Genomic DNA, 57,671 nt, shown 5'->3' with positions numbered 1-57,671 from the left:
ATAAAACCCGGTAATGATCAAAATGCACAAGGTAATAAATGATATTTTGGTCATCACAATTGTTGTACTTTCTTCAATGCCGAAGCCCTGTAAAAAGGTGATGATTTTTGAGAAAGTAATCAGCCAGTCAGGAGTGAAAACACTCATAATATCCTGTGGAATAATACTGCTGCTTGAAAATAATTTGTCAAAATCCGGGATCACTGCGAGAAACTGTAAGAGGATAACAGTTCCTATAGCAACACGGAAGAAGCTTAAGAATTCCGTTTGATTGTCCTGTTTGAAAAAGAAGCTTTCAAGTTGGGTATAAAGTACATTCAGCTTTTTCATCACTTTAATGTTTGAATTCATCAATAAGAATAAGATTTTCATTCGTTTTTCCCTGTTTAAAATCTGCAATAGTAGGGTAGTCGTACAGATAAAGTTTTGTAGTAACACTGGCAGCTTTTGGGTTTTCTTTCATCACATGTGCTGCAATCTGCCTGATAATAATATCCAGATACTGATAATATTTTTTGTCATAGGTGTTTTTATCGGAAATTTTATCCAGAAACATATTAAAGACAGTAGTATATCTCACTCTGCTCTCCTTACTTTTGAAATAAGGCATGGTCTTTTGTTCCAGGAGAGTTCCATTCTTGTCTTTCAGCTCAAAGCTCATTACAAAATCACTGGCAACATTCGGTGCATAAAAACCATATCCGGTATCAAAACCGGTATAAGCTGTAAACATATTGATAGGTTTTGATTGGGCAAAGTTCTCTGATATCACATAAACCAGAGGTTTATCATAGTTTTTGTTTTCATAATAAAAACCGTAGTAGCCATCAAACGTTCCCTTCATACCAATGGTAAATACCATCAATATGATAATGAATATTCCGGATAACTGAAGCTTTTTTTTCATGACAAAAAGATTTAAGAAAAGGCTGTCTTCAGAACAAAAACAGCCTTTAACTGTTATTTGTAGTTAGCCAACACACTATTAAGTTTTACATTGATTCTTGGATCAATAGCTGTATTGACTTTGTAAGATTTTATGATCACATTGGTAAGATTCTTTCTTCCCATAGTTGGCGGACAGATCGTATATTCTTCAGCACCTCTTATGGTAAGTTTACCTAAAGAAGCAATATCTTTCTGGCTCAGCAGGGCAGCATTAGTAGCAACCTGATTGTTTTGAATTGCATAATAATCCGTTCCAAGTTCTTTGGCTCCGTATTTTTTCAGGATGCCATCTACTTTAGCTCTTAGGTCACCGTATTTTTTCCAGTCGATATTAGCTTTCATTAAACATCCGCGGATGATATACTGTCTGTTGATTTTGTATATAATAAAATTGGTACCCAAACTATTCTGATGGAGTTTTTGTAGTTTTAATAAACTCTTCATGTCTTCATCAGAAATTTTTTTAACATCTTTAAGGATGTAATTGTTGTCTACAATGTAATTGCCTTTTTCTTTATAAAAAGACATTTCCTGAGGCTTTAGCTGGGAAAATATCATAACAAGTCCCACTATTGCTCCAATTAAAAATAAAGTCTTTGTTTTCATGTGGTTGTTTTAAAATATCCCTACTCTGTTTTAGGATTTTCGGGGGCCTCCTCGTGTGAGTGTTTCATGGTTGAGAAACTTAGATCAAATGTAGAATTATGTAAGTGCTTAAGAATAAGTGTTTATCCTGTTTTTTATAAGGACTTTAACCTGTAATATTGAAATGTGAAGATTGGAAATATGAGGACCCCGGAATAACAGGCTGCTTAATGATAATCCAGACTGTTTTTATTGATGTTTATAACAATGGTTTGTCAGATGAACTCAGAAAAGTTCTTTTGAATTGAAGTTGGGAAATGTTGGTCCCGGAATGGGATTAGATTGTTGATCCAATGATCAGGAAGAATAGCTGATGGAGTTTGAAAAGAGATACTACTGCTTAAAAAAAAATAAATCCCGAAGGTGGCCGGGATCTATTTTTAATCAAATTAATTCTTCCTTTTTCAGGAGTGAAATAATTCGTAGCAAAAATGAAGTGGATATTTCTTTCTTAGTTTTTGCTGCAGAAGAATCAGTTTTGCCTTTCAGCATAACTTTTTTGTGATTCCCATGGTTAGTTTGTGTCTCTCCTGCAATCATCTTGTTTCTCTTAGTGTTTTTACCCCTTATTCTCATTGCAAACTTACAACGGATACCACAAAAATACCATCCGTATTTTCACGGTATTTTATATGGGGGTTTTCCCGGTATGATGTGTTTTTTTAATTTATAACCAATTATTAGCGTATAATTGGTTGGTTAACAAAAGAATGTGTATATTTAAATCCCTTTAAAAGGAAATAAAAAAGAGGTGTCCGAAAATCTTAAAGAGTAGGAAATTAATACTAAACAAAATAATTATGAAAAATTCAAAAAAACTTTCAAGAGTAGAAATGAAAACTGTACAAGGTGCTATTAGAGGATGTAATCCACAGATATTTTGTACTAGCCCACAAACAGAGTGTTGCCCAGGATGGGTTTGTGCTGGTATAAGACAATATTGTATAGCAGTATAATGATTTTTACATAAAATTTAGATATGGCTAAGAAAAAGAGAGGGATTAATTTCTCTCTTTTTTGTATCTTCTTGTTGAATTTAAAAACTAGCTTTAAAATCCTTAAATTTGTTTTAAATTAAAATTGTATGAGTTTTTTTGAAGAAAAGAATCCTGAAATGGACAGATATTTGGAAGCACACGCTTCTTCGGAATCCGAAATTCTGAAAAAACTGAGAAGAGAGACTTATCAAAAGACGACACAGCCTCATATGATTTCCGGATACCAGCAGGGAAGGTTATTGACTATTATTTCCCAGATGCTGCAGCCAAAAAGTATTTTGGAGATAGGAACATTCACAGGATATGCTACTCTATGCCTTGCATCAGGATTGGCAAAAGAGGGGAAAATTACAACGCTGGATGTGAACGAAGATCTTGCTTATTTGCCGAAAAAGTATTTTGAGACCAGTGAATATGCCAATCAGATTGATTTTAAACTTCAGGATGCCAAAGAATTCTTGCAAGAAACAGATGAGTTTTTTGATCTGATTTTTGTGGATGCTGACAAGGAAAATTATGCAGAATATTTTAGATTGATAAAACCTCACACCAAATCCGGAACGGTAATTTTGTTTGATAATGTTTTGTGGTACGGGAAAGTGCTTGAAGAAAATCCGAAATTGAAATCTACACAGTCTATCCAGGAATTGAACGATTTGGCGGCAAAAGACGAAGATTTTGAAAATCTTATTTTACCTTTGCGTGATGGAGTCAACTTTCTTCGCAGAAAGTAATTAAAATATTCAAAGAGTAAAATAGTTAAAGATTGTACAGATCGTATTTTAATCTTAAATTATTCAATCTTTAAATTGAGAGTTAATGAATAAAGGAATTTGTATTGTTACAGTAGCGCCGGTTCGTGCAGAGAATTCTGACAGAGCTGAAATTGTTACGGAAATATTGTTTGGAGAAAGTGCAGATATTTTGGAAGTAGATAAAAACTGGACCAAAATAAAAATGCATTACGACGGCTATGAAGGATGGATGGATACCAAACAGCTGAAACCGGTAACGGATGAAGAGCTGGCAGGCAGAAAAGTGACTGTCGTTACTGAAGATTTTTCTTCCGTTTTAATGAATGATGGGAAGACACTATTGTCTATGGGATCAGAAGTGGAGTTCCCGGTGGTTGCTTCAAGGAGAAGTCATGATGTACGTGAAAGTATTGCCCTTACGGCAAAAGAATTCCTTAATGTACCTTATCTGTGGGGAGGCAAAAGCTTTTTTGCTGTAGACTGCTCAGGATTTACTCAACTGGTATATAAAATTCACAATATTAAAATTCCAAGAGATGCTTCACAACAGGCTGAGGTAGGAGAGCCGCTTACTTTTATAGAGGAAACACAGCCCGGAGACCTTGCATTCTTTGAAAATGCAGAAGGAAAAATTATCCACGTAGGAATTATGCTGGGTAATCAAAAGATCATTCATGCTTCCGGGAAAGTAAGAATTGATACATTGGACTCCACGGGGATTTTCAATAAAGAAATGAACAAGCATACTCACAAGCTGAGAGTATTGAAAAGTGTAATTTAATCCTAATTCAATCTCATCTGAAATGGAAAATACTCTTTTTATAATTTTTGATATTTTTAATTTTGGATGGGTCGCTTTTTTGTGGGGATTTACCCTGAAAAACTATAGCGCATTGCCAGAGAGAATTCCTGTACACTTTGATATGGAAGGAAAGGCTGATGGATTTGGTGGGAAAATATATGCATTTCTGATGCCTGTATTAGCTCTTGGACTATATGCCCTGTTCGTCTATGGATTAAGACATCCTGAAGATACTAATTTCCCTGTAGAAATTACAGATCAGAATATGAATGCTCAGTTTTTAATTATGAAAATTGGATTGAGAATACTTTTTGTTGTACTGGCAATCATTTTTACAAATATTCAGGACTATATGTTCAGATATGCTGCAGATGATCAGGCAAAACCCAAAATTTCATTTGCCACCATATTTTTATCCGTTGTGTTATTTACTCCTGCACTACTTTTTATTGCCCATATATTCAAATGATACATTCTAAAGATAATTCTGAGCACTATATCTGGGGAAACCATTGTGACAGCTGGATTCTGAAAAACACAAAAGGCTTATCTGTGAAGCAGGAAAAAATGCCTGCGGGAACATCAGAAAAACTGCACTTTCACAGAGTAGCAGAGCAGTTTTTTTATATTCTGAAAGGAGAAGCTGTATTTTATATTAATGAAGAGAAATTCCAGGTTAAACAGGGTGAGTCTATTTCTATTGCACAGGAATCAAAACATTATATCTCCAATGAATCCACCAAAGAAATCGAATTTTTAGTCATATCCAATCCACCTGCGGATCACGATAGAATTGAAATAAAAGAATAATTAAAATGGCTTTTCTATACACTATATTTATCAGTCTCCTTACTTTCGGAATGAAGGTTTTTGCATTGATTAATGATAAAACTAAAAAAGGCGTTGAAGGAAGAAAGCAGTCTTTGGATAAAGTAAAATCAGCATTTACAAAAACAGATAAAGTAATCTGGATGCATGCTGCCAGTTTGGGAGAATACGAGCAGGGATTACCTGTCCTGGAGAAGCTTAAAGAGAATTTCCCTCAGCATAAAATTCTGGTGACTTTTTTCTCTCCCTCAGGATATGAGAATGTCATTAAAAAGAAACACATCGCAGACGTTATTTGTTACTTGCCATTCGATAAAAAACATATTGTGAGGGAATTTATATCGCAGTTTAATACTGAACTATTTTTTACGGTTAAATATGATTACTGGTATAATCTGCTTGCTGAACTGAAAAGTAAAGGGGCAAAGATCTACGTTATCTCCGCTCTGTTCTATGAAAGGCAATCCTTCTTTACTTCCTATGGCAAATGGTTTGTAAAGCAGCTTCAGAAAGATGTAGATTGGTTTTTTCATCAGACTCAGTTTTCCTTAGCCTTGGCTAAAAGTGTGGGATTGATAAAATCTTCCGTAACGGGAGATACAAGATTTGACAGAGTAAAACAACTTCGTGAACGGAACAACCATGTAGACTTTATAGCAGACTTTAAAGGAGATCATAAAGCTGTAGTTTTTGGGAGCTCATGGCATGCTGAAGAAAAGATAGCAGAAGTGATTTCCCGTAAAAACAATACGGTGAAACTCATCATAGCACCACATGATCTGAAAAGAGTAGAACATTTGCAAAATATATTTCCCGATGCTTTATTATACAGCCAAATTCAAAACATTCATATTTCCAGCACTCAGGTTCTGATTATAGACAGCATTGGTTTACTGTCAAAATTATATTCTTACGCAGATGCAGCTGTTGTAGGAGGGGGGTTTCATGATGCCGGACTTCATAATATTCTGGAAGCGGCAACTTTTGGCGTTCCTGTGATTTTTGGAAATCAGTACAAAAAGAATCCGGAAGCCGATGATCTCATCGCTGCGAACGGTGGGAAATCATTTTCAGACGAATATACAGCTGCAGAATTTGTTTTATTTCTTATGAATGAAGACAATCAGGAAGAGCTTACAGAAATGTCTCAAAATGCGGAAAAATTTGTAGATGGAAAACCAGATTCTACCAAAATGATTCTGGAGAAAATTTTATCGTAAATATCCCTGGCTTTTCATTTCCTTCATGATCTGATCTATGTTTTCAGGAATCCTGTCACATTCCAGCCAGCTGGTATCAAGGCCATTGTTGACGCAAAGTTTTTGTAGATAATGATTTTCTGAGATCTTCTCTTGGGTGTCACGCAGATATTCATCAATTTCCATCCAGTAATCCTCATCCAGTTTTTTAATAAGAGTCAAAGATTTGAATAATTTGTTGATGACATAAATATAAAGCTTGTAAACATTATCAAACCTTTGTCTGCTGAGGTCACTGTTGTTTTCCAGGATTTTATTGATAAGAAGAAGATTCAGTGAAACTTCCCCGAATTTATCTGTGGTAATTTTGATGTGTTCAGTAATCTCTGCACTTATCTTTCGGATGATCGTCAGGAAATAGGGAGCGTTTCCGGTGTATTTTGAGGCTAAAAGAACCTTTTCCGTTACAATTTCCTCCATTGCATCTCTCTTATCATCTGTAGTTTCCGGATCAATAAGTTCGAAATACAGCTTTTTCGACAGTAATTTATCCTTTCTCAGAAGTCTGAAAATAAGTTTGTCTTTCTCGGCAGCGGAAAAAGCGCTCAGAGCGGCTTTAAACTCTTTTGAATATTCCATTAATTGAAAAATTTCGAATATTTCATGAATCCGTTCAGTGCCCAGTTAGCTGTATAATACAATGATTTTACTGTTGAAAATCCCATGAAATCTTTATAGACAAGATATTGATCTTTGATGATGTTTTTTTTCTTTCTGGAAACACTGTTTTCGCGCATTCTGTATTTTGCCAGGGTCTTTTGTACAGGAATCCCTTCAGGAATTACTTTTAAAAGATTAAGCCACATGACATGATCTTCACGCTTACTTTTTACAGGGAACAAAAACTTACCTGCTCTTTTGGTATCGTACATCGTAGAAACCGGTGCCAGACGGCATGTCTTCAACAGATTGGAGAACGTAACGACTTTATCAGCCAAAAAATCTTTTAGAATAGGCTGAAGCTGTTCATCACATCTGGAATAATTGCAGTAGACCAGTTCTGCATTATGCTCCTGCATGTAATCCGTCATTGTTTCCAGATATTCCGGATACCAGTAATCGTCAGAATCCAGAAAAGCAATATATCTTCCCTGAGCTCTTTCCAGGCTATTGTTTCTGGCATTTCCTGCTCCACCATTTTTTTCCAGTACCTGTAGTTTTATTCTTGGATCATTATATTTTCTGATGATCTCAACAGTATTATCTGTGGAAAGGTCATCAGTAATCAGCCATTCCCAGTTTTCATAGGTTTGGTTAAGAACAGACTGTATGGTTTCCTCGATAAATTCTGACGAATTATAACAGGGAGTGATAATGGAGACAAGATCTTTCATTTATGTTTTTTGAGACTGTAAAATTATAAAAATCTTTTTTCATAAAAATGCCATGAGCTTACCCCTACAGCAATGACCACGAACATGCATACCAGAGCCATTACAAACGGATTGTAATCTTCAAATAACCCTAAAGTCTGGAAAGTTCTGATAATTGGGAAGTGAAAAATGTAAATTCCGTATGTGAAATCACCATATTTTCCAAAATTATTTAAGAATTTGAATGAATAGGCAATATACATTACGATAACACCGATCATCATTGGGGAAAAAAGCTGAATTTTTAAGTATAAATCAATCCAAGCGGTAGCGAGAGCGATGATGAAAATTATATTTTTATGTTTGATAAATTTATCAAAATTAAAGTAAATCAACATTCCAGGGATAAAATAGGATAATGTTCCGGGAAGCTGTTTAGCAAGTGAAATTTTATGTAATGATTCAAAATAATTTAGATAAATAAGTGACAAAAAGTATAAAATAATCAAACTTATATTTCTGTATTTATTATTCTTTCCAAAAAGCAAAAACAACAACGGTACTGCGAAATAGTAGCACATTTCTATTTTCAGTGTCCAAAGAGCACCATTTACTGCTTGATTTCCAAAAACTCCGGGAAGCCAGGGTGCTTTGAAATTTAAAAATAATGAATTCCAGAATAGGTATTTGTAAACTTGTGTATTACTGAAATATTCGGTGAAAGAATAGGTACTTACCAAACTTAATAAAATTGCACATAAAAAAATAACCAATAAGTAAGCGGGAACAATTCTTTTGATTCTCTTTTTTAAATAACTTTTCAGGCTTGAAGACCTGTCATAACTCCTTGCTATAAGAAATCCGCTGACTGCAAAGAAACCGAAAACGGCAATTTCTATAGGGCTGTGCTCAAAAATTTTAAGATCAGGAGAATTACTGAGGGTGCCCAGATGTCCGAGAAAGACAATAAAGGCAAGGAGAACGCGTATAAAATCAAAATTGTTTTTCGTAATATCCTGCATTTGTATTTTCTTTCTTGCAAAAATAACTTTTTTAATAAAATGAATGGGTTCATGTATTCATTATTTGTTAAATAAAGGGAAAATGAGGTCTGAGGGTTTTAAAATATATATAAATAAAGGTCGATGAAATAATTTTTCATAAAAAATAGTAATATAAATCAAAAAAATTATAATTTTAGCGCTTGAAAAAATTGATCTATGAAGAAATTAGCATTACTATTTGCAGGTTTGTCTTTGTTTGCAGCTACAGGATGTAGTGATGACAATGATCCTGTTCTGGAAGCTCCTCTAGTTGGGACATGGCAACCGTTAAAAGAAGTAGTTACCACTGTAGAGGTTGGTGAAGACCCGGTTTCTAACACGATTACTTATACTGACTGTCAGAAGCAGACCAGATGGTTTTTCAGCGTTGACTCCAAAGGAGGAAAAACGAACTGGGGAGATACCGCTACACCTGGCCAGTGTGCTATTCTTTCTGATATAAAATTCAATTATACCTATAATAAGGAAGGAAAAGACGTTCAAATGAAAATCCAGGGAATCGTAGAGCCGCAAAATGCAAAGGTTATTACTTTGGATGCTACAACGCTCAATCTTGCTGTAAGAGAGGAAACTCAGGATCCTACTATATTCCAGACAAGAACATATACCTTCAAAAGAATTACTCAATAATAGGATGTACTTCAGGATATAAAACAGATCTCATCTCCGGATGGGATTTTTTTGTTGGGGATAGAATTGCAATTCATCATAAATTAAATTTCCATTTACTTTAAAATCATTATTTTTGTGAATCTTGTTAAAAAGAAAAATAATTCAATATTTTAAAGTCTAACATATAACATATATATAAAGTGTTTTACGATCATCAGCAGATAGAAAAAAAGTGGCAGAAATACTGGGAGGAAAATCAAACCTATAAAACCTCTAATAACACAGATAAACCCAAATTTTACGTACTCGATATGTTTCCGTATCCATCCGGAGCAGGTCTTCACGTAGGTCACCCGCTGGGATATATAGCATCTGATATCTATGCAAGATATAAGAGACATCAGGGGTTTAATGTTCTTCACCCCGTAGGATATGACAGTTTTGGACTTCCTGCTGAGCAGTATGCTATCCAGACAGGGCAGCATCCGGCTGTTACTACAGAACAAAATATTAACAGATACGAAGAGCAGTTAAGAAAAATCGGATTTTCATTTGACTGGAGCAGAGAAGTGAGAACTTCAGACGCCTCTTACTATAAATGGACACAGTGGATCTTTATCCAGCTGTATCACTCATGGTATAATAAAAATACCGACAAGGCAGAATCTATTGATTTCTTGATTCAACACTTTGAAGAAAAAGGAACGGAAGGATTAAATGCCAATCAGAACGACGAATTAAATTTCACAGCAGAAGAATGGAAAATGGCTTCTGATCTTGATAAAGAAGATATCCTGTTAAACTATCGTCTTGCTTACAGGGCAGAAACCACTGTAAACTGGTGTCCTGCGCTAGGAACTGTATTGGCAAACGATGAAGTAAAAGACGGAAAATCTGAAAGAGGAGGGTTTCCTGTTTTCCAAAAGAAAATGATGCAGTGGAGTATGAGAATTTCTGCTTACTCTGAAAGATTATTACAAGGATTGAATACTTTAGACTGGCCTCAGCCTTTGAAAGATTCTCAGGAATACTGGATAGGAAAATCTCAGGGAGCGCAGGTTCAGTTTCAGGTAGAAGGCCACGATGAAATCGTTGAGGTATTCACGACAAGACCTGATACTATATTTGGAGCAACTTTTATGGTATTGGCTCCAGAAAATCCTTTAGTAGAAACTATTACTACTGATGCTCAAAAAGTAGAAGTAGATACTTATATTGAAGAAACTTCCAAAAAAACGGAAAGAGACAGAATGTCTGACGTGAAAAACGTGAGTGGAGCTTTCACAGGAAGTTATGCAATCAATCCGTTCAGCAACGAAAAAATGCCAATCTATATTTCAGACTATGTATTGATGGGATATGGAACAGGAGCAGTGATGGCTGTTCCGGCACATGATGAACGTGACCACAGATTTGCAAAGAAATTCAACCTTGAAATTAAAAAAGTTGTAGAGACAGAAGAAGACATTCAGGAAAAATCTTTTGATTCCAAAGATTCCGTTTGTGTAAATTCTGATTTCTTAAACGGATTGAATTATAACGACGCAAAGTCAAAAATAATTTCCGAGATCGAAACTAAAGGAATCGGTCATGGAACAACGAACTACAGACAGCGTGATGCTATTTTCTCAAGACAGCGTTATTGGGGAGAACCTGTTCCTATATATTATAAGGATGGGATGCCTTACACATTGCCTGCTTCTGCTTTACCATTACAACTTCCTGAAGTTGAAAAATATTTACCAACAGAAGACGGAGATCCGCCATTAGGAAATGCAAAAGAATTTGCCTGGGATGAAGCTAACCAAAAAGTAGTTGCTACAAATCTTGTTAATGATAAAACTATTTTCCCGTTAGAATTATCTACAATGCCGGGCTGGGCTGGAAGCTCATGGTATTTCCTTAGATATATGGATCCTCAGAATGACGGAGAATTCTGTGCCAAAGATCTTTCAGACTATTGGGGACAAGTAGATTTATATATAGGAGGAAGCGAACATGCAACAGGCCACCTATTATATTCCCGTTTCTGGAACATGTTCTTAAAAGACAGAGGATATATCAATCATGATGAGCCATTCCAGAAATTGATCAACCAGGGGATGATCTTGGGAATGAGTGCATTTGTGTACAGAATTGACGGAACCAACCAATATGTATCTAAAAACTTAGCAAAAGATTACCAGACTCAACAGATCCACGTTGACGTATCCTTATTAAAAGGGACTTCAGACGAATTGGATACTGAAGCTTTCAAAGCCTGGAGACCTGATTATGCTAATGCAGAATTTATCCTGGAAGATGGAAAATACATCACAGATCGTGAAGTAGAAAAAATGTCCAAGTCAAAATACAATGTTGTTAACCCTGATGATATCTGTGAAGAGTATGGCGCTGATGGTTTAAGACTATATGAAATGTTCCTGGGTCCATTAGAACAATCCAAGCCTTGGAATACGCAGGGATTAAGTGGAGTATATGGTTTCCTTAAAAAATTCTGGAATCTGTATTTCAACGAAGATACATTTGAAGTTTCGGAAGAAGAACCTACAAAAGCAGAATATAAAGTTTTGCATACTTTAATAAAGAAGGTGGTATATGATATTGAAAACTTCTCTTTCAATACTTCTGTATCATCATTTATGATTGCTGTCAATGAGCTTCAGAAAATAAAATGCAATAAGCGCAATATTTTAGAGCCGCTGGCCGTTATCATCTCTCCATATGCTCCTCATATCTGTGAAGAACTATGGAATTTGTTAGGACATGATACGTCTATTGAATTTGAACAGTTCCCGGTATTAAATGAAGATTATCTGGTTGAGGACGAAATTCAGTATCCGGTAAGTGTAAATGGTAAAATGAAGTTCAAAATTTCACTTTCAGCTCAATTATCTGCCAAGGAAGTGGAAGATTTGGTGATTTCGAATGAGAAAATGCAACAAATTTTGGAAGGCAAAACCCCTAAAAAAATCATTGTAGTCCCTCACCGTATTGTGAATATCGTAATTTAAATAAAATTTAACATTGGGAAATTAAAAAAAATGGGTGTCTTATTTTTTTGATTTTTTAACTCAAATGTTAAATTTGGGAAAAATAAATAAAATATTTAAAAATAATTATTATATCGAAATCGTATTAAAATTTCTTTATCAAAAAAAAGCAAAATGTTTAATTAAGACTCTTGCATTTTAATTAATTTTGCCTTTAATTTACACCCTGTAAAATTTTAAAACAATATAATTTAGTTAAATATGGAAATGAATGTTTCAAAAAATGATGAGCAAGTAGTTGCTAGAAAGGCAGGAGGTTTAAATCCAGCTGTTATTATTCCTATTCTATTTATTATAGGAGTATGTATTTATTTATTCGTTCTTGGGAGCCCAGGAAACTTTAAAGATGCAGATAAACTAGGAAGTGGTTCTGTAGCCTTTTCAAGTGTTGAAGGAAAAGACATTCACCCAGAATCGTTCTTAGGTATTATCTACAAAGGAGGGGTTATCGTACCAATCTTGATTACTTTCATGATTACTGTAATCGTTTTCTCTTTTGAAAGATATTTCGTTCTTGGTAAAGCTGCTGGAAAAGGAAACTTAGACAACTTCGTTGTACAAGTAAGAAGCTTACTAAACCAAAACAAAATTGACGAAGCTATCGAAGAGTGTGACAGACAACAAGGTTCTGTAGGTAACGTAGTAAAAGAAGGTCTTACTACTTACAAAGCACTTTCTCACGATACTACATTAAATAAGGAGCAGAAAATGGTAGCTCTTAACAAAGCTATCGAAGAAGCTACTACTCTTGAGATGCCAATGCTTGAGAAAAACATGATGATCCTTTCTACTCTAGGTACAGTTGCAACGTTAATCGCACTACTTGGAACCGTAATCGGGATGATCAAGGCATTCTTCGCATTAGGTTCAGGAGGTGGTACTCCGGATGCTGCTGCTCTATCTACAGGTATCTCTGAAGCCTTGATCAACACGGCATTAGGTATTGGTACTTCAGCAATCGCTATTATCCTTTATAACTTCTTTACATCTAAAATTGATGGATTAACTTACAAGATCGACGAGATCTCTATGAGTATCCAACAATCTTTCGCTGAATTCAACTAAGAATTAGCAAGATATTTGCATTAGCAATTAAAAGAAGTTTAATTAAAAATATTTTATAATAATGGCGAGAGTCAAACCAAAAAGACATGGAGTAGTTACGGACATGACCGCAATGTGTGACGTTGCGTTCCTACTTCTTACGTTCTTTATCTTGACCACTCAGTTTAAAAAACCTGACGTGGAGCAGATCAAACCGCCATCTTCAATTTCGGAAAAATTGCTTCCTGATGCTAGTTTAATGACTATCAACGCTACTCCGGATGGAAAATTCTATTTCCAGCCAGTGGACAATGCATCAGAAAGACTTGCTCTTTTGGATAAAATGGGACAAAAGTATGGTATTACTTTTGACAACAACCAAAAAGTGGCTTTCCAGAAAGTTCAGGCAATTGGAGTTCCAATGAACCAACTTAAAGGTTACTTGGATATGCCTGCAGATGAGCAGAAAAATTATAAGAGTCCTTCAGGAATTCCTATGGACAGTACAAATAAGCAGTTAATTGACTGGGTAAAAGAAAGTTTAAGTGTTAACCCTGACTACAAGTTAGCCATTAAAGGTGACGTTACAACGCAGTACCCTAAAGTTAAAAGTCTATTTGAGGGTTTAAGAGATATTGATTTTCTTAAATTTTGGTTGATTACATCACAAGAAGGTAAACCTAACGAATAATATCGATAGAAATGGCAGAAGTACAAGTACAAGAAAAAGGCGGCAAGGGCGGCAAGGTCCGTTCCAAGAAGCAAAACACCAGAGTTGATATGACTCCGATGGTGGACTTGGGTTTTCTATTGATTACCTTCTTTATGTTCACAACTACATTCAGTAAACCGAATGTTATGGATTTGGGTCTTCCGGCTAAACCGAAAGATGAAAAACAAAAACCACCTCCAACAGAAATTAAACTTTCTAACTCAATTTCTATCTTATTAGGAAAAAATAATAGAGTATTTTGGCACCAGCAGGATGCAACTTCCTTGAATGACCAGACTCTTATGGAAACTACTCTTGATAGAGAAGGAATTAGAAAAGTAATTCAGCAGGCAAAATCTAGAGCTGCAGATCAAACGAAATTTACCGTGATCATTAAGCCAACTGACGATGCTATATATAAGAACTTTGTTGATATTCTTGACGAAATGGCAATTACCAAAAGTGAGCAGTACGGTGTTACTGATATCAAACCTTGGGAAAAAGCTATTTACGAGAAAAAAGTAGGAGGTGCTGCTGCACCAGCTGCTGCTACAAAGTAATTTAACCATAAAATTGTTATATCTAATCTATGGCAGATGAAAATGTATACGGTCAGAATCTTACTCTAGACGAAATCGTATTTGAAAATAGAAACAAGGAATATGGTGCCTACGATATTAGACATCAGTATCCGAGACTTTTAACAAAGTCTTTTATCATCGGAACAGCATTATTCCTTTTGGCAGCTTTGTCTCCGTTCATCTATCTTACGATTAAAAATCTTACAGCTCCGCCTAAGCAAGAAGTAAAGGCAGATCTAGTAGATATTATCGAAGAAGAACCGATTATCGAGCAGCCTAAGGAAGAAGAACCACCGCCACCACCTCCTCCAAAAGAAGAAGAGAAAATTGAGGTGATTCAGAACGTAGTTCCTGAGCCTGTAAAAGCTCCGAAAATTGAAACTCCACCACCACCGATTTCTAAGCAGTTGGAAACTACAACTGGTTTGAATAATCAGGAGGGGGTAAAGGCTCCGGCTTATACGCCGCCACCGCCACCACCATCTACAGGTACTAAAGCTAGTACAGCAGAGGTGAAAACAAATAATCCTAACGAGATCTACAAAGATGTTGACCAGTCTGCAGAATATCCTGGAGGTATGGGAGCATTAAGAAAGTTCTTGGGAGATAATTTTGATACTTCTTTAATGGAAGGAGGCGAAGGAACGCTTAAAGCTAAGCTGAAGTTCGTTGTAGAAAAAGACGGAACTGTTTCTGCAGTTACTATTGAAGAGAAATCTCCAAATGGCGACTTTAACAGTGAAGCTGTACGTGTAGTTAAGAAACTTAAAAAATGGACTCCTGCGAAGAGAAACGGGGAGAGCGTTAGATCTTACTATAGTGTACCATTTACTATGAACTTTGAATAAGACTTATTTGTTCAAAATATAAATAAAAAGAGAAGCATATGCTTCTCTTTTTATTTTTTTTGGTATTTTTGTTACATGATGTTCAATTGGTTATCCCTGATTACGGGATTGTTTTATATCGTTTTAGGAATTGTAGTGATTGTCTATAAATTCTTCTTTACTATTTTGGAACCTGCTGTTGCCTATGCACTAGGTGTAGTACTGGTTATTTATGGTATTTTCAGAATTTACAGGGCGATCTCAAGAATTAAAAAATCGAGAAATGAAGAATAGTTTTAAGCTTGCAGTAATTTTTGTTTTGAGCATAATGCTTGCAAGCTGCAAAAAGGAGAAAAATGCTCCTTCCTATCACAAGGGTGATCTTACAATTTTTACTGACGAGTCCTTTCAAAGCGTCACAGAAGCATTAGCTGACGGCTATATGATCAACTACCCTGACACCCACATCAAAGTAGAAATAAAGAAAGAAGACTTAGGACTTCTTGATCTTCTGAAAGGAAGTGCGAAAGCCGTGGTAATGTCCAGAAATCTTACTCCTGAAGAAATAAAAACATATGAAGAAAGAACTGATCTGAAGTTTCTTCCCTCTAAATTTGCTGCAGATGCAGTAGTTTTTGTAGTTCCTAAAGACTCTCCGAAAGAAAGTATTTCCATGGAGGAAATCAATGCTGGACTGATGTCTGATAAAAAAGAATTTATCTTTGATGGAACCAACTCAAGTAATCTGAATTTTGTCGCTGAAAAATTAAAAAAACAGCCAAAAGACCTCCAGTTTTCAATTATCCCGGGAAATCAGAAGATCATAGAGGAATTAGGAAAGTATCCCAATAAAATAGGGGTTGTAGGGCTTAATACTTTTAGCCGTCCTTATGATAAAACTTCTGAAAAACTGAGAGAAATGGTTAAAATCCTCCCTGTTGTAGAAAAGGGAAAACTCTATAATGCAGATTTTAAAGGGCTAAGTACAATGGAATATCCCTTTACAAGAGTTCTTTATTTCTTGATTAATGAAGGTAATTTTAATATTGCCAATGGATTTATAAGATTTTCATGTACTCATTTAGGTCAAAAAATTGTTCAGAAAGAAGGTCTGCAGCCTTATAATATTTATAAGAGAGAAGTTCAGATGCGTTAAAAAATATTAAATTCACAATTTAGCCTTGTTAAAAATATTGATTTGGTCTGAAAATTGTGTAGAATATAACTCAATTATTAGAAAATATAAAATGAAAGATATAATGAATATGAATGTAAAGAAGATTGCTTTTGGAGCAGCCGTGGTATTTTTTACCGGTTTTGCCTCTGCACAAACATTGCAGGATGGTATCAACAGTATAGACAGTGATAAATTTGCTCAGGCAAAAACGAATTTCACTGAAATGATCGCTAAAGAGCCTACAGCTGAAAACTACTTCTATTTGGGAAATACTTTCTTAAGACAGGGAGAACCAGATTATGCTAAAGCAACTGAAAGCTTCAACAAAGGATTAGCTGCTGATGCAAAAAGCTATCTTAACAAAATCGGTTTAGCTGCTGTTAAATTAGGTAAAGGCGATAAAAACGCTGTTGCTGAAATTCAGAAAGTAGTGACTGATTCTAGAGAAAAGGATGCTGAAGTTCTGTTCAGAGCTGCAGAAGCTTTAACTTTATTTGAAAAGAACAGTTCACCTGATCTTGCTATCCAGTTCTTGACTAAAGCGATTGAAAAAGCTGAGAAAAAAGGTGTTCCTGCACATTATTATTATACATTAGGAGATGCTTACAGATTAAAAAGAATGCCAGGAGAGGCTATGTCTGCTTATGATAAAGCATTACCTACTGCTAAAAATAAAGCTTCCGTTTATACAAGAATGGCAACTTTATGGATGGCTGCACAAGTTTGGAAAAATGCAAAAGAAAGTATTGATAAAGCAATTGCTGTAGATCCTACTTACGCTCCTGCATACAAAGCATTGGCTGGTTATGACATCAGATATCAGCAGAATGCAAAGGCTACACAAGACCTTATCAACTATACAAAATACGCTGACGAAGATCCGTATACTCAGTTAGAAATTGCAAAATTATATTTCACAAACGAAGACTATGCAAATTCTAAAACAGTTTTGGATAAAATTTTTGACAAAATCGAAGATCCTATTAAGTTTAAATTAAGAGCTTATCAGGCATACGCAGATAAAAACTATGCAGATGCTAAGCAGAACATGGATACTTTCGCTTCTCAAGCTGAGAAAACTAGAATACAGCCTGCTGACCAAGGTTTACAAGGGCTTATTGCTGCAGGTTTAGCAAAAGATGAAAAAGATGCTGCTAAAAAATCAGCTTTAATGACGGAATCTCAGCAGAAAGTTGCTATCGCAAAAGCTGCTAAAGATGAAACAATGAAGTGGGATCTTGAACTAGCTAACATCGCTGGAGGTGGAGGTGCTTCTCAGGCAGATGTTGATAAAGGGCCTACTAACCCTGCCATTGAAGCATTGAAAAAGCAGGTTGCAGCTAATGCTCAGGATTCTGATGCATTATTCAAGTTGGCAACAGCCTATCAAGATGTTAAAAACTGGAATGGGGCTATCCTTACATGGCAAAAAATGTCAGCTCTTCTTCCTGATTGGGCTCCTGCTTATTACAGCCAGGGATATTCTTACCAACAGGCTGGAAACAATGATGCAGCAAAAATAGCTTACGAAAAATTCATCAGTACAGTAAAACCTGCTGATCAGGAAGCAAACAAGCAGACTCTTGCTTATGCTTACTTTGCAGTAGCTTATATGAGCAAAGATTCTGATGCTGCAAAAGCAAAAGATTATGTAGCTAAATCTTTACAGTTAGATCCTACTTACCAGGATGCTGTAAAATTAAATGCAGAGATCAATAAGTAATTTAAAATTTAAATTATAGATATAAAAACTTCCCATTCGTAATGTTTGGGAAGTTTTTATTTTAAACTTATCTTTGATTATATGAAAACTGATATACTTGCTTTTGGAGCACATCCTGACGATGTAGAGCTAGGATGTGGCGGAACTATTGCTAAAATGGTTTCAGAGGGTAAAAAATGTGTAGTTGTAGATCTTACCAGAGGAGAACTCGGAACAAGAGGTACAGATGAAACAAGAAAGGCCGAGGCGGCAGATGCTGCTAAAATTTTGGGACTTTCAGCAAGAGAAAATCTTGGAATGAAAGATGGCTTTCTGGTAAACTCTGAAGAATACCAAATGAGGATCGTAAAAATGATTCGCAAATACCGCCCGGAAATCGTATTAGCCAATGCTATTGATGATAGACATCCGGATCATGCAAAAGGAGCGAAATTAGTGTCGGATGCGTGCTTTTTGTCCGGACTGAGAAAAATAGAAACTGTAGAAGAAGGAGAAAATCAGGAGGTGTGGAGACCTAAGCACGTTTTTCATTATATTCAATGGAAAGATATCAAACCGGAGTTCGTTATTGACATTTCAGAATTTCTGGATACAAAAATTGCATCTTGTATGGCTTATAAAACTCAATTTTATGACCCTGCTTCTAAAGAACCAGAAACTCCGATTACAACAAAAGACTTTTATGAGAGCTTAACTTACCGTGCACAGGATTTAGGGCGATTATCGGGAGTTACTTATGCTGAGGGATTTACATCTGAGAAGTTAATTTCTTTGAAAAATTTTGATGGAATTGTTTGGTAGTTGAGGAAAATGTCCTATATTTGCACTCACAAAACGGTGATTGTAGCTCAGTTGGTTAGAGCGTCGGATTGTGGTTCCGAAGGTCGGGGGTTCGAGACCCCTCATTCACCCAAAGAAAGTACACTTTTTAAAAGTGTACTTTTTTATTTTATATCTGTTTCAATAATAACAGAGACTTCTTTTTTTACATTCTTTCTAAAAGATTTTTCCATCATACGCTTATAATTTGTAAGTCGGTGGACAAAAATGGTTCTCTTTAAGTTCTCAAAAATAAATTCAAGGACAGGCTGAAAAAATATTTTATATTTGTTAATCAGCAACTATTGAATCTGACATCTTGAAATTATAAACATTTGTATGAAAAATCTTTTTATAATTTTCACTGTTTTATTCTCATTACAGTATTATCCACAATCCTACTATAAAGATTTATTTGATAGCCAAGGATATGATACCTCAATAGGTTATTCTACTAGTGCAAATCAACTTGAATTTTCATGGGGTATCTGCTCATATGGAAGCATTGGTACTGATGTATGAGAAAACGAAAGAAAAAAAGTATGCTGAAACTTTAATAAAGTTTATAGGTAATGCGATAGATAGAAGAGACGATCTTAGAAGCCAGGAAAAAGGATTAAGTAAAATTTCTGATTATCGGAAAGTTTCTGGTGCGGCTTGGTCAACCAACCATTATAATACTATTACAGATGAAGGGGCTCCTTATTCACATTTGGTGCATAGTGCTAATTATATCCAATGGCTAAATTTGCTGCGATAATTAAACTTAACAGTTCTGCTCAGCGTTTAATTTCAAATCCGGGCGGTCGCTTGGTAATCAAATTTATAGCCGTATTGCAGATGATATTATTTAAAAAGTAAAAGAAACCCTTAACTATCATGAAGAACAATGGCATACTGAATCTAAAAATATAGGTTATTATAAAGAATGGGGCAGTGGTAATTCTCCGATAGCTCATCCAGATGTAATTTTACCTTTTAATATGCAAAGTGCTATAGGAAGAGTATTAATTCAAATGTATAGGGCAACGTCTCAGCAATCTTATCTTACACAAGTGTATCAAATAGCAAATTTTATAAAATCAAATACGTTCTATAACAGCGATCTACAATCTAATATCTGGAAATATTGGAATAAAAATGACTTACCTGAAGATGTTTCTCATGTAGGTCTGACTGTAAGTTTTCCATATGAATGCTATAAGATATTATATAATAAAAAATCTATTTATTCATATCAAGAAATACAAAGATATATTAATACTTTCATGAAAGACACTGTAAAATCTTCCTTATTTATGAATGGAGGTGTAAATGATAATGTGCAATATTGGGATCTAAAGTCTAATATGAAAGTAGGCAGTCTGACATTTGATAGCTATATCTGTAACAGATGGCTATGCTTATCAGGTTATGATAAAAAATTATTTTTATTGATTGTTGATATACAAAATAATAAGAACTACTATACAAAATTATCTACAAATGATCCTTTGACAATTGCACTTTTGGCATCTAGTGAAATCTAACTTTTTTCCTCTACTGACTATGTAAGGTATAACTTTCCTTAAAAAAGATTAGATTATTTTTCTTTGATAAGCTATTTCAGAACATAAAAAAAGCATCTTTTTCAGATGCTTGTGTTTTTTAATATTCTTTTTTAAACTTCGTCGTCAGAATCAATTGTGAATGATTTGCTTTTGAAGTCTTTATCATGTTTTTCTGAAATTACATCCTCACCCTTTTCATTAATGATGAAATCTGTGGACTCATTAAACATCTCCTGAAAACTCTTAAAATCTTCCTTGTAAAGGTAAATTTTATGCTTCTCGAATGTAGCTTCCCCATTCTCTCCGAAATTTTTCTTACTCTCAGTGATTGTAAGATAATAATCTCCTGCTTTCGTCTCACGCACATCAAAGAAATAAGTTCTTCTCCCTGCTTTTAACACCTTAGTGAAAATCTCATTTTCATGGCGTTCCTTGTATTCACTCATTGTTAGATATTTTTTAATCTTGTTAAGAACAAATATAAAAGAATTCTTTTAATCACAAAATTTTTTTTATGATTTATTTAACAATTGAGAACGAAACGGCTAAGCGGTTACAGAATTGGTAATTTCCGTCAGGTTGATAATTTGATCTGCTTTTTGAGCGCTAGACTCTCTGTGTGTGATGATTATGGAAGTAGCGTTACTTATCTTTTCATCGATATTTTCCAGAATATTCTGCTCAGTTTCGGTGTCTAAAGCAGACAAGGAATCATCAAAAATGATGATATTCGGGTCTTTAATTAAGGCTCTTGCAATACAAATTCTTTGCTTTTGTCCCCCCGAAAGCATTACTCCGCGTTCACCAACAAGTGTTTTATATTGCTCTTTAAACTCTACAATATTTTTGTGAACATCTGCAATATTTGAATATTCTACCACTTTCTCATGAGAAGGGTGATCAATGGCAAAACCTATATTATTTTCTATAGAATCAGAGAATAAATAGCTCTCCTGAGGAATATATCCAATGAAGTTCCTGTAGTTAATCAGATTATGATCTTTCAGGTTTTTACCATCTATCAAAATCTCTCCTTCGCTGGGATCTATCAATCGGCATAAGAGCAGGGCTATTGTTGATTTTCCGCTTCCTGTTTTACCCATAATGGCTAAAGATTCTCCGGCTTTAACTTTAAAGTTCAGATTATCCAGTGCCTTAATTCCTGTATTAGGATATACATAAGAAACATTCCTGAATTCTATATCTCCTTTGATAGGATAGTTTTCAAAATTAGTATTAATGATTTCCGATCTCTTATCCATGAATTCATTGATTCTTTGCATAGACGCTTCAGCTCTCTGGTTCACAGAAGTTACCCATCCAACCATAGAGAATGGGAAAATCAGCGTGTTGATATACATAAAGAAATCTGCAATTTTTCCGATGCTTAATTCTCCGGCAATATATTTAGCACCGCCAATCCAGATGATCGCTACGTTTAATAATCCGATTACAAAAAGAATAATGGTGAAGAAATACGCTTCTGTTTTGGCAAGATCCAAAGCTTTATTCTGATAATCGGTCACTTTGATTCCGTAGTTTTTTTCAATGTATTTCTCTCGGGCGAAGAATTTTACTACACGGATTCCTGAGAAACTGTCCTGAACAAAAGTTGAAATTGCAGACTGGCTCTTCTGCATGATCTTCGACTTTTTGTTAATGATAGAACTTACCTTATAAATAGCAAAAGATAAAATCGGAAGCGGAAGTAAAGTCCACATGGTCATGGAAGCATCCGTTTTTACCATATAAATAGCTGTGATCAGTACAAGGACGATCAGGTTGGCTACATACATCACTCCGGGACCAAGATACATTCTTACAGCAACCACATCTTCACTCAATCTGTTCATTAAGTCTCCGATGGTAGTCTGTTTATAATCCGTTAAGGATAAATCCTGATAATGTCTGTAAATTTTATTTTTAAGCTCATATTCTATCCTCCTGGAAGCCACAATGATGGTCTGTCTCATCATGAAGGTGAAAAATCCGGTCAAAAGGGAACACCCAACAATAATTCCTACATAGATCAAAACCTGATGGTTGAAGCCAAGGTTTCCATTTTTTGTAAGCTCATCCACAGACTTTCCTACAAACTGAACCTTATATATATTAAAAAAATTACTGGCAATGATAAATAGTACCCCCCAAAACAGCAGTATTTTGTGTTTCCAAAAATAGGGGTTTAAGGTTTTTAGCGCTTTCATATAGTTTGACAAAATTACAAAAATGTCATCACACTACGAATTTCATCAATTTTAAATTTTGTATCTTTGCACCCATAAAAAAGCTCTTTGAATGTTAGGAAGACGACAAATCCGTGAAAAAGTAGTACAGACAGTGTATTCATACTACCAAAATCCTGTAAAATTTGATGTTTTAGAGAAAAACATGTTTGCCGGGATAGAGAAAATCTATTATCTATACATCTATCAGCTCAATTTTTTGGTGGGTCTGAAAGATTTGGCAGAAAATCAGATCGAAATTGGTAAGAATAAATATCTTAAAACTGATGCTGATATTAATCCTAACCAAAAATTCATCAACAACCAAGTATTGCTTAAACTGGAAGAAAATCCTGAAAGATTATTCTTTACAGGCCAGCATAAGCAGTTGAAATGGGATATGCATGATGACCTATTGGTAAAAACTTTCCAAAGAATTACTGCAGGAAAGCGTTACCAGGATTTCATGAAAGAAGATGGATACTCTTTTGAAGAAGATCAGAAGTTTATCGGAAAATTATTTTTAAGATATATTGCTGAAAATGAAGATTTTCATGATTATCTGGGAGATAAAGAACTTTCATGGTATGATGATATTCACATTGCCAACTCCATGGTACAAAAAACAATCGGTTTCCTGAGAGAAGATGAAGAAAGCAGAACTTTAATTAAAATGATTAAAGATGAAGAAGATAAGACTTTCGCTGCAAAATTGTTGAGAGATACTCTGAACAACTGGGAAAACAATGAAAAGAAACTGGGAGAAAGACTTGAAAACTGGGATCTGGAAAGAGTTTCTTTAATGGATAAAGTAATTTTGTCTACAGCGATTGCAGAACTTGATAATTTTGCTTTCACACCTTCAAGAGTTATCATTAATGAATATATTGAAATTGCAAAAGTATTTGCTACTGACCGTTCCAATATCTTCATCAATGGTATTTTAGATAAATATTGTAAAGATCAAAATAGAATATAAAATGAAAAAGACGTTATCAATTATCGCCTTGTCTATTATAGGCTTTGGGTTAGTTTCATGTAAAAAAGAAAACAAAGAAACTCAAAGTACTGAAACTGCAACTACTGATTCTACGGCTGTTGCGGCTCCGGTAACCACTGATTCTGCAGCAGCACCTGTAACTGGTGAAGCAGCGGCTCCGGTTTCTAACGAACCATCTACTTCTGTTGCTTTATCTGAAAACAACTTCGATTTTGGGAAAATCAAAAAAGGAGATAAAGTGGAACACGTATATGAAGTTACCAATACCGGAAAAAATCCTTTAATCATTTCTGAAGTTAAGCCAGGTTGTGGATGTACTGCTCCTGATTTTACAAAAGAGCCGATTATGCCAGGTAAAAAAGGAAAGGTTACATTACACTTTGATTCTTCAAGCTTTGACGGAAACGTTCAGAAATATGCAGATGTTTTTGCAAACGTAGAGAAAGCTCCAATCAGATTAACATTCACAGCAAACATTCAACCATAATATTTAAAATATGTTGACACTATTTTTACAGGCAGCAGGTGGATCTTCACCTATGATGCTGATCATGATGGGAGTGATGTTTGTAGGATTTTATTTCCTGATGATCAGACCTCAGATGAGAAAGCAGAAGCAAGAGAAAAACTTTCAGGAAAACCTTAAAGTAGGAACAAGAGTAGTTCTTACCTCTGGTCTTCACGGAAGAATTGCTCAGGTTCAGGATGATGGTTTTGTTATTGAAACATTATCCGGAAAACTGAAATTTGAAAAAGCGGCAGTTTCCAGAGAAATGACAGAATCTCGTTTTGGAGATAAAGCAAAATCTGCAGATAAAGCGGATGACAAAAAAGAAACAGCAACTGAAGAGAAAAAATAATTCAGTCTGAAAATATTTTAGCTGCGGCGGGTGAACGAAGTTCACCCGCCGCAATTTTTTTATACAACTTACTGAACAGAACAAAATATAATAAAGATGATTAAGCAGTTTTTGTGTTCATTTGGGATTAGTGTTTAATAAAATTATCTTTGTCCTATGAATCAAAGCACAAACAAAACGGTTCTTATTCTGGGAGCTAATTCAGATGTAGCAAAACAATGTATAAAGCAATATGTTGAAAAAGGATTTACAGTGATTGCTGCTTCCAGAAATACAACATCTTTGGATGATTTTATTTATTCAAATAATCTGGACTCTTCAAAAGTTTCTGTTTTGTTTTTTGATGCCGCAGATTTTGATTCACATCAGGAATTTTATTCTAAACTTCCCATAAAACCTCATATTGTAGTATATGCTGCAGGTTTTTTAGTTGACAATCAAAAGGCATTGGCTGATTTCAAAGGTGCCAGGCAAATGATGGAAGTCAATTATATGGGTGGAGTCTCTATCCTGAGTATTATTGCAATGGATAAAGACAACAAAAACCTTGAAAGGATCATTGGCCTTTCTTCATTGTCTGGAGTAAGGGGAAGAAAAAGTAATTTTGTCTACGGAAGTACCAAGGCTGCGTTTACTCAGTTTCTGGCCGGATTGAGGCAGGAATTGGCTTCCCGAAAAATCATTGTAAATGCTTTGGTCATTGGCTATATCAGAACAAAGATCAATGAAGGATTAGCATTGAATGAATCCTTGATCATGGAACCGGATTATGTGGCAAAATATATTGTCAATGCAGGAAATTCTTTTACCATTGTTCCGAATTTTAAATGGAAAATTATTTATTATATTCTGAAATTGCTTCCGGAAGGGCTTGCTGCGAAACTGCCTTAATCCTTTAGATGAGAATGTTTTTGAACAAAATCCTTGAAAGTATTATAGCCAGACCCTTCAAAACCAGATGCTGTAAAGATGAGATTGATTTTGTTGAAGAAGATTCAAAATAAGATATTGATCAACGATGGTATAACTTGTCTTATTCCAGTTGGAACCATATTGATTGGTTTTTAATCAAAATAAAATAATTAATCAATAAGAAGGTTATAAAAGATTAATTTCCCTTAATAATTGGACTTCGGTATCGTTTTTGTAATTCTATGACCGAAAAATTATTTCTTCCTGCAAGATTCAATTTCTGAATGATTATTGAGTAAGCTGAAACAATCTGTTCTGCTGTCAATCTATTTTAATCTATAATACCATTTACTTTCACTTTTGAAGTGTAAGGTAAATTTCTTTTTTAGACAGATGTATTCAATTTCATTTTTAAATCCTGCAGAACTTAATATCTCATTGATAATAATAAACATATAGTATAAAATGGACGATTTAGAATTGAACAAGATTCAACAGCACTGGGACACGTTAATTTCTTCAGCAATTTCATGGGCACCAAGAGTTTTTACTGCAGTTATTTCTGCATTATTAATTTATCTGATTGGATCATGGATGATCAGAATGATTAAAAAGCTGGTTGAAAAAGCTTTTATAAAACGTAATATGGAAGCTTCTCTGCGACATTTTCTGTTGAATATTATCAATTGGGGGCTTAATATTCTGTTGTTTATTGTTGTTGTAACTCAATTGGGAGTGCAGACCTCTGCATTTGTGGCTATGATTGGTGCAGCAGGTTTAGCGGTAGGTTTGGCTTTACAGGGATCCCTGACGAATTTTGCGGGAGGAATCTTAATTTTATTATTAAAACCTTTTAAAATTGGCGACTTTATTTCTACCAATTCAGGAGTTTCAGGGACGGTACAGGCAATAGATATTTTCCATACAAAACTGGTTACACCACAAAACCAGTTGATCGTTATTCCTAATGGTGTGGTTTCAAATAACAGTATTACCAATTTTACCCAGCTGGGAACAAGAAGAACATCATTGGATATCGGAGTTGCATATGATGCAGATCTTAAGCAGACCAAAGAGCTTTTAATGAATGTCATTAGAAATAATCAATATGCTCTTGCAACACCTGTTCCACAGGTAGTGGTTACCGAGCTTGGAGAAAGCGCTGTCAATTTATCGGTTAGAGTAAGTGCTTCTATAGAAAATTACTGGGCTATGAACGAAGAACTCATCATCGGTTGTAAAGAAGCTCTCGATAAAGCGGGAATCGGAATTCCTTTTCCACAACGGGATATTCATGTTTATAATCAATAATTAGATTTAATTTTTTTAAGAAACTCCTCCATTTACAATAATGTAGGAGTTTTTTTAATCAATATTTTGTAGCAACTCCAGAGCCTTCATCATATCAATTCCCTTACCCAGAACCGGTTTGAACAAATCTCCTTTTTCTTTGATTCTGTCCAGAGCATTATTAATATTAAAATCTATAGGTTTCAACCCGGGTTTCAATTCTTCCCAATTCAACGGCATTGAAACTGAAGCTCCCTGTTTAGGTCTTAAGCTGTAAGCACTTGCAAGGGTTTGTCCTGTTCTGTTTTGAAGATAATCGAGATAGATTTTTTTATGATCTCTTTTTTGAAGGCTTCGTTCTAAAGTAGTGATCTCAGGAAGTCTGTCATTGACCTGTTTCATAAGAATATGGGCAAAATCTTTTACCTGGTCAAAATCATAATGAGCTCCCATGGGAATATAAATATGAATTCCTGTACTTCCGGAAGTTTTGCAGTATCCTTTTACTTTAATCGTTTTTAAAACCTCATTCACCTGAAGTGCTGTTTCAATTACCTCATCAAATGTATTTTTGGAAGATGGATCAAGATCTAAAACCAGATAATCAGGATGCTCCAGATCGGGTAAAGAACTATTCCATGGGTTGAGGTCTATACAGCCTAAATTATTCAGGTAGGCTAGAGTTGCTTTGTCATTGCAATACATATAGTCGATGTATTTATCATTGGATTCAGAATAAACCTGTGTAGTTTTTATCCAGTCCGGGATATGATCTCCGGCATCTTTCTGATAAAACCCCTGCTCTTCAATTCCATTCGGAAAGCGGTTGAGAGAAAGCGGACGGTTTTTTAAATGAGGCAGAATATAAGTAGCTACAGATTGATAATACTCAATGACATCTCCTTTAGTAATGCCATCTTTTGGGAAATAGGTTTTATCCTGATTGGTCAGTTTTATGATATGTTTGTCCAAAGTGATCTCTTTTTCTTTCTCAGAAACTTCAGTTTTTTTTGATGATGCTTTCGTTTTCATTTCTTTAGATTTTTTGGTGAAGGGTGAATCTTTGATATCTTTAAAATCTTTGTCTTCTCTTATCCCTATAAAAACAGGATGTCTGAAGATTCCGTCCCTTGTAATTTCAGAATATTTTATTTCACAGATCAGCTCAGGCTTTGTCCATGTTACCGGCATATTGGTCTTTGGAATAATTTCGAATGGAGATGATTTTACAACCAGCTTCTGAAGTTTCTGGTAAAGCTCTTTTAAAGAAGTATTATTGAAACCTGTTCCCGTATGTCCACAGTAAGTAAGCTTTCCATTCAAATATTTTCCTAAAATTAAGGCACCGAAACTTTTTCGTGAACCTCTGGGTTCTGTGAAACCACAAATAATAACCTCTTCTGTATTGGAAAATTTGATTTTCAGCCAGTCACTGGTTCTGTGATTTTCAATGTATGGGCTTTCTGCCCGTTTTGCAATCATACCTTCCAATTGCATTTTTTTCATCTGTGCAAAAAACTCAATACCCTTTTCCTGAATATGATCACAATATTTAATACGATCAGTTTCTGTCAGAGCCTCTTTTAAAAGTTCCTTTCGCTGAATAAGGGGAAGGTCTTCGGTAGAATGACCATTTAGCCATAGAAGGTCAAAAACATGGTACACAAGCGCAGCATCCGGATGATCTCCAATCTGCTGTAAAAACTGGAAATTAGGTTCCCCTTGTTCATCATACGCTACAACTTCACCATCCAGAATCATATGATGTTTCTGTTTTTCGAATTCCAGTGCAATTTTTTCGAATTTTGATAAAAAGGAAATTCCATTCCGGGAATAGAAGAGAGGAGTGTCATGGCTTAAGTCGGCAATGGCTCTATAGCCGTCCCATTTTATTTCAAAAATCCAGCCTTTATCATTGAAGGCTTCTTCGGAAAGCTTAGCCAACATGGGCTTTATGAAGGACTTTAATTTTTTTTCGTTCGTTAAAGAATTAAAATTTCTGAACGGTTTTTCAAAGGTTACGACTTCTTTTTTTCTTTTATTTTTAAGCTTTTTTTTTCCTCTAAAAATTGGGTAACCAAAGATTTTGGTGAGGTGTTTTCTTCAGCGTCATAAGGGCTTTCTGCAAATTCATCCTTATGTTTGATGAGCAGCCATGCATTGTCGTCTGTGTTTTTCATTTTAACCAAAGCAAATTCACCTTTCAGTTTCTTACCGTGTAAAATGAATTTTAAAGAACCGGCATGCAATTCTTTCAGCAGCTCTTTTTCATCAGAAAGTTTGGTATTTTCTTCCAAAGGTTCATAAGTTCCACTGTCCCATACTTCCACTTGCCCGGCACCATAATTTCCTTCAGGGATATTTCCTTCAAAATCCTTATAATCGTAGGGATGATCTTCCACCATCATGGCCAGACGTTTATCTTTTGGATCTAAAGAAGGACCTTTCGGAACGGCCCAGCTTTTCAGTACACCTTCCATTTCAAGCCGGAAATCATAATGAAGCCTGGATGCGGCGTGTCTCTGAATCACAAAAATCAATTTATCTTTGCTTTTTTTTGTTTTTCCTTTAGGTTCGCTGGTTTCATCGAACTTTCGTTTTTCATTATAATCTTTGAGAGCCATTACGATGCAGATTTGGATTTAGAGGTATTCAGACTGGCTTTTAACTGTGCCATAAGGTCAATCACTTTACCTTCTTTTGCAGGCTGTGCTTTTTTAGCTTTTGTATTTTTGCCTTTTGCTTTCTGCTTGATGATTTTCATCAATTCATCAGAATAGGTGTCTTTGTACATCGCAGGATCAAATTCCTGGGAAAGCTGCTCAATAAGGTTAACCGCCATTTTAAGTTCTGCCGGTTTCGGAGCTTTTTGCGCGGGAATTTTTAAATCTTTATAATCCCTTATTTCCTGATCAAACCTTAAACGATTGAGAACGAGGATGTCATCTTTGTACGAACGGATCATTCCAATGGCTTCAGCTTCACGGAGCACAAATGTTCCGATTCCTACCATAGCTGTTTTTTCAAGAGCTTTCAGTAAAAGTCTGTAGGCATTTTCTCCATTTTTCTGAGGCTCCAGATAATAAGGGTTTTCAAAATATACACTGTCTACTTCCACTTCCTTTACAAACTGGTCAATAGAGAGTATTTTTGACTTTTCGGGGCTTGCCGCTTCGTAATCTTCCTCATCGAGAACGATATATTTGTCGTCCATGAGATAACCTTTGACGATATTTTCCCATTTAACTTCTTTTCCTGTATTTTCATTTACTCTTTTGAAACGGATATTAGAAAAATCAGATTTGTCGAGCATATCGAGATCCAATTTTGTGGTTTCCGTTGCCGAATAAATTTTAACAGGAATATTGACTAAACCGAAGCCAATGGCACCATTCCAAATTGCTTTCATTGTCTTACGTTTTTAAAAATCAAGCAATTAACATGCCGTTGGAGGCCTGTGTGGTACCTTTAACCGGCTTTTTGTCAAATGACAATTGTTTTTAGCCCCGACTTTTATACCTTTATATTTCCGTAATCTGTGGTTACAAAAAATATGGAAGAACTTTTTAATTATATCAAAAAATTCGGGACACTGAATCCTCAGGATGAACTTTTGATTGCTGAAGGAATTCAGGAAATCACTGTAAAGAAAGGGCATCCTTTCATAGAAGCAGGAAAGGCGAGTCAAAGAATTGCTTTTGTAAAAGAAGGGGTCTTCCGGTCTTTGTATTATAATAAACAGGGGGATGATTTTACGCGCTATTTTATTTACGAAGGAAGGTTTATCGGAGATTTTCAGGGCTTTACCGATCAGCTTCCCGCTCACGAAGATATTGAAGCTATTACTGATGCTGTATTGCTGGTGATAGATCTTAAGCATTTTAAAATACTGGAAGAGAAAATAATAGTCTGGCCAGTTTTATTTGCCAGAATCCATGCTTTTGTTGTGGAGAATAAACTGAAGGTAGCGAGTATCATGCTGAATCAGGATGCGAAATCACGCTATATTCACTTTTTAAATCATTATCCGGGCCTTGCCAACAGGGTTCCGCAATCTATGCTGGCATCTTATCTTGGGGTGACTCCCTCTTCATTAAGCCGGATCAGAAGGAATATAGTTTAGAATATCATTGATGATAGTTTGGGTCATTAATACTTTTTACATTTTACAACTGAATTCCCTTTTTGTCAAATGACAATGGTCTTTCTTGTTGACTGTCATAGCTTTGCCTCATAAAATTAAAGTACGAATATGGATATTGTATTAGGATTGCAATGGGGAGATGAAGGTAAAGGAAAGTTTATTGATCTTATCAGTGAAAATTATGACATTACAGCGCGTTTTAATGGCGGATCTAATGCTGGACACAGCATTGAAAGAAACGGGCGTAGAATAACTCTTAAAATGATTCCTTCAGGGATTTTCATGAAAGGAGTACAGAATGTAATTGGTACAGGAACTGTTCTGGATCCTGTAAGTTTTAAAAAAGAAATTGCAAATCTTCAGATATTTGATCCCACAGTTCAGCCTGAAGGCAATGTGATTATTTCTCTTAAAGCTCACTTTGTACTGCCTACTCACAAGCTTCTCGATGTTTTTATGGAAGAAAGTCCGGATTATACAACGATAGGAACAACCAAAAACGGGATTGCACAGGCGTATTCAAATAAAATTTTAAGACAGAATGTAAGAGTTGGAGATATGTTTGCTCCTGACTTTAGAAGCAGGGTGCTGCATATTTTAGAAAGAGATTATAAAATGCTGACAGAAGGAGGTATGGTACTGCCTTCTTTGAAGGAAATAAGCAATGAGTTTTTTGAAGCCGTAGAATTTCTGAAGAGATTCAAATGTACTGAGACAGAAATATATTTAAACAATGCTCTGACAGAAGGAAAAACAATATTAGCTGAAGGATCTCAGGCTGCCATGCTGGATATTGACCATGGAACGTATCCTCATGTCACTTCTTCTTCCACAACAGCTTCAGGAGCAAGCAGTGGACTGGGGGTTTCACCGAAAAAAATAGGTGATATATTTGGGATTGCAAAAGCATATTGCACAAGAGTAGGGAACGGAGTATTTCCAACAGAGTTATTTGATGAATTAGGTGAAGAGATCCGAATAAAAGGAAATGAATTTGGTTCCAATACAGGACGCCCGAGAAGAACAGGCTGGCTGGATTTACCTGCTTTAAAATATGCGGTAATGATCAACGGCGTAACCCAGCTGGTTCTGACGAAAGCAGATGTGTTAAGCGGATTACCATCAGTAGCAGTGTGCACTCATTATGAACTGGAAGATGGAAAAACAGTAGATGTAACAGGTTTACTTCCTGAAAATGGAAAACCCGTACTGAAATGGATGAAGGGATGGAATGCTGATTTCTCCACGATGAAAAGTCCTTCAGAATTGCCACAAGAATTAATTGAGTTTTTATCATTTTTGGAGGCTGAATTGGGAATTCCGGTGGCTTATCTTTCAACAGGTCCGGGAAGACATGAAATGTTAAGATTAACAAGTAAATAATTATTGAGCAGAAATTATATACTGATCCGATAAACAAAAGAGGTTAGGAAATACATTTCCTAACCTCTTTAGATTTGTATGAAAAAAGTTTAGTTAACTTTTGTAAGTATAAAACGCTGCTTTGTAGAAGGCTGAACCGTTTGATCTGTAGTGCCAATTACAATAGGGGTAAGATTAGTTGTTAGGCCATCCTTTACTTCTAATCTCAGTGCTGGTGCATTCTTAGGAGCGAATCCAAAGCCATTATTTCCCAGATTGAATAATAACCATTTCTGAGAATCTGTATTAGCATTGGTTCTTAATTCAACAGCCGTTCCATTCACTGTTCCGTTACCTTTTACGGTTAACACCTTTGCAGGATCCAATATAGATTTGATGATGTAATAACCATGATCTGACTTGCTGAAAGTAAATCTCTGGTTATTCTCGGTAGAGGCTGAATACAGAATTATGCTGGTGCCGTCTGCAGTAGAGCTCCCGGAAATATCCAAATTTTTATCGCTAGCTAAAGCTGTTCTCATTGTATAAGTTCCGTTGATGGCAGAAGTAGTATTAACAGGTCCATACAAGTGATTTATTCCAGCATAATCACCGGCAGACAATCCTGTTCTTTGCTTTGTAAAAGTGGATCCGTCCAGCTTAGTCATTACAGGCTGGCTTGGGTCTATAGCAAAGTCTGTAGACTGGTACATCATGACTGAACCGAAATCAAATGCACCATGTCCTGCATAATCATTGTAAAGGTTGAAGTTATGGCGGCTTCCTTCTACTGCTTTGTTAACATCTACAATAATATACTGATCTCTGTCTGGACGGCACTGTTCATGCATGATTCCCATAGAATGCATTATTTCATGTGCGATAATTGCGGGATAAGTAATATTATAAATTTTAATACCGTTAACTCTGTTTTTTTGCCATCCAAGTGGTGAACTGTTGCTTGTTGTATAAGTAAAGGTGATGTATTCTGTTTGATTCGTGCGTTCAACAAACTGCACACTGGTTTGAGAAGAAATCATATCAAACGCTTTGTTGATATTGGTAAGTAATGTATTGTAATTCTGAGTGCTCAGACTTCCCTGACTGGGTAATGTATAATAGACCGTTGCATTCGGCCATGTCTTAATAAAGGAGCTTACAATGGTGCTTTTCTCAACGGTTGAAATTTCAGAATTGGCCTGCATTTTTAATTTGTCAAACTGCTCAGAGCTGATAGTAATATCATCTGCATAAAAATATTCACCATTTACTTCATTGACATACGTGTAATTTCCGTTAATCAGTAATTTGTGAATCTTTGTATTGTCCAGCTTCGTTGTTGTAAGATCTATTGAGTCTGCTTGTGCATTTTCAATATCAGACCTACATGAATTCAGTGCCAGAACAAGGCATGCTGATAAGAGTAATAGTTTGTTTTTCATATTATTTAATATTGGTTGGTTGATCAGGTTTGTAAAATATGAACAGCTATATTATTACCGCACGCAAAAGATTGTAACAATAAATCAAATCCCAGGTTTGATTAAGTCTTCATTATAATTCAGCCGTGTATTGTAAATATATTCATAAAAGTTATTATTTGTATATAACATAATATAATGATTGTTTTGTTATTGTTTTGTTTAAAATATGCAATTGTTTCATGTAATAAAATATTTTGATTTAATTTTTACTATTAAATTTTAAATTAAGTTATTTCACAGATATTTGATATAGTAGCTAAAACTGTATATTATACTAACATAAAGTTCATTCTATTGACAAATTAATATAGTATGATAGAATTTGAATTGCTATGACTGCAAAAATGTGACCTCATGAATATTATCAATATAAGGCGTTGTACATTGAAGATTCCTGTAATTTAGAGTATAAAAAAGGAGTATTGGCTCCGCTTTACATTATTGATCCTTTCTAACTAGCTTTTATTTAAACATTTTTTCACAAATTCCATAATAATTGGATTCGGTTCTTTTTCTGTAGAAGTTAAAGCAGGCTGAAATAATGTTCCTACAAAAAAGGGATGGGATTTTATTTCAAATGAACGGTAATTTCCGTCTTCAGATATTGAAGTAAGAGACAGTCCGTTCTTTGTCAAAATATCAACATACTTTTCATTAATGCCATAGCTGCAATAATATTTTCCTATGATATTATCCTGATGGATGGTTTGATAGAGAAAACTATTTTTATCAATGAGTTTCAGGTTTTCCTGTTCTCCTTTTAAAGAGCAGGGAAGTTTTTTAATCAATGGATCTGCCCCATCCGGGTTTGTTTCTTCATGATCAGCATTCTGAATACCGCAAACATTTCTTGCAAATTCTATAATCATGTGCTGAAATCCGCCACAATTTCCAAAAGTAGGAATATTATTCTCCCGTGTAAATTGTATGGCTTTAAGGACATTTTCCATATCACGATATGGACTTCCGGGAGCAATCCAAAGTCCTGAATACTTTTGGGTCTCAAAAACAATTTTATTATTAAAAATGTCTGTGGGAATCCAGTCAAACTGAATATCCAGATTTAATTTTTTTTGAATGTTTCTTGTGCTTTCATTTAATGCATGAAGCGTAGAATGGACGGGGTTGAAATCTCCCAGAATGGCAATTTTTTGTATCATAATATTTGTGTATAAAAAAAGCGGGGCAAATACCCCGCTTTACATTTATGCTTTTAAATTCAATTGTAATTCTAATTCGTCGAGCTGTGTATCAGCAATAGAAGCCGGAGCATCAATCATTACATCTCGTCCTGAGTTATTTTTAGGGAATGCAATATAATCTCTGATCACTTCGTTTCCATCAAGAATCGCTACCAAACGGTCAAATCCAAATGCTAAACCTCCATGTGGCGGTGCTCCGTATTTGAAGGCATTCATCAGGAATCCAAACTGTGCTTCAGCTTCTTCTCTGGTGAATCCTAACAAATCAAACATTTTAGACTGAAGGTCTTTATCAAAAATTCTGATAGATCCACCTCCGATTTCGTTTCCGTTAAGAACCATATCATATGCGTTAGCTCTTGCTTTTTCAGGATCTGTTTCCAATAAATGAATATCTTCAGGTTTTGGAGATGTAAACGGATGGTGCATTGCGTGGTAACGGCCGGTTTCCTCATCAAATTCCAATAGAGGGAAGTCAACTACCCAAAGTGGTGCAAATACGTTTCCTTTTCTTAGTCCCAAACGGTTTCCAAGCTCCATTCTTAAAGCAGAAAGCTGAGCTCTTACTTTATTTTCGTTTCCGGAAAGAATCAACATTAAGTCTCCTTCTTTAGCTCCGAATTTTTCGATGATTTTTGCTAAATCTTCTTCGTTGTAGAATTTGTTTACTGATGAGGTTTTCACTCCATCATTCTGGAATTTAGCCCAAACCATTCCTGAAGCTCCAACCTGAGGGCGTTTTACCCAATCAACAAGCTCGTCAATCTGTTTTCTTGTATATTCTGCACATCCTTCTACATTGATTCCAACAACCAATTCTGAATCATCAAATATTTTAAAGTCTTTTCCTTTTACCAGTTCATTCAGTTCTACGAACTCCATTCCGAAACGGATATCCGGTTTGTCATTTCCGTACTTTCTCATCGCATCTGCGAAAGTCATTCTTGGGAAATCTCCGAATTCCTGGCCTGTGATATCTTTAATAAGAGTTTTAGTCATTCCTTCGAATACATTCATTACATCTTCCTGATCTACGAATGCCATCTCACAGTCGATCTGTGTAAACTCCGGCTGTCTGTCGGCTCTTAAATCCTCATCACGGAAACATTTCACAATCTGGAAGTATTTATCCATTCCGCCTACCATCAATAGCTGTTTGAAAGTTTGTGGAGACTGTGGCAATGCATAAAACTGTCCCGGGTTCATTCTGCTTGGTACAACAAAGTCTCTTGCTCCTTCCGGAGTAGACTTGATCAGAACAGGTGTTTCCACTTCAATGAAACCTTCATCAGATAAGTAATTTCTTACTTTCTGTGCCATTTTGTGACGGAAGATCAGTTTATCTTTTACCGGATTTCTTCTGATATCCAGATATCTGTATTTCATTCTTAATTCCTCGCCACCATCTGTTTCATCTTCAATAGTGAAAGGAGGCAGCTGAGATTCATTCAGAATAGTCAGTTTTTCTACAAGGATTTCAATTTCCCCTGTTGGAATATTAGGATTTTTGCTTACTCTTTCAATAACTCTTCCGGTAGCCTGAATCACAAATTCACGGCCCAGTTTTTTAGCTTCTTCCATCAGTTGTGCAGAAGAACGCTCCTGGTCAAAAACCAGCTGGGTAATTCCGTAACGATCTCGAAGATCTACCCAAATCATAAATCCTTTATCACGGATAGTCTGTACCCATCCTGATAGTGTAACTTCTTCATTCAGATTTTTCAGAGATAGCTCTCCGTTGGTGTGTGATCGAAACATAATTATTTGTTTAAAGTTCAATGTTTAAGGTTCAATTCCGAACCTTGAATTTTTCGTTGGCAAAGATAAGATTTTTGCAGGTTTTATAAATAAAAAAAACTTCCTTTCGGAAGTTTCGTATATTGTTTTCAGGTTTTTTAATTTCTATTACCGCCCTTTTCTGTCAGAATTTTCTTTATTTCTTCAGTACCCTTTGTATCATCAGCTACTTCAAGAGGTGTTTTGTTCTGACATTTTTTATTAACATTGGCCTTGTTGTCCAAAAGGAAATGTATAATATTCTTTCTATCAGACATTACACTGAATCCAAGGGGTGAATAAGCTATATTTCCAACGAGGAAGCATTTGTTGTAATCTCCCGGGGCAAACTGTTTTTTAAATGTTGCCACATCATCAGAATAGATCGCTTTCATCTTTTCCTGAGTCATCTTCTGAGCAGAAAGCATACTTCCAGATAGTAACATTCCAAATAGAAAGGTAGTAGAGATTATTTTTTTCATAAGGATACTTTTTTAAGAATATACAAATCTAAATTAAATTTTATTACCAATTGCTAAGTTTTGATAATAATTATCGTTCTATTAATCAGATTATTCTCGTATTAATTATAGAATTGAAAACTATGATTTTGAATATTATGAATTAAAAATTACTCCAAAAGCTTAATGATTTCTGGTTTCTCATATTTTCGGGCATAATCCAGAGCTGTGTAGCCTGCTGATGTTTTAATCTCTTTTTTTGCTCCATTGGCCAGGAGTTTCTTTGTAAATTCTGTATTTCCATATTTTGCGGCAAACATCAAGGGGGTCTTTCCGTCACATACTTTGTCCAAATCTGCTTTTTCATCAATCAGTTTTTGGAATATCTCTTTACTATTCATTTTAATGGCTAAGCCTAATAAAGTATAGGTGTTGTTTTCAATTTGATAACAGGTATTGATGTTATTTTTATTGATCAGAGTATTAAAATAAGCGGTATTGTCATACTTCAACATTTGTTTGTGTTCATTAGTCAGTTCTTGAGCACTTGTAAATGTTGAAAATACAACCAATGTCAAAATGATTGTTCTTAAGGTTAAACTGAGTTTCATATTATTGATTTTAAGGTTTAAATTCTAATATATCACCAGGCTGGCAATCCAGTGCTGTACAGATGGCTTCTAACGTTGAAATTTTTAAAGCTTTGGCTTTTCCGTTTTTTAAAATGGATAGATTGGCCTGTGTAATCCCTATTTTTTCAGCCAATTCCTGGGATTGCATTTTTCTTTTTGCAAGCATTACATCAATATTGATAATGATCGGCATAATTATATTGTTAAGTCATTTTCAGTTTGTAATTCATACCCCTTTTTAAAAAACTCCATAATGAAAAGGATCATTATTCCTAAGGTGAGGTGAAGTAATATAAACATCGGATCTATACTGTATACAGATTTATCCATGAAATATAAAACGGCACAATAAACCGGGACGAAAATTATATTGAGGATAGAAAATAGTCTGAGGTCTCGGATTACTTTTATATTAAAAATAATCTCTTTGCTCATTCCTTTGAAAATTCTGAACAGATAAAAAGTAAACAGACTGTAAAACCCAATGAAAAATATAATTGAAATAAAGGTATACAGGGTATAGTTTCCTCTGATTACAGAACCGGTTAATGGTATGTTGAATTCAAAGGTTAATGAGTCAGCAGCTGTTTTTGGGACTTCATTGTTGAAATCCCCGGTTTTAAAAGTATCTGAGAAATACTGTGTGTCTTGATGTATATTGAGATATACCATAATGAATCCAAAAATTAAGTAACCTAAATACAGCAGCTGAGCTATTGAGACAGCCAGCAGAATTTTATTTAAAACTGTGGAGACAGATTTTTCACCAATTAATTTCATGCAGTTATTATTTTTAATTGTTGTAAATGTATAAATATTTATCGCAATACGATAAATATTTGTTGTTAATTTTATTTTAAAGTCTTTGATTTGACTTTTTTTTCAGGAGTAATCGGCGGTCAATAGTTATTAAAAACTTTTCATATGCCAACTTTTAATTGCTTTTGAATGAATACTTTTGCTAAGTAAACTAAAAGAAATCATGACAAAATATGTTGAATTTTTGAAAAAAGCATTCAGTGGCGAAGAAACCGACTTTACGAAGGTGAATATCAGAAGTGCTGTATTGCTTTTAGCGATCCCAATGATGCTGGAAATGGCTATGGAATCTGTATTCGCGCTGGTTGACCTATATTTTGTCGGACACCTGAAAGAAAGTGGTTTTGCTATTCAAACTGTAGGACTTACCGAATCTGTACTTTCTGTGATGTATTCTATTGCGATCGGTATGAGTATGGCGGCAACAGCTTTAGTGGCAAGACGAATCGGGGAGAAAAATCCGGAGCAGGCTTCCAGAAGTGCTGCACAGGTATTACTGGTGTCATTTGCTATTACTTTCGTTTTAAGTTTACTGGGAGTGATTTATGCTGAGGAAATCCTGATTTTAATGGGCTCAAAGCCGGAAGCGGCAGCCTATGGAAAGGATTTTACCAGAATTATGATGAGCAGCAGTACAATCATTATGCTGTTATTTTTAATTAATGGTATTTTCAGAGGTGCAGGAAATGCGATGATTGCTATGAAAAGCTTGTGGATCGCGAATATTGCCAATATTATTCTGTGCCCTATACTGATAAAAGGTTTAGGACCCGTTCCCGCTTTGGGATTGACAGGGGCAGCTTTGGCAACTACAATAGGACGAAGTATCGGAGTAATTTACCAGTTGTATCATCTTTTAGTAGCGGATACCCAAATCCGCATAAAGATTCCTTATTTTAAACCGAATTATGAATTAATCAAATCCATTGTAAAGATCGCAACTCCTGGAATCTTTCAGTTTGTTATCGCTTCATGCAGCTGGATTTTCCTCGCAGAATTGGTAGCGACTACAGGGGGCGAAAATGCATCGGCAGGCTATCAGACGGCTTTAAGACTGATGATGTTCTTTATGCTTCCGGCCTGGGGACTGAGCAATGCGGCGTCTACGCTGGTAGGGCAGAATATGGGAGCAAACGAAATGCTGAGAGCAGAACAATCAGTAATGAAAACTGTAAAATATAATGTCATCTTTATGTTGATTGTAAGTCTGATATTTATTTTTATGGGCAATTTTTTAGTTGGTTTTTTCACTCAGGAAACGGCTATTAAAGATTTTGCTAAAAATGCTCTTCAGATTATGAGTACAGGATTTATTTTCTACGGAATCGGGATGGTAATGATCAATGCATTCAATGGAGCCGGCGATACCTGGACACCTACCTGGGTTAATCTTTTTGGATTCTGGCTGTTTCAGATTCCTCTGGCGTATTTTCTGTCAAAATATCTTGAAATGGGTCCAAAAGGAGTCTTTATTTCAATTCCTGCCGCAGAAACCCTGATTACAATAGTTGCGTTTATCTTATTCAAAAAAGGAAAATGGAAAACGATTAAGGTTTAATTTAAAAGGCTGGGTGCTGGAAGCTGGATGTAGGAAATGCTCAAAAGTCTAAAATCCTTAAATTGCCCTTATCAGTAAGATGAAGGTGATAAATGATTCAATAACAAAGAATAGAAGATAGTAGCCTAAAAGTAACTTCCAGCCTTCTTCCTCATACTTCCCTCCTTAATTTATAAAACTTTAACAGCTTCATTAATTGGATTTTAAGCTTACATTTTTTAAATTCGTAATACAACAAATACATAATACTATGGGAAAAGGAGACAAAAAATCAAGAAGAGGAAAAATCAATTCCGGAAGCTATGGTAAAAGAAGACCTAAAAAAGCCTCGAAATCTTTTGTTGCTTCTGAAGAAAAATCTAAAAAGTAAACAAAAATAAAAAGACCGAAGATCATCTCTCCGGTCTTTTTTATGAAAATTAAATTAATTATTTACCACCAAGAATATTACCAAGAATGCTGCCTAAACCGTCGCCGCCTTGCTGTTGGTTTCCACCACCGCCCAATACACTTCCAAGTATATCGTTCAGAGGATTTCCGGATGATTGAGCTTGTCCGCCACCTCCTAAAACACTTCCAAGAATGTCATTTAAAGGATTAGACTGCTGAGCCTGAGCCTGGTTGGAAGCATTCCCAAGAATTCCTCCCAAAAGATCTCCAAGACCACCTGCACCTACATTACTCTGTTGTTTCTGCTGCCCAATGTATCCCATTACAACAGGTGCCAGCATCGCCAGGATAGGACCTATTTTGTCAATTGAAATTCCTGTGTTTTGTGACAGTTGGTTTTCAACAGTGCTTTTTTGCCCTCCAAAGATATGATCAAGAATAGATCCGCCTTCAGCCTGTCTTGCTTCAATCTGAGAAGCGTCATCTAAGATACTTCCATTGTGGTCTTTATCTAAAGCATTATTTAAAGCCTCTGCTTCTTTAGCATCCTGAGATTTATTTCTAAGATAAGAAATAATAAGAGGTGTAGCTACTGCTAATAGGGCGATTACCTGATTTTTGCCGATTCCGAATTTGTTTTCGGCCTGTTCAGCAACCTGGTTGCCTGTGTTCCCTGTAAGTAGGTCAATTAAACTCATTTTTTGTGTTTGTTAGTATTAAGTAAATCAAAGTTATCAAAAAATATGCCTCATAAAATGACCGCCTTTCATAATTATTGTTAAAGTTTTCTGATCTGTTCTTCTGTATAGCCTTTGCCTTTTAGTACTTTAATGTATTCTACAGCACTTATTGTCATCCATTCAATAGGCTCGGGTGCTTGTTTTTTATCAATGGTGAACTCCAGAATACCTGCATTGTTATTCATCCATGGCAGAACATAATAATCCAGACCGCCTTTGTACTCCTTATATGCATGAAATTCTTTTCCTTTCTCCGTTAAAAATGCTGCTTTATAAAAGAGAAGGTATCCCACCGGAATCAACAGGCATACCCAGGAGAATTTTCTTAAACGGGCATACTTTGCGGAAGAAAGACCATATCCTACTGATAACGCAAAAATAATATTGAAGGGTAAAAAGAATACGTAATTATCGGATACCGCATAAAACGTAGAAAATCCATATACACATACTGCACCGGCAGTAAAAACAAAAAACATTTTTCGATTAGTCTTGTATAACAACAGAATACCTGCGACTCCGAAATATGTGAATACATTGAAATTATAAATAAGATATGCCAAAGATTGGAAAAAATCTTTCACATACTGAATTGTACTTTTTTTTAAAGAATCTTCTACCCATGTTCCCTGATCAGAGCTATATGGTGATTTGAAGGGGAGTCCCTGGGAAATATTCAGAATAAATAAAGAGCTAAACAATGCTGCAAAAATGAATAGTGAGGCCACTGCATATTTCTTTTCGTTTCTGAAATAAAATAAGAAGACTAATAAAGAAGGTATCAGCAGTATATTTTGAATATGAACCCATAAGCTGATCCCTAAAAACAGACTGCTTAACAGGATGTAAATTCTTTTCTTTTCAATAACACTTTTTATCATTGAAAAGAAAAAAAGGCTTACCCACAGGGAATTATAAGTATATACTTCTACTATCTCTGCATTTCTCCAAAATGAGAAACTGAAACCGAAAACAAAAGCGGCTGTAAGCGATGCCCATTCTGTTTTTGAAATACTTTTTACCGTGAGATAAATAACAGAAACTGTGGCTGCTCCTGAAGAAACAACCAAAAACCGGCTTGCTTCAATAGCATTAATACCCGCCAGATTTTTAATAAAGATAACAGTATTGATATATAAAAAGTGACTGGTTGCTGAAGCAGTTGTTTCCCATATCCCTTTTTCTGCACTCAACACAAATCCTACACAATCGGCAAAAGGAATTTTTGAAAAACTTCCGAAATAGTAGATACCAAGAAAAATAATAAACAAAAATACAGCTGATAAATATTTGTTCATATTAGTTCTTTATGATAGGAACATTAGAACAGGCTTCTCCAAACATCAGGGATTTTACAATGGGTTTTAACTGTTCAACCAGTTCTATATATGCATTTTCAGGAATATCTTTATCTGAACAGCCTTTTACCAGAACTCTTTTGCCTCTCATTTCTTCAAAATCATGCGTCTGGATAGCATTGTGCATTAAAATAACATCAAGATCCTCCCGGCTTCCGAAGACTATTTTTTTGGCAACATCAGTAAGTTTTGCGGTCAATACAAAATAAGCCCAAAGCGGGATAATCGTATCTACAGAATTGTAAATGTATATGTATGAGTCTTTGTATAGTTCAGTATCTATAGCCTCTACCTTTTCACGAAAATCTTTTTCTTTGAGGATCATTTCCTGAAAAAGAAAATCTTTAAGGTCAATACCTTTTCTTTCTCCCTTTGGAAGTAAAGTGGCAAGGTCAAAATTGATAAGGCCGCTTTCGGCAATTTTATTCCGGATTTCAAATTCTTCTGACATTTTTTATCATTATCTTTGAACAAATTTACGAATTAAGATCATATCTATTTTAATTTGTTCTCTATCCTTACTATAGAAATGAAGTATTATATTATTGCAGGAGAAGCTTCAGGTGATTTGCACGGAAGCAACTTGATGAAAGCCTTAAAACAAAAGGATCCGAATGCGGAGTTTAGGTTTTGGGGTGGTGATCTGATGAAAGCTCAGAGCGGAACACTGGTAAAACATTACCGTGACCTTGCTTTTATGGGGTTTCTGGAAGTGGTGATGAATCTCAGAACCATTCTGAATAATATCAAATTCTGTAAAGAGGATATTCGGAAGAACAGACCTGATGTTTTGATTTTGGTTGATTATCCCGGGTTCAACCTGAGGATTGCCAGATTTGCCAAAGAACTTGGTATCAAAGTCGTGTATTATATTTCTCCGCAGCTTTGGGCATGGAAAGAAGGACGGGTAGAAACTATCAAAAAATATGTGGATGAAATGATGGTGATTCTTCCTTTTGAAGAAGATTTTTACAGAAAACATGGAGTTCATTCTCACTTTGTAGGCCATCCTTTGCTGGATGCTATTTCGGATCTGCAGGAAATCAGTATTGAAAGTTTCAAATCGGAGCACGGACTGAACGAAAAAGAAATCATTGCGCTTCTGCCAGGTTCCAGAGAACAGGAAGTGGAAAAGATGCTTGAAATAATGCTTTCCGTAAGACCGCATTTTAAAAACTATCAGTTTGTAATTGCCGGAGCACCGAGTCTTCCTAAAGAGTTTTATCAGAAATATGTGGATGATAATGTTCATTTTGTATCCAACAAAACATATGATTTGTTAAGATGTTCCAAAGCAGCTCTTGTTACTTCCGGAACAGCTACCTTAGAAACAGCCTTGTTAAATATTCCTGAAGTGGTTTGTTACCGTGGAAGTAAGATTTCCTATGCTATTGCTAAAAGATTAGTGAAAAACATTAATTATATTTCTCTGGTTAATCTTATCATGGACAGAGAAGTAGTGAAAGAATTGATACAAAATGATCTGAATACCAAAAACCTGGTAGAAGAACTCAATAAAATCATAGAAGGAGACAAAAGAACACAGGTTCTGAATGATTACAGCCTTCTGAGAGAAAAATTGGGTGGAAAAGGGGCCAGTGATCATGCTGCTGAGGTGATATTGAAAGTATAGTTTTACCCAAGCTTTTGAGAATTTAATTTACTTTTTAACTATGAATTATTGTAACCGTTTTCTGTTATTATTGGTATTTATATTGTTTTTCTCGAAAAGTGCCGCACAGCAAAGCAGCTCAAGAGATAAAGTTCAGATATTTTATTATGGATGGTATGGAAATCCTGAAACGGACGCAAGTTACCAACATTGGAATCATGAGATCTTACCTCACTGGAGTAATCCGAAGTGGAACAATCTTGGCCACCACAAAGGTGGAGATGATATTGGTGCCAATTTTTATCCAGCACTTGGAAATTACAGTTCCAATGATGCAAAGATCATTGAAAAACATATGAAAATGATCAAAGAATCCGGAGTGGGAGTAGTTGTTGTCAGCTGGCTGGGAAAAGATTCATTCACGGATAAAAGTCTTATCAAATACCTCGATATTGCCGATCATTTTGATTTAAAAATTGCATTTCACATTGAGCCGTTTTATAAAAATACTTCGGAATTAAAAGAACAGCTTTCTTATCTCGTAAAAACATATTCCGGTCATCACGCCTTCTATAAAAAGGAAGGAAAACCATTGTTTTATGTTTACGACAGTTATAAAATTTCTAAAGAAGAATGGTCTGAAATGCTATCTAAAGACGGAGAAAAAACGGTTAGAAATACAGATCTGGATGCTCTTTACATTGGATTATGGGTTGAAAAAGGCGATACGAAATTTTTTGATTCATCGGGATTTGATGGTTTCTATACTTATTTTGCCAGCGAAGGATTTGTGTATGGAAGTACAATTGCTAACTGGGATTTTATGGCCAGCTATGCTAAAGACCACCATCTGATTTTTATCCCTTGTGTAGGGCCCGGTTATTCAGATACAAGAATCCGTCCGTGGAATGAAGCCAACTTCAAAAGCAGAAACAATGGGAAGTATTACGAAAATATGTTTGATGCTGCCATCAAAGTAAATCCGGACTTCATCGGAATCACATCATTCAATGAATGGCATGAAGGAACACAGATAGAACCTGCTATTCCTAAAAAAGTGGGAGATTTCAAATATGAAGATTATGGGAAAGATCCTTTATTTTATATCAAAGAAACGAAGCGTTTGGCGGATAAATTTCTGAAAAAGAAATAACACACTTTCAATCTTTGATTTCATAGCAAAAAATCAAGTGTTCTGTTGATAACTTTAATATGCTGCGAAGTGCTTATTTGGTTATTCAAGAGATAATACTTCATGGATTAATTATCTATTTTACAAGGATAATTAATTGAAATTGCAAAAGCAGCCTCTTCTTATTCTGGTTATATGTTTTATCCTTGGAATTTTTTTTCAAGAGAAAATGGTATTGACAGGTATTGCACTTTATTTGGTTATTGTGATCTGCCTGATTATTTTGGCTGCAATATGTTTTCATTCTTATTTCTTACATAAAATCAAAGCTTTTTTGCTGGGACTTCTATTCTTTGGAACAGGGATTATTCTTCATTTTCATAATACTTTTTCAGCGGATGTTTCTTCATTTGTAAAGAAAAAAGAAACAGTTACTTTTACAATCTCTCAAAAATTAAATACTACTGAGAAATATAAAAAATATGAAGGGACAGCACAGGTAGGAAACACAACTTTTAACTCAATAGTGTATGTTCCGAAGGATATCAAAGAGTTGGATTTTCTTCATTATTACAAAGCGGAAGCTTATATAACACAACCAAAAACGCCCCAATATGATTTTCAGTTCCACTATGCCAGATATTTGAGACGAAAACATATTAATTATCAGGTTTATCTTTCAAAAGAAATTGTATCTGCAGAACGTGATGATTTAACTCCTGCAGATAAGCTGCGCCAATATAGATTTTTGGTTCTCAAAAATATTGATGAAACCGGAATTTCAGGAAAAACCAAAGAATTTTTAAAAGGAATCATTCTGGCAGACCGTACAGAGATTGATGCAGATACTGTACAGGATTTCAATAAATCCGGACTGGTTCATTTTCTCGCCATTTCCGGAACTCATATTGTAGTTATTTTCGGGATGTTTTACTTTTTGCTGATTCGTTGTATTCCCTTAAAATTCAGAAAATATGCAGTCGTTCTAAGTCTGGTTTTTATTTGGCTGTTTGCTGCTTTTATCGGATTTGGAAATTCAGTGCTGCGTTCCTGTATCATGCTGAGTGTCTATTTTATTTTTGTATTGCTTCAGCGGAAACCAGACCTGCTTCATTCATTGGCTTTATCCGCTTTTTTTATTTTGATTGGAGATACACAGCAGTTTTTCGATGTAGGATTCCAGCTCAGTTTTTTGGCCGTTTTGGGGATTTTTTGGCTGAATCAGCCTCTCTTGAAATATTTTCCAAAACAAGATAATTACCTTAAAAAACTCCTGTTTAATACCATTACAATATCTTTATCTGCTCAATTGGCAACACTTCCTTTGGTACTGTACTACTTTCATCAGTTTTCATTCATTTCAATCGTTGCAAATATTGTCATTGTTCCTTTTTCAGAAATAATCATCGTTTTTTCATTCCTAATGACAGCTCTTATTTCTTTTGGGATTGACTTTGAACTTATAAATGGGATATATGATTTTGTTATTCAGATTTTGCTGAAAATAATCCATTGGTTTGCTGAGGTTGATGTATTATTCTTTGAAAACATTCCAATGAACGGATTGGAGGTGCTGTCAGTGTTTATGATTGTCTATTTATTAAGATCAGTCATCTTAAAATTCAATGTTAAAAATTCTTCAAGACTGATGATGGCTGTCGTCGTATTTCTGATTATAAGAACGGGAAGTAATGTGTTTGAAAATCAGAGAGAAGAAGTCTTGATTCATACATTCAACAAAACCAATATTTTTTCAATAAAAAAGGGGGATAAGGCTTGTTTCTGGATTTCGGATATGGAAAATAAGGACAAGGTTTTACAGTTTGTTGTGAAGCCTTACTGCTCTTCTCGAAGAATAAATCATTTTGAACTTAAAACCTTTTCAGATTCAGTTCAAAAAGTAGTTTTCAGGAATGAGAGTTACGATTTGAGATAATGGTTATCATTTATGTGTTTTCCTGCATTTATAATGTATGGAATTCTTATTTAGAAACATTACAAACTGTCTATTTGTGAGATTTCTCACTTTTCGATATTGTTAAACTTTCTGAATTTTGTAGAAATTCAAATTTAAACTTATATGGCAGGTTTAACGAGTTCTACGATAGGTAGAAAATATGCTATGGCATTATCAGCTCTATTTTTGCTGATTTTTCTTATACTGCATTTGACGACCAATTTGTTATCAGTTCTGAATAAGGATGCATTCAATACAGCATCAGACTTCATGGGCTATAATCCTTTTGTGCAGTTCTTAATGCAGCCTATTCTTGGTTTTGCAGTAATTTTCCATTTCATTATGGGATTTGTGCTTGAGATCAAGAATAATAAAGCGCGTCCGGTAAAGTATGCAGCAAACAATGCATCTGTGAATTCTTCATGGATGTCCAGAAATATGATTATTTCGGGTGCTGTTATTTTAGCTTTCCTAGCGCTTCACTTATATGATTTCTGGCTGCATGAAATCAATTACAAGTATGTAGAAGGATTGACTCCGGATGCAGAACGTTTCTGGCCGGAACTTCATGAGAAGTTTGCTGATCTTTGGAGAGTGGCTTTGTATGTGATCTCTTTTGTTTTATTAGGATTACACCTTGCTCACGGATTCCAGTCTTCATTCCAGTCTATCGGAGCAAGACATCCAAAATATACGCCGGTGATCAAAGCTTTCGGGAAATGGTATTCAATCCTTATTCCTGCAGGATTCATCATCGTAGCAGTTTTCCATTTTATAACTCAATAATATCAATATACTAATATGAGTAAATTAGATTCAAGAATTCCAGCGGGTCCTCTTAAAGACAAGTGGAAAAATCATAAAGACCATATGAACCTTGTTGCACCAAACAACAGAGATAAGATTGATATTATTGTTGTAGGTACGGGTTTGGCAGGAGGTTCTGCAGCAGCTACATTGGCTGAGCAAGGATACAACGTAAAAGCGTTCTGCTACCAGGATTCACCAAGAAGAGCACACTCTATTGCAGCTCAGGGAGGGATCAACGCAGCTAAGAATTACCAGGGTGACGGTGACTCTACTTACAGATTATTCTACGATACCATCAAAGGTGGTGACTATAGAGCAAGAGAGGCCAACGTTTACAGATTAGCTGAAGTTTCTGCAAATATTATTGACCAGTGTGTTTCCCAAGGGGTTCCTTTCGGTAGAGATTACGGTGGTCAGCTAGATAACCGTTCATTTGGTGGGGTTCAGGTAAAAAGAACTTTCTATGCAAAAGGACAAACAGGACAGCAGCTATTATTAGGTGCTTATTCTTCTATGAGCCGTCAGATCGGTAAAGGAAGAATTAAAATGTACAACCGTCATGAAATGCTAGATCTAGTTATTGTTGACGGAAAAGCAAGAGGAATTATTGCGAGAAACCTTGTGACAGGTGAAATTGAAAGACATTCTGCTCACGCTGTAGTAATTGCTTCAGGAGGATACGGAAACGTATATTTCCTTTCTACCAATGCTATGGGATCAAACGTTTCTGCAGCTTGGAAAATCCACAAAAAAGGAGCTTACTTCGCAAACCCTTGTTATGTACAGATTCACCCGACTTGTATTCCTGTTCATGGAACACAGCAGTCTAAACTGACTTTGATGTCTGAATCATTAAGAAACTCAGGAAGAATCTGGGTTCCTAAGAAAATTGAAGATTCTGTAGCCATCAGAGAAGGTAAATTAAGACCTGAAAATATTAAAGAAGAAGATAGAGATTACTATTTAGAAAGAAGATATCCTGCATTTGGTAACTTGGTTCCTCGTGACGTTGCGTCTAGAGCGGGTAAAGAAAGATGTGATGCTGGTTTCGGAATCGAAAATAATGATACTAAAGAAGGTGTTTACTTAGATTTCTCTACAGAAATTATCAAAAAAGGTAAAGAAGCTGCTATTGAAAAGCATATTCATAATCCTAGTGAACAGCAAATTTACGACCTTGGAAAAGCTTGGATTGAAGAAAAATATGGTAACCTATTTGTAATGTACGAAAAGATTACTGCTGATGATCCTTACAAAACTCCAATGAAGATTTATCCTGCGGTTCACTACACAATGGGAGGTGTTTGGGTTGATTATAACCTTCAGTCTACAATTCCTGGATGTTTCGTAATTGGTGAAGCTAACTTCTCAGATCACGGAGCCAACAGACTTGGGGCTTCTGCATTGATGCAGGGTCTTGCGGACGGATATTTCGTGCTTCCTTATACAATTGCAGATTATCTTTCTGCAGATATCAGAACAGGAACTATTCCTACCAATTCAGGAGCGTTTGACGAAGCTGAAAAAGGAATTAAAGAAAAAATAGATTTCTTCTTAAATAATAAAGGAACTCATTCTGTAGACCACTTCCATAAGCAATTAGGAAACATTATGTGGAACAAAGTAGGAATGGGAAGAACTCCTGAAGGGTTAAGAGAGGCAATCATAGAAATTGAAGAAGTGAAAAACGATTTCTGGAAAAACGTAAAAGTTCCAGGAGATGGTGAAGGAATGAACACTGAACTTGAAAAAGCATTCAGAGTAGCAGACTTCCTTGAACTTGGACAATTAATGGCTATTGATGCATTACACAGAAATGAATCTTGTGGTGGGCATTTTAGAGAAGATCATGCTACTCCGGAAGGTGAAGCAGAAAGAGATGACGTAAACTTCAAATATGTAGGAGCTTGGGAATATCAGGGTGATGATATCAAACAAGAAATTCTGCATAAAGAAGAACTTATCTATGACAATATCGAAGTTAAAGCGAGAAGTTACAAATAATCTCCAACCTATAAATATAACATTATGAGTGCAAAAAAAGGCCTTCATCTTACGCTGAAAATTTGGAGACAAAAAAATAGTAAAACTAAAGGTCAGTTTGAGACCTACAAAATATCAGATGTATCTACAGACTCTTCATTTTTGGAAATGCTGGATATTCTGAATGAAAACTTAATTAACGAGGGAAAAGAACCTATCGCTTTCGACCACGACTGTCGTGAAGGAATCTGCGGTATGTGTTCACTTTACATCAATGGTAGAGCTCACGGGCCGGATACAGGGATCACAACCTGCCAGCTTCACATGAGAATGTTCAAAGATGGAGAAACGATCGTTATTGAACCTTGGAGAAGTGCTGCTTTCCCTGTTATCAAAGATTTGATGGTAGACAGAAGCGCATTCGACAGAGTAATGGCAGCAGGAGGTTTCATCTCTGTAAATACTTCCGGTAATACATTGGATGCTAACGCAATTCCGGTTCCAAAAGAAGATGCAGACAAAGCAATGGATGCAGCTGCTTGTATTGGATGTGGAGCTTGTGTAGCGACTTGTAAAAACGGATCTGCAATGCTATTTGTAGGCGCTAAAGTTTCTCAGTATGCATTACTTCCTCAAGGTAGAGTAGAAGCTAAAAGAAGAGTTCTGAACATGGTGAAAGCTATGGATGAAGAAGGATTCGGTAACTGTTCAAACACCGGAGCATGTGAAGTAGAATGTCCTAAAGGTATTTCTCTTGAAAACATCGCAAGAATGAACAGAGAATACATGGCTGCTCTTGTAGATCAAGGATAGAATTGATTCAAATACATAAAAAATCGCCTTCATTTTTGGAGGCGATTTTTTTATGAAATGCTAAGTCCTGTTAAAGTTTGTTAACTTATTAGCAGGTTTTAGTCATTCTTTATTTAATAAGTATATATTTGGAGGGTAGTTGAAACATTTTTTTTAAACTTTCAAATACAGCATGCCACTCAGAAAGAGACAATTGAAATAATTGGAATAACCCTCTTGAAAGGTGATAATAAAATTTTTAAAAAAAATAATTAGTGTGAATTAGCAAGCCCTAAAAAGCGTATTTTTGTGTAATATTAAAAATTGAAATGAAAAAATATCTTTTATTGTTTATCATCACAGTTTTTGTGATGTCTTGTTCAAAAAAAGTAGAAGTAAAAGGAAAAATTACTGGAAGCTCATCATTAGAAAGAATTGAATTTGTAGAAGCTTCAGGAGTAGGAACCCTGCCTTTGATTAATATAGGTTTAGATAAAGACGGAAACTTTTCAGGAAGCTTTGATGCTCCTAAAGACGGTATGTACGTGATCAACTATGCGGGCAGACAAAACCTGATTTATCTTGAAGGAGGACAAAAAGTGAATATTTCAGGAAACGGAACTACTTTCCCAAATGAATTTGTGATTACCGGAGATGCTAAAAAGAATAATGATTTTCTTACAGCTTCTCAAAAGTTCTTAGCTGAATATGGTACTAAAGTTAATATAGCTGCCTTAATGGGTGGAGATGAAGCGGCATTCCTTAAAGGTATGCATAAAATTGAAGCAGATATTAATAAAAATGTAGATGATCTTGCAAAGAAAAATAATCCTAGCAAAGCACTTTTGGAGTGGAAGAAAAATGATGTGAAAGTTACCATTCTTAATTTGATTGCCAACTATGAAATGTCTCACGGACCAATGTCTGGAAACCCATCTTACAAAGCTACTAAAGCATTAAAGGATTACGAAGCTCAGTTGGAAACAGATAAAGAAGCGATGGTGAAAACAATCCCTCTTTACAGACAATATCTTCTTGTAAAAATGACTCCGGATTTCCAGAAGTATGCAGAAGCAAACAGCAAAGGAAAAACAGGAATTACAACTTCTGAGATGTTTGCTCAGTACTTAAAAACAAAGAAAGATTTATCTCAGACTGCAAAAGATTATCTTTTGGCATTTGTAATGGCTCAGGCGGATATTCATCCAACAACTCCGGCTGCAAACATTGATAAAATCAAAAAGATTATTGATTCAGATATTAAAGATGCTACCATTAAAAGTGACCTTTTAAAAATGCAGGTGGCTATTACTGGGCTTAAAATCGGAGATGCAGCTCCTGAAGCAGCTGTAGCAAAGCAGGATGGAAAGGCTTATAAACTTTCTGAAAACAAAGGAAAACCCTATATGCTATTCTTCTACGCTTCATGGAATCCTTACATCAGTGAAGCTACAGTACCTGTATTAAAAGAAGTAGTAAACTTTTATAAGTCTAAAATGAACTTTGTGTTTGTAAACGTAGATGACACAAAAGATCAGTTCATTAAAACAAGCAATTCTCTTTTAAAAGGAATTCAGGGAGTGAATGTTTACGGAGAAGGAGGTCTGAACTCTGATATTGCTAAGAAATATGGTGTATACGGATTCAAATTACCTTGCTTTGTGATCATCGATAAAGATGGTAAAATTGCCAGCAGATCATTTGTAAACCTTGGTGAGCAGGAACTGGTAACTATTCTGGATAAACAGACTGGTCTTTCGGCTCCAAAAGCAGAACCAATGCAGATGCAGCCACAATTACAGCTTGATCCTTCTGCAGCTCAGCAGCAAGCTCCACAGCCAGCAAATCCACAGCCGGCTCCAACAAAATAATAAACTTTAACACAGTATAGAAACCTTATCTTCGGATAAGGTTTTTTTTATTGTATTTTTGCAAACTGAAGCGTAAAAGTTTCAATTAGGAAAATAGAAAATTTTAGAATGAGTAGGAAGAAAAAAAGAGATTTAATTCTTGAAAATATAAAGCTATTGACTGCCGGAGCAAAAGGAGTGGCAATAGGAAGGACAGAAGAAGGAAAAGCTGTAATGGTTTCAGGAGCTATTCCAGGTGATATTGTAAATGTAAGAGTGAAAAAAGCGAAGTCAAAATATTATGAAGGCGAAGCGGTTGAAGTTATTGAAAAATCACCTTACAGAGCAGATCCAAAATGTGTTCATTTCGGAACTTGTGGAGGCTGCAAATGGCAGAACATGAGCTACGAAAAGCAGCTTGATTTTAAACAGGAAGAAGTATATAATAATATTAAAAGAATCGGTGGAATTGATGACTTTGAGACGGTATCAATTCTGGGAGCTGAAGAACAGTATTTTTATAGAAATAAAATGGAATTCTCCTTCTCAAATGCAAGATGGCTTACTCAATATGAAATCAGTTCTGAAGAAAACTTCGGAAGTAAAGATGCGTTAGGATTCCATATTCCCGGAATGTGGAGTAAAATTCTTGATTTAAAAGAATGTTTCCTTCAGGAAGACCCTTCCAATGCAATAAGACTGGCTGTAAAAGAATATGGAGTAAACAACGGTCTGGATTTCTTTGATGTAAGAAACCAGGAAGGTTTTTTAAGAACCTTGATGATGAGACAAAATTCCAAAGGAGAATGGATGGTTCTTTTCCAGCTTTACAGAGAAGAAAAAGAAAACAGAGAAAAACTTTTTGAATTCTTACTGGAAAAATTCCCGCAGATTAAAACATTAGTATATGCTATCAATCCTAAGCAGAATGATTCCATTTACGATTTAAATATCAATGTATATTTTGGAGAAGGTTACCTTATGGAAGAAATGGACGGACTGCAGTTTAAGATAGGCCCGAAATCATTCTTCCAGACCAACTACAAACAGGCTTTGGAACTGTACAGAAAGACACTTGAATTTGCAGATCTGAAAGGAGATGAAGTTGTATATGACCTTTATACAGGGACAGGAACAATTGCTCAGTATGTAGCGAGAAATGCAAAACAGGTAATCGGAATAGAATCTGTACAGGAAGCCATAGATGCTGCTATAGAACATGCTGCATTGAATGGTCTTACTAACTGTACTTTCTATTGTGGAGACATGAAGGATATCTTCAATGACGAATTTATGGCAACTCATCCTAAAGCAGATGTATTAATTACAGATCCACCAAGAGACGGAATGCACCAGAAGGTCGTAGAACAGATCTTAAAGCTTTCACCGGAAAAAGTAGTTTACGTAAGCTGTAATTCTGCAACACAGGCGAGAGACCTTGCCTTGATGAAAGACCATTATACTTTAGTGAAGATTTTGCCGGTAGACATGTTCCCACAAACACACCATGTTGAGAACATTGCGTTGCTGATTAAAAAATAATTTTATCTAAATTTGAATTTCAAATCTTAATATGAAGTACTTTAAATTTCTGATAGCGATCTGTTTTTTAGGAATGCTTTTTTCCTGTGGAGGAGATGATGATATTTGTGAAAGCGGAGAAGGAACTCCCAGAATGAAGGTGGCTTTCAGATCACTGGCTACTGGAAAAGAGACGACCCTGGATACCCTTTATGTCGCAGTAGATTATGGAGCAGGAAAAGTGGATCTTGGAAAACTTGCAAAAATTGATTCCCGGTTAATTCCTTTACGGGTTGACAGCTCACCTTATACTGACGTTTATTTTAAACTTACCTATAATGGAGCAGAATCTAAAGTAAGAATTAATTATAGTACGAAGTCAACGTATGTTTCTCCCGGATGCGGAATCAAAAAATCTTACGAGAATTTAAGTTCAGAATTAGTAACTCCGAATCCTGTTCAGAAGCTGGAAGCCGGACAAAATCAAATAGAGAATGAAGACAAGACTAATCTTTACCTTTCTTTTTAGTTTATTGGGAATAATAAACTGGGCACAAGACAAAAAAAAGGAAGCAGAGAAGAAGGTTCAGGAGAAATATGAACCCAATTTTATGGTTGGCCTTGATGTACTGAATACCGGAGCCGGTTTTTTTTCTGACAGAAAATTGTATCAGGGATTTATTTCTTCAAAAATCAGAGGAAATCTCCATGCTGTTGCAGAGGCAGGTTTTGAAAAAAATGTGTATCAGAAAAATGGTTATGATGCGAAGGCAAGCGGTCCTTTCGTGAAATTGGGTGCATTCTATATGCTTGCAAAAGATGCAGAGAATGAATTCAATGGATTTTATGCAGGAGGAAAAGCTGCCGGATCATTTTATAATCAGGAGTATATGGCAATTCCTGTTCGTGGATTTGGGGGAAGCAATTCTTCAGAAGCCTTTCCTTCATCATCACAGTCATCTTTTTGGCTGGAAGGTACGTTGGGAGGCAGAGTACAATTATTTAATTCCAATTTCTACATCGATGTGAATCTTCAGCCAAGATATATGGTATATACTTCCAAGCAGGATGATATCTCTCCCATGATCGTTCCGGGCTTCGGAAAAAGTTCTTCAAAATTCAATATGGGATTTGCATGGAATATTGCATATAAGTTTTAGAAATATTATTTCTTGACATTTAAAATATATAAAACACAAACTTTAGACTACTCTAAAGTTTGTGTTTTTTTTAATGGATATCGTTGATGAGTGTATTATGTTGAAAAATATTAACTTATTTTACTTATAAGATTGATAAAATAGTTATATTTGGCGGAAATTATAATTGTGTTTTAATTTATGAAAAGAGTATTTACTGCTTTAATGTTCACTTTTATAGGGAGCGCTGTGTTTGGTCAATGGACACCAACTTCCCTTAAAAAAGGAGACGATAACAAAAGAAGTACAGGATTTAGAGTAGATCAATCTAATGTAAGAGGAAACGGGTACTATAAATTAGACCTGAACTTACTGAGATCTCAGCTAAAGAATGCACAGGAAATGGGTACAAATGCCACTCCTGTAGTGATTTCTCTTCCCACTATGAGCGGGAAGATTGAAAGGTTTAATGTATACAGTTTTCCAGTAGTTGTAAAAGAACTGGCAGACAAGTATGAATTAGGATCTTATGTTGGAACAAGTGTAGAAGACCCTACCAAGTATTTAAGATTCAGTATTGCTCCTAATGATTTTCAATCGATGATCATCCATGGAGATAACTATGAATTTATTGACCCGGCTTCTACAGATAAAACAGTGTATGCCGTTCATCCTAAAACTAAAAAGGATAAAAGTGGGTTCTTATGTTCTACAGAAGAATCTCCTGCTGCTAAAAAAGAAATAGATGCTTTATTAAAAAATGGGCAGTCATTCTCAAATCAGGCAACAACTTTCAATAAGACTTCTGATAAGAAATACAGAACAATGAGACTGGCAATGTCTGTTACCGGTGAGTATACTCAATACTTTATGGGACTTGCTGGTGTACCTGCTACAGCTACAGACGATCAGAAAAGAGCTCCGGCAATAGTTGCAATTAATAATACTTTAACCAGAGTAAACGGAGTTTTTGAGAAAGATTTTGCATTGCATTTGAATTTGCAGAATTTTCCAGGTGTAATTTATATTGACCCGGCTACAGATCCATATTCTGCTGCTAATACAGGAGCGGGGGGTGCATGGAATGGAGAACTACAGGGTGCTTTGACAGCTAATGTAGGAAATGTTAACTATGATATCGGACACTTGTTCGGTAAATCAGGAGGTGGAGGAAATGCCGGATGTATCGGATGTGTATGTATCAATCCTACAGCTACAGTTCCTAAAGGAAAAGGTTCAGGATTTACTTCTCCATCAAATGGAATTCCATCAGGTGATAGCTTTGATATCGACTACGTTGCTCATGAGATGGGGCACCAGCTAGGGGCTAACCATACTTTCTCTCATAATCTTGAAGGAAGTGGTGTGAATATGGAACCTGGTTCAGGAACTACTATCATGGGATATGCAGGTATTACTGGTCCTAATACGGATGTTCAGCCTAATTCTGATCCTTATTTCCATAAAGCAAGTATCGGTCAGGTTCAGGCTAATTTAATTGCAAAAACGTGTGATGTAGAAACTACAATTACTAATAATCCACCAGTAGTTACGGATTTACCAACATATACTATACCTAAAGGAACTGCTTTTGTTTTAACAGGTGGTGCTACGGATCCTGAAAATGATCCAATGACTTACTCTTGGGAAGAAGTTGATAATGCATCAGTTTCTATTAATAAGTTTAACTTAGGAAATACGATGTCTGGAGCTTCGTTCAGATCTGCTGTTCCAAGTACGAATCCGGTAAGATACTTCCCGAAATTTACTTCTGTAATGAATGGAGTATTAAATAATGCAAACAATACTTGGGAAGCGGTATCAACTGTAGCAAGAACAACAAACTTTGCATTAACAGTTAGAGATAATAACTCTAATGTAGCTCAACAGCAGTCAGCTTTTAAAGTTCAGACAGTTGTTGTAGGAGATAACGGACCTTTCAGAGTAGCTAA

59 protein-coding genes and 1 tRNA gene (2 of these 60 cut by a window edge) are annotated in these 57,671 nt (G+C 35.5%); 39 read left to right on the top strand and 21 right to left on the bottom strand.

The window, feature by feature from the left end; all coding sequences use genetic code 11:
• The 3 genes in view from ACTJIP_RS19475 to ACTJIP_RS19465 are tightly spaced (at most 53 nt apart) and all read right to left on the bottom strand, a layout consistent with a single transcriptional unit that may run on beyond the window.
• Positions 1-351: the start of a hypothetical protein gene (locus ACTJIP_RS19475; protein WP_440704974.1), read on the bottom strand. It extends 633 nt beyond the left edge of the window; the window shows 351 of its 984 coding nt (coding positions 1-351); its start codon is at positions 349-351; its stop codon lies beyond the left edge, outside the window.
• Complete coding sequence (locus ACTJIP_RS19470) at positions 335-907, bottom strand: hypothetical protein (RefSeq protein WP_077418823.1); 573 nt, start codon at positions 905-907, stop codon at positions 335-337. The genes ACTJIP_RS19475 and ACTJIP_RS19470 overlap by 17 nt, the downstream gene beginning before the upstream one ends.
• Positions 908-960: 53 nt before the next feature.
• Entirely contained in the window at positions 961-1,554 is a 594-nt protein-coding gene (locus ACTJIP_RS19465; RefSeq protein ID WP_077418824.1) for a hypothetical protein, read from the bottom strand.
• 839 nt (positions 1,555-2,393) lie between these two features.
• Between ACTJIP_RS19465 and ACTJIP_RS19460 the strand changes: the two genes are divergently transcribed.
• The 6 genes from ACTJIP_RS19460 (at position 2,394) to ACTJIP_RS19435 (ending at position 6,196) form a co-directional block, all read left to right on the top strand.
• Positions 2,394-2,549, top strand: coding sequence for a CCPGW family putative bacteriocin (locus ACTJIP_RS19460; RefSeq protein WP_410493605.1), 156 nt, complete (start codon positions 2,394-2,396; stop codon positions 2,547-2,549).
• Between the two features lie 128 nt (positions 2,550-2,677).
• Positions 2,678-3,325 carry an O-methyltransferase gene (locus ACTJIP_RS19455; RefSeq protein WP_077418826.1) on the top strand — a complete coding sequence of 216 codons (648 nt, stop codon included), beginning with the start codon at positions 2,678-2,680 and terminating at the stop codon, positions 3,323-3,325.
• 85 nt (positions 3,326-3,410) lie between these two features.
• Positions 3,411-4,127: a C40 family peptidase gene (locus tag ACTJIP_RS19450; RefSeq protein WP_047385994.1), complete on the top strand. Its 717-nt coding sequence runs from the start codon at positions 3,411-3,413 to the stop codon at positions 4,125-4,127.
• A gap of 22 nt (positions 4,128-4,149) precedes the next feature.
• The gene (locus ACTJIP_RS19445) at positions 4,150-4,617 is read left to right on the top strand and encodes a DUF1648 domain-containing protein (protein ID WP_077418827.1); all 468 of its coding nucleotides are present in this window, start codon (positions 4,150-4,152) and stop codon (positions 4,615-4,617) included.
• Positions 4,614-4,958, top strand: coding sequence for a cupin domain-containing protein (locus tag ACTJIP_RS19440; protein WP_077418828.1), 345 nt, complete (start codon positions 4,614-4,616; stop codon positions 4,956-4,958). Before ACTJIP_RS19445 ends, ACTJIP_RS19440 begins: the two co-directional genes overlap by 4 nt.
• 5 nt (positions 4,959-4,963) lie before the next feature.
• On the top strand, positions 4,964-6,196 hold the full coding sequence (locus ACTJIP_RS19435; RefSeq protein WP_440704973.1) for a 3-deoxy-D-manno-octulosonic acid transferase: 1,233 nt from the start codon (positions 4,964-4,966) through the stop codon (positions 6,194-6,196).
• Here ACTJIP_RS19435 and ACTJIP_RS19430 read toward each other — a convergent pair.
• From ACTJIP_RS19430 to ACTJIP_RS19420, 3 genes are read right to left on the bottom strand one after another with little or no spacing between them, the layout of a single operon-like run.
• Positions 6,188-6,814 (bottom strand): deoxyuridine 5'-triphosphate nucleotidohydrolase, encoded by a 627-nt coding sequence (locus ACTJIP_RS19430; RefSeq protein ID WP_077418830.1) that lies wholly within the window; start codon positions 6,812-6,814, stop codon positions 6,188-6,190. The two genes, ACTJIP_RS19435 and ACTJIP_RS19430, sit on opposite strands and share 9 nt — an antisense overlap.
• On the bottom strand, positions 6,814-7,569 hold the full coding sequence (locus ACTJIP_RS19425) for a glycosyltransferase family 2 protein (RefSeq protein WP_077418831.1): 756 nt from the start codon (positions 7,567-7,569) through the stop codon (positions 6,814-6,816). The genes ACTJIP_RS19430 and ACTJIP_RS19425 overlap by 1 nt, the downstream gene beginning before the upstream one ends.
• Before the next feature lie 23 nt (positions 7,570-7,592).
• Positions 7,593-8,570 carry an acyltransferase family protein gene (locus ACTJIP_RS19420; RefSeq protein WP_440704972.1) on the bottom strand — a complete coding sequence of 326 codons (978 nt, stop codon included), beginning with the start codon at positions 8,568-8,570 and terminating at the stop codon, positions 7,593-7,595.
• 198 nt (positions 8,571-8,768) lie between these two features.
• Here ACTJIP_RS19420 and ACTJIP_RS19415 point away from each other — a divergent pair, with 198 nt between their 5' ends.
• From ACTJIP_RS19415 to ACTJIP_RS19355, 13 genes are all read left to right on the top strand, one after another.
• Positions 8,769-9,242, top strand: coding sequence for a lipocalin family protein (locus ACTJIP_RS19415; RefSeq protein ID WP_077418833.1), 474 nt, complete (start codon positions 8,769-8,771; stop codon positions 9,240-9,242).
• A 182-nt stretch (positions 9,243-9,424) separates the two neighbouring features.
• Positions 9,425-12,238, top strand: coding sequence for a leucine--tRNA ligase (gene leuS, locus ACTJIP_RS19410; RefSeq protein WP_440704971.1), 2,814 nt, complete (start codon positions 9,425-9,427; stop codon positions 12,236-12,238).
• A gap of 240 nt (positions 12,239-12,478) precedes the next feature.
• On the top strand, positions 12,479-13,342 hold the full coding sequence (locus ACTJIP_RS19405) for a MotA/TolQ/ExbB proton channel family protein (protein WP_047386005.1): 864 nt from the start codon (positions 12,479-12,481) through the stop codon (positions 13,340-13,342).
• A 61-nt stretch (positions 13,343-13,403) separates the two neighbouring features.
• On the top strand, positions 13,404-14,012 hold the full coding sequence (locus ACTJIP_RS19400; RefSeq protein WP_047386006.1) for an ExbD/TolR family protein: 609 nt from the start codon (positions 13,404-13,406) through the stop codon (positions 14,010-14,012).
• A gap of 11 nt (positions 14,013-14,023) precedes the next feature.
• Positions 14,024-14,593, top strand: coding sequence for an ExbD/TolR family protein (locus ACTJIP_RS19395; RefSeq protein ID WP_047386008.1), 570 nt, complete (start codon positions 14,024-14,026; stop codon positions 14,591-14,593).
• Between the two features lie 29 nt (positions 14,594-14,622).
• Positions 14,623-15,462: an energy transducer TonB gene (locus ACTJIP_RS19390; protein WP_077418835.1), complete on the top strand. Its 840-nt coding sequence runs from the start codon at positions 14,623-14,625 to the stop codon at positions 15,460-15,462.
• Positions 15,463-15,537: 75 nt separating this feature from the next.
• Positions 15,538-15,735 (top strand): DUF308 domain-containing protein, encoded by a 198-nt coding sequence (locus ACTJIP_RS19385; RefSeq protein WP_175627284.1) that lies wholly within the window; start codon positions 15,538-15,540, stop codon positions 15,733-15,735.
• Entirely contained in the window at positions 15,725-16,597 is an 873-nt protein-coding gene (locus ACTJIP_RS19380; protein ID WP_077418837.1) for a PstS family phosphate ABC transporter substrate-binding protein, read from the top strand. Before ACTJIP_RS19385 ends, ACTJIP_RS19380 begins: the two co-directional genes overlap by 11 nt.
• Positions 16,598-16,688: 91 nt before the next feature.
• Positions 16,689-18,341, top strand: coding sequence for a tetratricopeptide repeat protein (locus ACTJIP_RS19375; RefSeq protein WP_219071827.1), 1,653 nt, complete (start codon positions 16,689-16,691; stop codon positions 18,339-18,341).
• Positions 18,342-18,422: 81 nt separating this feature from the next.
• Positions 18,423-19,142, top strand: coding sequence for a bacillithiol biosynthesis deacetylase BshB1 (gene bshB1 / locus ACTJIP_RS19370; protein WP_077418839.1), 720 nt, complete (start codon positions 18,423-18,425; stop codon positions 19,140-19,142).
• A gap of 35 nt (positions 19,143-19,177) precedes the next feature.
• Positions 19,178-19,253, top strand: a tRNA-His gene (locus tag ACTJIP_RS19365).
• A 403-nt stretch (positions 19,254-19,656) separates the two neighbouring features.
• Entirely contained in the window at positions 19,657-19,920 is a 264-nt protein-coding gene (locus ACTJIP_RS19360) for a hypothetical protein (RefSeq protein WP_440704970.1), read from the top strand.
• Positions 19,921-20,143: 223 nt separating this feature from the next.
• Complete coding sequence (locus tag ACTJIP_RS19355; protein ID WP_077418841.1) at positions 20,144-20,689, top strand: hypothetical protein; 546 nt, start codon at positions 20,144-20,146, stop codon at positions 20,687-20,689.
• A gap of 131 nt (positions 20,690-20,820) precedes the next feature.
• Here the strand turns inward: ACTJIP_RS19355 and ACTJIP_RS19350 are convergent, their stop codons facing one another.
• Complete coding sequence (locus tag ACTJIP_RS19350; RefSeq protein ID WP_034701927.1) at positions 20,821-21,156, bottom strand: DUF3276 family protein; 336 nt, start codon at positions 21,154-21,156, stop codon at positions 20,821-20,823.
• 99 nt (positions 21,157-21,255) lie between these two features.
• Positions 21,256-22,917 (bottom strand): ABC transporter ATP-binding protein, encoded by a 1,662-nt coding sequence (locus ACTJIP_RS19345; protein ID WP_440704969.1) that lies wholly within the window; start codon positions 22,915-22,917, stop codon positions 21,256-21,258.
• 91 nt (positions 22,918-23,008) lie between these two features.
• Here ACTJIP_RS19345 and ACTJIP_RS19340 point away from each other — a divergent pair, with 91 nt between their 5' ends.
• From ACTJIP_RS19340 to ACTJIP_RS19320, 5 genes are all read left to right on the top strand, one after another.
• Positions 23,009-23,914 carry a transcription antitermination protein NusB gene (locus tag ACTJIP_RS19340; protein ID WP_077418843.1) on the top strand — a complete coding sequence of 302 codons (906 nt, stop codon included), beginning with the start codon at positions 23,009-23,011 and terminating at the stop codon, positions 23,912-23,914.
• A 1-nt stretch (position 23,915) separates the two neighbouring features.
• Positions 23,916-24,422, top strand: a complete 507-nt coding sequence (locus tag ACTJIP_RS19335; protein ID WP_180564684.1) for a DUF1573 domain-containing protein — start codon at positions 23,916-23,918, stop codon at positions 24,420-24,422.
• Positions 24,423-24,432: 10 nt separating this feature from the next.
• On the top strand, positions 24,433-24,795 hold the full coding sequence (gene yajC, locus ACTJIP_RS19330) for a preprotein translocase subunit YajC (RefSeq protein WP_077418845.1): 363 nt from the start codon (positions 24,433-24,435) through the stop codon (positions 24,793-24,795).
• 156 nt (positions 24,796-24,951) lie between these two features.
• Positions 24,952-25,686, top strand: a complete 735-nt coding sequence (locus ACTJIP_RS19325) for an SDR family NAD(P)-dependent oxidoreductase (protein ID WP_428169277.1) — start codon at positions 24,952-24,954, stop codon at positions 25,684-25,686.
• Positions 25,687-26,172: 486 nt separating this feature from the next.
• Complete coding sequence (locus tag ACTJIP_RS19320) at positions 26,173-27,018, top strand: mechanosensitive ion channel family protein (RefSeq protein WP_440704968.1); 846 nt, start codon at positions 26,173-26,175, stop codon at positions 27,016-27,018.
• Between the two features lie 54 nt (positions 27,019-27,072).
• Here the strand turns inward: ACTJIP_RS19320 and ligD are convergent, their stop codons facing one another.
• The 3 genes from ligD to ku form a co-directional block, all read right to left on the bottom strand.
• Positions 27,073-28,944 carry a DNA ligase D gene (ligD, locus tag ACTJIP_RS19315; protein WP_440704967.1) on the bottom strand — a complete coding sequence of 624 codons (1,872 nt, stop codon included), beginning with the start codon at positions 28,942-28,944 and terminating at the stop codon, positions 27,073-27,075.
• Between the two features lie 71 nt (positions 28,945-29,015).
• Positions 29,016-29,621: a DNA polymerase ligase N-terminal domain-containing protein gene (locus ACTJIP_RS19310; RefSeq protein WP_180564680.1), complete on the bottom strand. Its 606-nt coding sequence runs from the start codon at positions 29,619-29,621 to the stop codon at positions 29,016-29,018.
• Positions 29,621-30,406 carry a non-homologous end joining protein Ku gene (ku, locus tag ACTJIP_RS19305; protein WP_440704966.1) on the bottom strand — a complete coding sequence of 262 codons (786 nt, stop codon included), beginning with the start codon at positions 30,404-30,406 and terminating at the stop codon, positions 29,621-29,623. Before ku ends, ACTJIP_RS19310 begins: the two co-directional genes overlap by 1 nt.
• 144 nt (positions 30,407-30,550) lie before the next feature.
• On the opposite strand from ku, the gene ACTJIP_RS19300 reads away from it, so the two are divergent.
• The gene (locus ACTJIP_RS19300) at positions 30,551-31,120 is read left to right on the top strand and encodes a Crp/Fnr family transcriptional regulator (protein ID WP_077418852.1); all 570 of its coding nucleotides are present in this window, start codon (positions 30,551-30,553) and stop codon (positions 31,118-31,120) included.
• A 129-nt stretch (positions 31,121-31,249) separates the two neighbouring features.
• The gene (locus tag ACTJIP_RS19295) at positions 31,250-32,524 is read left to right on the top strand and encodes an adenylosuccinate synthase (RefSeq protein WP_440704965.1); all 1,275 of its coding nucleotides are present in this window, start codon (positions 31,250-31,252) and stop codon (positions 32,522-32,524) included.
• Between the two features lie 89 nt (positions 32,525-32,613).
• Here the strand turns inward: ACTJIP_RS19295 and ACTJIP_RS19290 are convergent, their stop codons facing one another.
• From ACTJIP_RS19290 to ACTJIP_RS19260, 7 genes are all read right to left on the bottom strand, one after another.
• Positions 32,614-33,945, bottom strand: a complete 1,332-nt coding sequence (locus ACTJIP_RS19290; protein WP_440704964.1) for a M12 family metallopeptidase — start codon at positions 33,943-33,945, stop codon at positions 32,614-32,616.
• A gap of 497 nt (positions 33,946-34,442) precedes the next feature.
• Positions 34,443-35,147, bottom strand: a complete 705-nt coding sequence (locus ACTJIP_RS19285) for a glutamine amidotransferase-related protein (protein ID WP_180564676.1) — start codon at positions 35,145-35,147, stop codon at positions 34,443-34,445.
• Positions 35,148-35,192: 45 nt separating this feature from the next.
• Positions 35,193-36,947: an aspartate--tRNA ligase gene (gene aspS, locus ACTJIP_RS19280; protein ID WP_440704963.1), complete on the bottom strand. Its 1,755-nt coding sequence runs from the start codon at positions 36,945-36,947 to the stop codon at positions 35,193-35,195.
• A gap of 137 nt (positions 36,948-37,084) precedes the next feature.
• Positions 37,085-37,447, bottom strand: coding sequence for a hypothetical protein (locus ACTJIP_RS19275; RefSeq protein ID WP_156118332.1), 363 nt, complete (start codon positions 37,445-37,447; stop codon positions 37,085-37,087).
• Between the two features lie 149 nt (positions 37,448-37,596).
• On the bottom strand, positions 37,597-38,037 hold the full coding sequence (locus ACTJIP_RS19270; protein ID WP_077418858.1) for an ankyrin repeat domain-containing protein: 441 nt from the start codon (positions 38,035-38,037) through the stop codon (positions 37,597-37,599).
• A 10-nt stretch (positions 38,038-38,047) separates the two neighbouring features.
• Positions 38,048-38,251 (bottom strand): helix-turn-helix domain-containing protein, encoded by a 204-nt coding sequence (locus ACTJIP_RS19265; RefSeq protein ID WP_077418859.1) that lies wholly within the window; start codon positions 38,249-38,251, stop codon positions 38,048-38,050.
• 2 nt (positions 38,252-38,253) lie between these two features.
• Positions 38,254-38,838, bottom strand: a complete 585-nt coding sequence (locus tag ACTJIP_RS19260) for a DUF2975 domain-containing protein (RefSeq protein ID WP_077418860.1) — start codon at positions 38,836-38,838, stop codon at positions 38,254-38,256.
• Between the two features lie 202 nt (positions 38,839-39,040).
• Here ACTJIP_RS19260 and ACTJIP_RS19255 point away from each other — a divergent pair, with 202 nt between their 5' ends.
• Positions 39,041-40,435, top strand: coding sequence for an MATE family efflux transporter (locus ACTJIP_RS19255; RefSeq protein WP_077418861.1), 1,395 nt, complete (start codon positions 39,041-39,043; stop codon positions 40,433-40,435).
• Positions 40,436-40,685: 250 nt separating this feature from the next.
• Entirely contained in the window at positions 40,686-40,805 is a 120-nt protein-coding gene (locus ACTJIP_RS19250) for a 30S ribosomal protein THX (protein ID WP_002976304.1), read from the top strand.
• 58 nt (positions 40,806-40,863) lie between these two features.
• Here the strand turns inward: ACTJIP_RS19250 and ACTJIP_RS19245 are convergent, their stop codons facing one another.
• The 3 genes from ACTJIP_RS19245 to ACTJIP_RS19235 form a co-directional block, all read right to left on the bottom strand.
• On the bottom strand, positions 40,864-41,523 hold the full coding sequence (locus ACTJIP_RS19245; RefSeq protein WP_440704962.1) for a DUF937 domain-containing protein: 660 nt from the start codon (positions 41,521-41,523) through the stop codon (positions 40,864-40,866).
• An 80-nt stretch (positions 41,524-41,603) separates the two neighbouring features.
• Complete coding sequence (locus ACTJIP_RS19240; protein WP_440704961.1) at positions 41,604-42,863, bottom strand: protein O-mannosyl-transferase family; 1,260 nt, start codon at positions 42,861-42,863, stop codon at positions 41,604-41,606.
• A 1-nt stretch (position 42,864) separates the two neighbouring features.
• Positions 42,865-43,374, bottom strand: a complete 510-nt coding sequence (locus ACTJIP_RS19235; protein WP_077418864.1) for a DUF2480 family protein — start codon at positions 43,372-43,374, stop codon at positions 42,865-42,867.
• Positions 43,375-43,452: 78 nt separating this feature from the next.
• On the opposite strand from ACTJIP_RS19235, the gene lpxB reads away from it, so the two are divergent.
• From lpxB to ACTJIP_RS19180, 11 genes are all read left to right on the top strand, one after another.
• Complete coding sequence (gene lpxB, locus ACTJIP_RS19230; RefSeq protein WP_440704960.1) at positions 43,453-44,556, top strand: lipid-A-disaccharide synthase; 1,104 nt, start codon at positions 43,453-43,455, stop codon at positions 44,554-44,556.
• A gap of 40 nt (positions 44,557-44,596) precedes the next feature.
• Positions 44,597-45,688, top strand: coding sequence for a glycoside hydrolase family 99 protein (locus tag ACTJIP_RS19225; protein WP_440704959.1), 1,092 nt, complete (start codon positions 44,597-44,599; stop codon positions 45,686-45,688).
• Between the two features lie 136 nt (positions 45,689-45,824).
• Positions 45,825-47,603, top strand: coding sequence for a ComEC/Rec2 family competence protein (locus tag ACTJIP_RS19220; RefSeq protein ID WP_440704958.1), 1,779 nt, complete (start codon positions 45,825-45,827; stop codon positions 47,601-47,603).
• 144 nt (positions 47,604-47,747) lie between these two features.
• Complete coding sequence (locus tag ACTJIP_RS19215) at positions 47,748-48,410, top strand: succinate dehydrogenase cytochrome b subunit (RefSeq protein ID WP_047386045.1); 663 nt, start codon at positions 47,748-47,750, stop codon at positions 48,408-48,410.
• A 15-nt stretch (positions 48,411-48,425) separates the two neighbouring features.
• Positions 48,426-50,438, top strand: a complete 2,013-nt coding sequence (locus ACTJIP_RS19210; RefSeq protein ID WP_077418868.1) for a fumarate reductase/succinate dehydrogenase flavoprotein subunit — start codon at positions 48,426-48,428, stop codon at positions 50,436-50,438.
• A 24-nt stretch (positions 50,439-50,462) separates the two neighbouring features.
• A complete protein-coding gene (locus ACTJIP_RS19205; RefSeq protein ID WP_062675785.1) occupies positions 50,463-51,230 on the top strand; it encodes a succinate dehydrogenase/fumarate reductase iron-sulfur subunit in 768 nt (255 codons plus the stop codon).
• 308 nt (positions 51,231-51,538) lie between these two features.
• Entirely contained in the window at positions 51,539-53,080 is a 1,542-nt protein-coding gene (locus ACTJIP_RS19200; RefSeq protein ID WP_077418869.1) for a TlpA family protein disulfide reductase, read from the top strand.
• A 108-nt stretch (positions 53,081-53,188) separates the two neighbouring features.
• Complete coding sequence (rlmD, locus tag ACTJIP_RS19195; RefSeq protein ID WP_077418870.1) at positions 53,189-54,601, top strand: 23S rRNA (uracil(1939)-C(5))-methyltransferase RlmD; 1,413 nt, start codon at positions 53,189-53,191, stop codon at positions 54,599-54,601.
• A 31-nt stretch (positions 54,602-54,632) separates the two neighbouring features.
• Positions 54,633-55,109, top strand: a complete 477-nt coding sequence (locus ACTJIP_RS19190; RefSeq protein ID WP_077418871.1) for a DUF6452 family protein — start codon at positions 54,633-54,635, stop codon at positions 55,107-55,109.
• Positions 55,075-55,740, top strand: a complete 666-nt coding sequence (locus ACTJIP_RS19185; protein ID WP_180564669.1) for a DUF6048 family protein — start codon at positions 55,075-55,077, stop codon at positions 55,738-55,740. The genes ACTJIP_RS19190 and ACTJIP_RS19185 overlap by 35 nt, the downstream gene beginning before the upstream one ends.
• A 180-nt stretch (positions 55,741-55,920) precedes the next feature.
• Positions 55,921-57,671 carry the 5' portion of a reprolysin-like metallopeptidase gene (locus tag ACTJIP_RS19180; RefSeq protein ID WP_440704957.1) on the top strand. 1,273 nt of this gene lie beyond the right edge of the window, so the window shows 1,751 of its 3,024 coding nt (coding positions 1-1,751); it begins with the start codon at positions 55,921-55,923; its stop codon lies beyond the right edge, outside the window.

It is taken from the genome of Chryseobacterium sp. 22543, assembly GCF_052044565.1.
GTDB lineage: Bacteria > Bacteroidota > Bacteroidia > Flavobacteriales > Weeksellaceae > Chryseobacterium.
This window is presented reverse-complemented; position numbering and strand designations above follow the sequence as displayed.

What these genes read in the sequence shown, in the direction of transcription:
- ACTJIP_RS19470 (WP_077418823.1), bottom strand. Translation starts at nt 907, where the DNA reads ATGAAAAAAAAGCTTCAGTTATCCGGAATATTCATTATCATATTGATG.
- ACTJIP_RS19465 (WP_077418824.1), bottom strand. Translation starts at nt 1,554, where the DNA reads ATGAAAACAAAGACTTTATTTTTAATTGGAGCAATAGTGGGACTTGTT.
- ACTJIP_RS19460 (WP_410493605.1), top strand. Translation starts at nt 2,394, where the DNA reads ATGAAAAATTCAAAAAAACTTTCAAGAGTAGAAATGAAAACTGTACAA.
- ACTJIP_RS19455 (WP_077418826.1), top strand. Translation starts at nt 2,678, where the DNA reads ATGAGTTTTTTTGAAGAAAAGAATCCTGAAATGGACAGATATTTGGAA.
- ACTJIP_RS19450 (WP_047385994.1), top strand. Translation starts at nt 3,411, where the DNA reads ATGAATAAAGGAATTTGTATTGTTACAGTAGCGCCGGTTCGTGCAGAG.
- ACTJIP_RS19445 (WP_077418827.1), top strand. Translation starts at nt 4,150, where the DNA reads ATGGAAAATACTCTTTTTATAATTTTTGATATTTTTAATTTTGGATGG.
- ACTJIP_RS19440 (WP_077418828.1), top strand. Translation starts at nt 4,614, where the DNA reads ATGATACATTCTAAAGATAATTCTGAGCACTATATCTGGGGAAACCAT.
- ACTJIP_RS19435 (WP_440704973.1), top strand. Translation starts at nt 4,964, where the DNA reads ATGGCTTTTCTATACACTATATTTATCAGTCTCCTTACTTTCGGAATG.
- ACTJIP_RS19430 (WP_077418830.1), bottom strand. Translation starts at nt 6,814, where the DNA reads ATGGAATATTCAAAAGAGTTTAAAGCCGCTCTGAGCGCTTTTTCCGCT.
- ACTJIP_RS19425 (WP_077418831.1), bottom strand. Translation starts at nt 7,569, where the DNA reads ATGAAAGATCTTGTCTCCATTATCACTCCCTGTTATAATTCGTCAGAA.
- ACTJIP_RS19420 (WP_440704972.1), bottom strand. Translation starts at nt 8,570, where the DNA reads ATGCAGGATATTACGAAAAACAATTTTGATTTTATACGCGTTCTCCTT.
- ACTJIP_RS19415 (WP_077418833.1), top strand. Translation starts at nt 8,769, where the DNA reads ATGAAGAAATTAGCATTACTATTTGCAGGTTTGTCTTTGTTTGCAGCT.
- ACTJIP_RS19405 (WP_047386005.1), top strand. Translation starts at nt 12,479, where the DNA reads ATGGAAATGAATGTTTCAAAAAATGATGAGCAAGTAGTTGCTAGAAAG.
- ACTJIP_RS19400 (WP_047386006.1), top strand. Translation starts at nt 13,404, where the DNA reads ATGGCGAGAGTCAAACCAAAAAGACATGGAGTAGTTACGGACATGACC.
- ACTJIP_RS19395 (WP_047386008.1), top strand. Translation starts at nt 14,024, where the DNA reads ATGGCAGAAGTACAAGTACAAGAAAAAGGCGGCAAGGGCGGCAAGGTC.
- ACTJIP_RS19390 (WP_077418835.1), top strand. Translation starts at nt 14,623, where the DNA reads ATGGCAGATGAAAATGTATACGGTCAGAATCTTACTCTAGACGAAATC.
- ACTJIP_RS19385 (WP_175627284.1), top strand. Translation starts at nt 15,538, where the DNA reads ATGATGTTCAATTGGTTATCCCTGATTACGGGATTGTTTTATATCGTT.
- ACTJIP_RS19380 (WP_077418837.1), top strand. Translation starts at nt 15,725, where the DNA reads ATGAAGAATAGTTTTAAGCTTGCAGTAATTTTTGTTTTGAGCATAATG.
- ACTJIP_RS19375 (WP_219071827.1), top strand. Translation starts at nt 16,689, where the DNA reads ATGAAAGATATAATGAATATGAATGTAAAGAAGATTGCTTTTGGAGCA.
- bshB1 (WP_077418839.1), top strand. Translation starts at nt 18,423, where the DNA reads ATGAAAACTGATATACTTGCTTTTGGAGCACATCCTGACGATGTAGAG.
- ACTJIP_RS19360 (WP_440704970.1), top strand. Translation starts at nt 19,657, where the DNA reads ATGGAAGCATTGGTACTGATGTATGAGAAAACGAAAGAAAAAAAGTAT.
- ACTJIP_RS19355 (WP_077418841.1), top strand. Translation starts at nt 20,144, where the DNA reads ATGCAAAGTGCTATAGGAAGAGTATTAATTCAAATGTATAGGGCAACG.
- ACTJIP_RS19350 (WP_034701927.1), bottom strand. Translation starts at nt 21,156, where the DNA reads ATGAGTGAATACAAGGAACGCCATGAAAATGAGATTTTCACTAAGGTG.
- ACTJIP_RS19345 (WP_440704969.1), bottom strand. Translation starts at nt 22,917, where the DNA reads ATGAAAGCGCTAAAAACCTTAAACCCCTATTTTTGGAAACACAAAATA.
- ACTJIP_RS19340 (WP_077418843.1), top strand. Translation starts at nt 23,009, where the DNA reads ATGTTAGGAAGACGACAAATCCGTGAAAAAGTAGTACAGACAGTGTAT.
- ACTJIP_RS19335 (WP_180564684.1), top strand. Translation starts at nt 23,916, where the DNA reads ATGAAAAAGACGTTATCAATTATCGCCTTGTCTATTATAGGCTTTGGG.
- yajC (WP_077418845.1), top strand. Translation starts at nt 24,433, where the DNA reads ATGTTGACACTATTTTTACAGGCAGCAGGTGGATCTTCACCTATGATG.
- ACTJIP_RS19325 (WP_428169277.1), top strand. Translation starts at nt 24,952, where the DNA reads ATGAATCAAAGCACAAACAAAACGGTTCTTATTCTGGGAGCTAATTCA.
- ACTJIP_RS19320 (WP_440704968.1), top strand. Translation starts at nt 26,173, where the DNA reads ATGGACGATTTAGAATTGAACAAGATTCAACAGCACTGGGACACGTTA.
- ligD (WP_440704967.1), bottom strand. Translation starts at nt 28,944, where the DNA reads ATGTTGGCTAAGCTTTCCGAAGAAGCCTTCAATGATAAAGGCTGGATT.
- ACTJIP_RS19310 (WP_180564680.1), bottom strand. Translation starts at nt 29,621, where the DNA reads ATGGCTCTCAAAGATTATAATGAAAAACGAAAGTTCGATGAAACCAGC.
- ku (WP_440704966.1), bottom strand. Translation starts at nt 30,406, where the DNA reads ATGAAAGCAATTTGGAATGGTGCCATTGGCTTCGGTTTAGTCAATATT.
- ACTJIP_RS19300 (WP_077418852.1), top strand. Translation starts at nt 30,551, where the DNA reads ATGGAAGAACTTTTTAATTATATCAAAAAATTCGGGACACTGAATCCT.
- ACTJIP_RS19295 (WP_440704965.1), top strand. Translation starts at nt 31,250, where the DNA reads ATGGATATTGTATTAGGATTGCAATGGGGAGATGAAGGTAAAGGAAAG.
- ACTJIP_RS19290 (WP_440704964.1), bottom strand. Translation starts at nt 33,945, where the DNA reads ATGAAAAACAAACTATTACTCTTATCAGCATGCCTTGTTCTGGCACTG.
- ACTJIP_RS19285 (WP_180564676.1), bottom strand. Translation starts at nt 35,147, where the DNA reads ATGATACAAAAAATTGCCATTCTGGGAGATTTCAACCCCGTCCATTCT.
- aspS (WP_440704963.1), bottom strand. Translation starts at nt 36,947, where the DNA reads ATGTTTCGATCACACACCAACGGAGAGCTATCTCTGAAAAATCTGAAT.
- ACTJIP_RS19275 (WP_156118332.1), bottom strand. Translation starts at nt 37,447, where the DNA reads ATGAAAAAAATAATCTCTACTACCTTTCTATTTGGAATGTTACTATCT.
- ACTJIP_RS19270 (WP_077418858.1), bottom strand. Translation starts at nt 38,037, where the DNA reads ATGAAACTCAGTTTAACCTTAAGAACAATCATTTTGACATTGGTTGTA.
- ACTJIP_RS19265 (WP_077418859.1), bottom strand. Translation starts at nt 38,251, where the DNA reads ATGCCGATCATTATCAATATTGATGTAATGCTTGCAAAAAGAAAAATG.
- ACTJIP_RS19260 (WP_077418860.1), bottom strand. Translation starts at nt 38,838, where the DNA reads ATGAAATTAATTGGTGAAAAATCTGTCTCCACAGTTTTAAATAAAATT.
- ACTJIP_RS19255 (WP_077418861.1), top strand. Translation starts at nt 39,041, where the DNA reads ATGACAAAATATGTTGAATTTTTGAAAAAAGCATTCAGTGGCGAAGAA.
- ACTJIP_RS19250 (WP_002976304.1), top strand. Translation starts at nt 40,686, where the DNA reads ATGGGAAAAGGAGACAAAAAATCAAGAAGAGGAAAAATCAATTCCGGA.
- ACTJIP_RS19245 (WP_440704962.1), bottom strand. Translation starts at nt 41,523, where the DNA reads ATGAGTTTAATTGACCTACTTACAGGGAACACAGGCAACCAGGTTGCT.
- ACTJIP_RS19240 (WP_440704961.1), bottom strand. Translation starts at nt 42,863, where the DNA reads ATGAACAAATATTTATCAGCTGTATTTTTGTTTATTATTTTTCTTGGT.
- ACTJIP_RS19235 (WP_077418864.1), bottom strand. Translation starts at nt 43,374, where the DNA reads ATGTCAGAAGAATTTGAAATCCGGAATAAAATTGCCGAAAGCGGCCTT.
- lpxB (WP_440704960.1), top strand. Translation starts at nt 43,453, where the DNA reads ATGAAGTATTATATTATTGCAGGAGAAGCTTCAGGTGATTTGCACGGA.
- ACTJIP_RS19225 (WP_440704959.1), top strand. Translation starts at nt 44,597, where the DNA reads ATGAATTATTGTAACCGTTTTCTGTTATTATTGGTATTTATATTGTTT.
- ACTJIP_RS19215 (WP_047386045.1), top strand. Translation starts at nt 47,748, where the DNA reads ATGGCAGGTTTAACGAGTTCTACGATAGGTAGAAAATATGCTATGGCA.
- ACTJIP_RS19210 (WP_077418868.1), top strand. Translation starts at nt 48,426, where the DNA reads ATGAGTAAATTAGATTCAAGAATTCCAGCGGGTCCTCTTAAAGACAAG.
- ACTJIP_RS19205 (WP_062675785.1), top strand. Translation starts at nt 50,463, where the DNA reads ATGAGTGCAAAAAAAGGCCTTCATCTTACGCTGAAAATTTGGAGACAA.
- ACTJIP_RS19200 (WP_077418869.1), top strand. Translation starts at nt 51,539, where the DNA reads ATGAAAAAATATCTTTTATTGTTTATCATCACAGTTTTTGTGATGTCT.
- rlmD (WP_077418870.1), top strand. Translation starts at nt 53,189, where the DNA reads ATGAGTAGGAAGAAAAAAAGAGATTTAATTCTTGAAAATATAAAGCTA.
- ACTJIP_RS19190 (WP_077418871.1), top strand. Translation starts at nt 54,633, where the DNA reads ATGAAGTACTTTAAATTTCTGATAGCGATCTGTTTTTTAGGAATGCTT.
- ACTJIP_RS19185 (WP_180564669.1), top strand. Translation starts at nt 55,075, where the DNA reads ATGAAGACAAGACTAATCTTTACCTTTCTTTTTAGTTTATTGGGAATA.